Origin of the sequence: Streptomyces sp. NBC_01142 (assembly GCF_026341125.1) — a bacterium.
Classification (GTDB): Bacteria; Actinomycetota; Actinomycetes; order Streptomycetales; family Streptomycetaceae; genus Streptomyces.
Genome location: NZ_JAPEOR010000002.1, coordinates 2580227 through 2635965, shown reverse-complemented (window position 1 = coordinate 2635965; position 55739 = coordinate 2580227). Strand labels below are relative to the sequence as shown.

General features: G+C 71.1%; 51 protein-coding genes and 1 pseudogene (2 of these 52 running past the window's edge). 31 read left to right on the top strand and 21 right to left on the bottom strand.

Features of this window, described 5'->3' with window-relative positions; genetic code table 11:
* The 4 genes from OG883_RS29380 to OG883_RS29365 form a co-directional block, all read left to right on the top strand.
* A protein-coding gene (locus OG883_RS29380; protein ID WP_266546903.1) for a MarR family winged helix-turn-helix transcriptional regulator crosses the window boundary here: on the top strand, window positions 1-346 show its 3' portion. Its footprint begins 98 nt before the window's first position; the window shows 346 of its 444 coding nt (coding positions 99-444); its start codon lies off the left edge, out of view; the stop codon is at window positions 344-346.
* Window positions 347-375: 29 nt separating this feature from the next.
* Entirely contained in the window at window positions 376-1722 is a 1347-nt protein-coding gene (locus OG883_RS29375; protein ID WP_266546900.1) for an MFS transporter, read from the top strand.
* A 92-nt stretch (window positions 1723-1814) separates the two neighbouring features.
* Entirely contained in the window at window positions 1815-2387 is a 573-nt protein-coding gene (gene thpR, locus OG883_RS29370) for an RNA 2',3'-cyclic phosphodiesterase (protein WP_266546898.1), read from the top strand.
* Between the two features lie 329 nt (window positions 2388-2716).
* Entirely contained in the window at window positions 2717-3715 is a 999-nt protein-coding gene (locus OG883_RS29365; protein ID WP_266546895.1) for an aldo/keto reductase, read from the top strand.
* A 104-nt stretch (window positions 3716-3819) separates the two neighbouring features.
* Here the strand turns inward: OG883_RS29365 and OG883_RS29360 are convergent, their stop codons facing one another.
* Together OG883_RS29360 and OG883_RS29355 are read right to left on the bottom strand one after the other, a co-directional pair.
* Complete coding sequence (locus tag OG883_RS29360) at window positions 3820-4410, bottom strand: Uma2 family endonuclease (protein WP_266546892.1); 591 nt, start codon at window positions 4408-4410, stop codon at window positions 3820-3822.
* Window positions 4411-4502: 92 nt separating this feature from the next.
* Window positions 4503-5018: a MarR family winged helix-turn-helix transcriptional regulator gene (locus tag OG883_RS29355; RefSeq protein WP_266546890.1), complete on the bottom strand. Its 516-nt coding sequence runs from the start codon at window positions 5016-5018 to the stop codon at window positions 4503-4505.
* 24 nt (window positions 5019-5042) lie between these two features.
* Here OG883_RS29355 and OG883_RS29350 point away from each other — a divergent pair, with 24 nt between their 5' ends.
* Complete coding sequence (locus OG883_RS29350; protein WP_266546889.1) at window positions 5043-5552, top strand: carboxymuconolactone decarboxylase family protein; 510 nt, start codon at window positions 5043-5045, stop codon at window positions 5550-5552.
* 227 nt (window positions 5553-5779) lie between these two features.
* Window positions 5780-6247: a hypothetical protein gene (locus OG883_RS29345; RefSeq protein ID WP_266546887.1), complete on the top strand. Its 468-nt coding sequence runs from the start codon at window positions 5780-5782 to the stop codon at window positions 6245-6247.
* Between the two features lie 65 nt (window positions 6248-6312).
* Here OG883_RS29345 and OG883_RS29340 read toward each other — a convergent pair whose 3' ends face one another.
* Entirely contained in the window at window positions 6313-7251 is a 939-nt protein-coding gene (locus OG883_RS29340; protein ID WP_266546884.1) for an AraC family transcriptional regulator, read from the bottom strand.
* 181 nt (window positions 7252-7432) lie between these two features.
* Here OG883_RS29340 and OG883_RS29335 point away from each other — a divergent pair, with 181 nt between their 5' ends.
* Entirely contained in the window at window positions 7433-8272 is an 840-nt protein-coding gene (locus tag OG883_RS29335; protein WP_266549573.1) for an MBL fold metallo-hydrolase, read from the top strand.
* A gap of 67 nt (window positions 8273-8339) precedes the next feature.
* On the opposite strand, the gene OG883_RS29330 is transcribed toward OG883_RS29335, so the two are convergent.
* Window positions 8340-9020 (bottom strand): GDSL-type esterase/lipase family protein, encoded by a 681-nt coding sequence (locus tag OG883_RS29330; RefSeq protein ID WP_266546882.1) that lies wholly within the window; start codon window positions 9018-9020, stop codon window positions 8340-8342.
* Window positions 9021-9173: 153 nt separating this feature from the next.
* Here OG883_RS29330 and OG883_RS29325 point away from each other — a divergent pair.
* Window positions 9174-9287, top strand: a pseudogene (locus tag OG883_RS29325) (N-acyl homoserine lactonase family protein); the annotation flags it as partial.
* Window positions 9288-9352: 65 nt separating this feature from the next.
* Window positions 9353-10336 (top strand): WD40 repeat domain-containing protein, encoded by a 984-nt coding sequence (locus OG883_RS29320; RefSeq protein WP_266546879.1) that lies wholly within the window; start codon window positions 9353-9355, stop codon window positions 10334-10336.
* A 145-nt stretch (window positions 10337-10481) separates the two neighbouring features.
* Here OG883_RS29320 and OG883_RS29315 read toward each other — a convergent pair whose 3' ends face one another.
* On the bottom strand, window positions 10482-11249 hold the full coding sequence (locus OG883_RS29315) for a TetR/AcrR family transcriptional regulator (protein ID WP_266546876.1): 768 nt from the start codon (window positions 11247-11249) through the stop codon (window positions 10482-10484).
* A gap of 87 nt (window positions 11250-11336) precedes the next feature.
* Between OG883_RS29315 and OG883_RS29310 the strand changes: the two genes are divergently transcribed.
* Together OG883_RS29310 and OG883_RS29305 are read left to right on the top strand one after the other, a co-directional pair.
* Window positions 11337-12305, top strand: a complete 969-nt coding sequence (locus OG883_RS29310; RefSeq protein ID WP_266546873.1) for an ATP-binding cassette domain-containing protein — start codon at window positions 11337-11339, stop codon at window positions 12303-12305.
* Window positions 12302-13126 carry an ABC transporter permease gene (locus tag OG883_RS29305; protein WP_266546870.1) on the top strand — a complete coding sequence of 275 codons (825 nt, stop codon included), beginning with the start codon at window positions 12302-12304 and terminating at the stop codon, window positions 13124-13126. The genes OG883_RS29310 and OG883_RS29305 overlap by 4 nt, the downstream gene beginning before the upstream one ends.
* A gap of 12 nt (window positions 13127-13138) precedes the next feature.
* Here OG883_RS29305 and OG883_RS29300 read toward each other — a convergent pair whose 3' ends face one another.
* From OG883_RS29300 to OG883_RS29290, 3 genes are all read right to left on the bottom strand, one after another.
* A complete protein-coding gene (locus OG883_RS29300) occupies window positions 13139-13750 on the bottom strand; it encodes a Uma2 family endonuclease (RefSeq protein WP_266546867.1) in 612 nt (203 codons plus the stop codon).
* A gap of 179 nt (window positions 13751-13929) precedes the next feature.
* Window positions 13930-15048, bottom strand: coding sequence for a phosphoserine transaminase (gene serC, locus OG883_RS29295; RefSeq protein WP_266546864.1), 1119 nt, complete (start codon window positions 15046-15048; stop codon window positions 13930-13932).
* 119 nt (window positions 15049-15167) lie between these two features.
* Window positions 15168-15821, bottom strand: coding sequence for an ATP/GTP-binding protein (locus OG883_RS29290; RefSeq protein WP_266546861.1), 654 nt, complete (start codon window positions 15819-15821; stop codon window positions 15168-15170).
* Between the two features lie 430 nt (window positions 15822-16251).
* On the opposite strand from OG883_RS29290, the gene OG883_RS29285 reads away from it, so the two are divergent.
* Complete coding sequence (locus OG883_RS29285) at window positions 16252-18972, top strand: FAD-binding and (Fe-S)-binding domain-containing protein (protein WP_266549571.1); 2721 nt, start codon at window positions 16252-16254, stop codon at window positions 18970-18972.
* A gap of 104 nt (window positions 18973-19076) precedes the next feature.
* Here the strand turns inward: OG883_RS29285 and OG883_RS29280 are convergent, their stop codons facing one another.
* Window positions 19077-19937 carry a LysR family transcriptional regulator gene (locus OG883_RS29280; RefSeq protein ID WP_266546858.1) on the bottom strand — a complete coding sequence of 287 codons (861 nt, stop codon included), beginning with the start codon at window positions 19935-19937 and terminating at the stop codon, window positions 19077-19079.
* Window positions 19938-20174: 237 nt separating this feature from the next.
* Between OG883_RS29280 and OG883_RS29275 the strand changes: the two genes are divergently transcribed.
* The 10 genes from OG883_RS29275 (at window position 20175) to OG883_RS29230 (ending at window position 31809) form a co-directional block, all read left to right on the top strand.
* Window positions 20175-21047, top strand: coding sequence for a DMT family transporter (locus OG883_RS29275; protein ID WP_266549569.1), 873 nt, complete (start codon window positions 20175-20177; stop codon window positions 21045-21047).
* Window positions 21048-21141: 94 nt separating this feature from the next.
* Window positions 21142-21933: a TIGR03084 family metal-binding protein gene (locus tag OG883_RS29270; RefSeq protein WP_266546855.1), complete on the top strand. Its 792-nt coding sequence runs from the start codon at window positions 21142-21144 to the stop codon at window positions 21931-21933.
* A gap of 8 nt (window positions 21934-21941) precedes the next feature.
* Window positions 21942-23633, top strand: coding sequence for an acyclic terpene utilization AtuA family protein (locus OG883_RS29265; RefSeq protein ID WP_266549566.1), 1692 nt, complete (start codon window positions 21942-21944; stop codon window positions 23631-23633).
* Window positions 23630-25237, top strand: coding sequence for an acyl-CoA carboxylase subunit beta (locus OG883_RS29260; RefSeq protein WP_266546852.1), 1608 nt, complete (start codon window positions 23630-23632; stop codon window positions 25235-25237). The genes OG883_RS29265 and OG883_RS29260 overlap by 4 nt, the downstream gene beginning before the upstream one ends.
* Before the next feature lie 8 nt (window positions 25238-25245).
* Window positions 25246-27156 carry a biotin carboxylase N-terminal domain-containing protein gene (locus OG883_RS29255; RefSeq protein ID WP_266546849.1) on the top strand — a complete coding sequence of 637 codons (1911 nt, stop codon included), beginning with the start codon at window positions 25246-25248 and terminating at the stop codon, window positions 27154-27156.
* A complete protein-coding gene (locus tag OG883_RS29250) occupies window positions 27153-28280 on the top strand; it encodes an acyl-CoA dehydrogenase family protein (RefSeq protein WP_266546847.1) in 1128 nt (375 codons plus the stop codon). Before OG883_RS29255 ends, OG883_RS29250 begins: the two co-directional genes overlap by 4 nt.
* Window positions 28281-28321: 41 nt before the next feature.
* On the top strand, window positions 28322-29923 hold the full coding sequence (locus tag OG883_RS29245) for a 4-coumarate--CoA ligase family protein (protein WP_266546844.1): 1602 nt from the start codon (window positions 28322-28324) through the stop codon (window positions 29921-29923).
* Window positions 29920-30654: an enoyl-CoA hydratase family protein gene (locus tag OG883_RS29240; RefSeq protein ID WP_266546841.1), complete on the top strand. Its 735-nt coding sequence runs from the start codon at window positions 29920-29922 to the stop codon at window positions 30652-30654. Before OG883_RS29245 ends, OG883_RS29240 begins: the two co-directional genes overlap by 4 nt.
* The gene (locus OG883_RS29235; protein WP_266546839.1) at window positions 30642-31229 is read left to right on the top strand and encodes a TetR/AcrR family transcriptional regulator; all 588 of its coding nucleotides are present in this window, start codon (window positions 30642-30644) and stop codon (window positions 31227-31229) included. Before OG883_RS29240 ends, OG883_RS29235 begins: the two co-directional genes overlap by 13 nt.
* A complete protein-coding gene (locus tag OG883_RS29230) occupies window positions 31222-31809 on the top strand; it encodes a hypothetical protein (protein ID WP_266546836.1) in 588 nt (195 codons plus the stop codon). The genes OG883_RS29235 and OG883_RS29230 overlap by 8 nt, the downstream gene beginning before the upstream one ends.
* Window positions 31810-31966: 157 nt before the next feature.
* Here the strand turns inward: OG883_RS29230 and OG883_RS29225 are convergent, their stop codons facing one another.
* On the bottom strand, window positions 31967-33076 hold the full coding sequence (locus OG883_RS29225; protein ID WP_266546834.1) for a citrate synthase 2: 1110 nt from the start codon (window positions 33074-33076) through the stop codon (window positions 31967-31969).
* Between the two features lie 313 nt (window positions 33077-33389).
* On the opposite strand from OG883_RS29225, the gene pdxH reads away from it, so the two are divergent.
* Together pdxH and OG883_RS29215 are read left to right on the top strand one after the other, a co-directional pair.
* Entirely contained in the window at window positions 33390-34016 is a 627-nt protein-coding gene (gene pdxH, locus OG883_RS29220) for a pyridoxamine 5'-phosphate oxidase (RefSeq protein ID WP_266549563.1), read from the top strand.
* 500 nt (window positions 34017-34516) lie between these two features.
* Window positions 34517-35902, top strand: coding sequence for a PAS domain-containing protein (locus tag OG883_RS29215; protein ID WP_266546831.1), 1386 nt, complete (start codon window positions 34517-34519; stop codon window positions 35900-35902).
* A gap of 25 nt (window positions 35903-35927) precedes the next feature.
* Here OG883_RS29215 and OG883_RS29210 read toward each other — a convergent pair whose 3' ends face one another.
* Window positions 35928-36683, bottom strand: coding sequence for an SIS domain-containing protein (locus OG883_RS29210; RefSeq protein ID WP_266546828.1), 756 nt, complete (start codon window positions 36681-36683; stop codon window positions 35928-35930).
* Window positions 36684-36942: 259 nt separating this feature from the next.
* Between OG883_RS29210 and OG883_RS29205 the strand changes: the two genes are divergently transcribed.
* Window positions 36943-37635, top strand: a complete 693-nt coding sequence (locus OG883_RS29205) for a metal-dependent transcriptional regulator (RefSeq protein WP_266546825.1) — start codon at window positions 36943-36945, stop codon at window positions 37633-37635.
* A gap of 634 nt (window positions 37636-38269) precedes the next feature.
* Window positions 38270-39133 (top strand): alpha/beta fold hydrolase, encoded by an 864-nt coding sequence (locus OG883_RS29200; protein ID WP_266549561.1) that lies wholly within the window; start codon window positions 38270-38272, stop codon window positions 39131-39133.
* 120 nt (window positions 39134-39253) lie between these two features.
* Here OG883_RS29200 and OG883_RS29195 read toward each other — a convergent pair whose 3' ends face one another.
* Window positions 39254-40468 (bottom strand): DUF1266 domain-containing protein, encoded by a 1215-nt coding sequence (locus tag OG883_RS29195; RefSeq protein WP_266546823.1) that lies wholly within the window; start codon window positions 40466-40468, stop codon window positions 39254-39256.
* A 49-nt stretch (window positions 40469-40517) separates the two neighbouring features.
* Here OG883_RS29195 and OG883_RS29190 point away from each other — a divergent pair, with 49 nt between their 5' ends.
* Window positions 40518-41279 (top strand): hypothetical protein, encoded by a 762-nt coding sequence (locus tag OG883_RS29190; protein ID WP_323181002.1) that lies wholly within the window; start codon window positions 40518-40520, stop codon window positions 41277-41279.
* Between the two features lie 9 nt (window positions 41280-41288).
* On the opposite strand, the gene OG883_RS29185 is transcribed toward OG883_RS29190, so the two are convergent.
* The 5 genes from OG883_RS29185 to OG883_RS29165 form a co-directional block, all read right to left on the bottom strand.
* Window positions 41289-41735 carry a subtilase-type protease inhibitor gene (locus tag OG883_RS29185; protein WP_266546820.1) on the bottom strand — a complete coding sequence of 149 codons (447 nt, stop codon included), beginning with the start codon at window positions 41733-41735 and terminating at the stop codon, window positions 41289-41291.
* 501 nt (window positions 41736-42236) lie between these two features.
* Window positions 42237-43127: a hypothetical protein gene (locus tag OG883_RS29180; RefSeq protein WP_266546818.1), complete on the bottom strand. Its 891-nt coding sequence runs from the start codon at window positions 43125-43127 to the stop codon at window positions 42237-42239.
* Between the two features lie 49 nt (window positions 43128-43176).
* Window positions 43177-44772 carry a transporter gene (locus OG883_RS29175; protein WP_266546815.1) on the bottom strand — a complete coding sequence of 532 codons (1596 nt, stop codon included), beginning with the start codon at window positions 44770-44772 and terminating at the stop codon, window positions 43177-43179.
* Window positions 44769-45587 carry an ABC transporter ATP-binding protein gene (locus tag OG883_RS29170; RefSeq protein WP_266546812.1) on the bottom strand — a complete coding sequence of 273 codons (819 nt, stop codon included), beginning with the start codon at window positions 45585-45587 and terminating at the stop codon, window positions 44769-44771. Before OG883_RS29170 ends, OG883_RS29175 begins: the two co-directional genes overlap by 4 nt.
* Before the next feature lie 143 nt (window positions 45588-45730).
* The gene (locus OG883_RS29165; protein ID WP_266546803.1) at window positions 45731-46453 is read right to left on the bottom strand and encodes a bifunctional DNA primase/polymerase; all 723 of its coding nucleotides are present in this window, start codon (window positions 46451-46453) and stop codon (window positions 45731-45733) included.
* A 396-nt stretch (window positions 46454-46849) separates the two neighbouring features.
* Between OG883_RS29165 and OG883_RS29160 the strand changes: the two genes are divergently transcribed.
* Window positions 46850-48232: a transcriptional regulator gene (locus OG883_RS29160; protein ID WP_266546801.1), complete on the top strand. Its 1383-nt coding sequence runs from the start codon at window positions 46850-46852 to the stop codon at window positions 48230-48232.
* 157 nt (window positions 48233-48389) lie between these two features.
* The gene (locus OG883_RS29155; protein WP_266546799.1) at window positions 48390-50054 is read left to right on the top strand and encodes a hypothetical protein; all 1665 of its coding nucleotides are present in this window, start codon (window positions 48390-48392) and stop codon (window positions 50052-50054) included.
* 102 nt (window positions 50055-50156) lie between these two features.
* On the opposite strand, the gene OG883_RS29150 is transcribed toward OG883_RS29155, so the two are convergent.
* Entirely contained in the window at window positions 50157-51479 is a 1323-nt protein-coding gene (locus OG883_RS29150; RefSeq protein ID WP_266546796.1) for an ABC transporter substrate-binding protein, read from the bottom strand.
* A 173-nt stretch (window positions 51480-51652) separates the two neighbouring features.
* Between OG883_RS29150 and OG883_RS29145 the strand changes: the two genes are divergently transcribed.
* Both OG883_RS29145 and purU read left to right on the top strand, forming a co-directional pair.
* The gene (locus OG883_RS29145; protein WP_266549554.1) at window positions 51653-52099 is read left to right on the top strand and encodes a hypothetical protein; all 447 of its coding nucleotides are present in this window, start codon (window positions 51653-51655) and stop codon (window positions 52097-52099) included.
* A gap of 126 nt (window positions 52100-52225) precedes the next feature.
* Complete coding sequence (gene purU, locus OG883_RS29140) at window positions 52226-53077, top strand: formyltetrahydrofolate deformylase (RefSeq protein WP_266546793.1); 852 nt, start codon at window positions 52226-52228, stop codon at window positions 53075-53077.
* Between the two features lie 29 nt (window positions 53078-53106).
* Here the strand turns inward: purU and OG883_RS29135 are convergent, their stop codons facing one another.
* The 3 genes in view from OG883_RS29135 to OG883_RS29125 are tightly spaced (each overlapping or abutting the next) and all read right to left on the bottom strand, a layout consistent with a single transcriptional unit that may run on beyond the window.
* On the bottom strand, window positions 53107-54375 hold the full coding sequence (locus OG883_RS29135; protein ID WP_266546790.1) for an extracellular solute-binding protein: 1269 nt from the start codon (window positions 54373-54375) through the stop codon (window positions 53107-53109).
* Entirely contained in the window at window positions 54372-55613 is a 1242-nt protein-coding gene (locus OG883_RS29130) for a hypothetical protein (RefSeq protein ID WP_266546787.1), read from the bottom strand. The genes OG883_RS29135 and OG883_RS29130 overlap by 4 nt, the downstream gene beginning before the upstream one ends.
* Window positions 55610-55739, bottom strand: partial view of a tetratricopeptide repeat protein gene (locus tag OG883_RS29125; RefSeq protein WP_266546784.1) — the final stretch only. 3524 nt of this gene lie beyond the right edge of the window; the window shows 130 of its 3654 coding nt (coding positions 3525-3654); its start codon lies beyond the right edge, outside the window; it ends in the stop codon at window positions 55610-55612. The genes OG883_RS29130 and OG883_RS29125 overlap by 4 nt, the downstream gene beginning before the upstream one ends.

Here is a 55739-nt window from a genome sequence, read left to right as displayed (position 1 = left end):
CGTCGACGAATCGCTGAGCCCGACCGAGATGTCGGTGCTCGGCACCCTCGCCCGTTGCGGCCAGGCCACCCCCGGTGAGCTGGCCCGCAAGGAGCATGTCCAGCCGCCGTCCATGACCCGGATCGTGGCGTTGCTCGAGGCCAAGGGACTGGTCCGGCTCGAGCCGCACCCCGACGACCGCCGGCAGAAGGTGGTCAGCCAGACCGAGCAGGCAGAGGCCATGCTGGAGGAGAGCCGCCGCAAGCGGAACGCCTGGCTGGCCTCCCTCGCCGAGAGTCTGGACGAGGACGAGTGGGCGAAGCTGCGCGCTGCCGCCCCCGTACTGGAGAAGCTCGCGCACCTTTGACGACAGCGCCACTGAGGAGGCGAACCCTTTTGAGTACGGGATCCGGAGCAGACTCCGCCCCCGCACCGACCACCCACGACGACACCACCCGCACCGACCGCAAGACGACCATGTTCAGCTCGCTGAAGATCCGTAACTACCGGCTCTTCGCGACGGGACAAGTGGTCTCCAACACCGGTACCTGGATGCAGCGCATCGCCCAGGACTGGCTGGTGCTGACCCTGACCGGATCCGCGTCCGCCGTCGGTATCACCATCGCGCTCCAGTTCCTGCCCATGCTGCTCTTCGGGCTGTACGGCGGAGTGCTCGCCGACCGCCTGCCCAAGCGTCGGCTGCTGCTGGCCACCCAGGTCGCGATGGGCCTCACCGGCCTGGCGCTCGCCGTCCTCACACTCAGCGGCCATGTCCAGGTCTGGCACGTCTACCTCACGGCGTTCCTGCTCGGCCTCGTCACCGTCGTCGACAACCCGGCGCGCCAGTCCTTCGTCGCCGAGATGGTCGGTCCGGACCAGTTGGGCAACGCCGTCAGCCTGAACTCCGCCAACTTCCAGTCCGCGCGCCTCGTCGGCCCGGCCGTCGCCGGTGTGCTGATCACTGCCGTCGGCAGCGGTTACGCCTTCCTGCTCAACGGGCTGTCCTTCCTCGCGCCCATCGTGGGCCTGCTGATGATGCGCAACAGCGAGCTGTACAAGGTCCAGCGCGCGCCGCGCGGCAAGGGCCAGCTGCGGGAGGGGCTGAAGTACGTCGCGGGCCGGCCCGAACTGATCTGGCCGATCGTCCTCGTCGGCTTCATCGGCACGTTCGGGTTCAACTTCCCGATCTGGCTCTCCGCCTTCGTCGACGACGTCTTCCACGGCGACGCCGGTACGTACGGCCTGCTCAACACCCTGATGGCGGCCGGTTCCCTGGCGGGCGCCCTGCTCGCCGCCCGGCGCGGTGCCTCGCGGCTGCGGGTGCTGGTGGGCGCGGCCGTGCTCTTCGGCCTCCTGGAGATGGTGACCGCCTTCGCGCCGTCCTTCTGGATGTTCGCGGCGCTGATGGTGCCGATCGGCATGTTCGGTCTGACGGTCAACGTCACGGCCAACTCCAGCGTGCAGATGGCGACGGACCCGCTGATGCGGGGCCGGGTCATGAGCCTGTTCATGATGGTCTTCACGGGCGGCACCCCCCTGGGCGCACCCCTCGTCGGCTGGATCACGGATACGTACGGCCCGCGGATCGGCTTCGCGGCGGGTGGCGCGGTCGCGCTGGTCGCGGCGCTCGCCGTGGGTGCGATGCTCGCCCGGGTGGGCGGCCTCCGCCTCAAGATCGACCTGCGGCCGGGACACCGGCATCTGGAGTTCGTCCCGAGGGAACAGCTGGCGACGGCGGCGTAGGCGGCCTGACGGCCGCGGGGGTGCGGGACGCGGGGGCGCACAGGTGACAACACGGGTGCGGCGCAGGGCGCGCGCCCGGCAGACTGGGACGCATGAGACTCTTCGCCGCGGTACTGCCACCCCCACCGGCCGTCGACGAACTCGCCGTGGCTGTAGAGGAGTTGCACACCCTCCCCGGGGCGGATGGACTCCGCTGGACCGGCCGGGCCGGCTGGCACTTCACGCTCGCTTTCATGGGCGAGGTCGACGACGAGCTGCTGCCCGAGCTGCACGAGCGGCTCGGGCGGGCCGCCCACCGGACCGCGGCCTTCCCCCTGCGCGTCCACCGCGGCGGCCGGTTCGGGCAGCGGGCGCTGTGGGTCGGGGCCGCCGGCGGCATCGCGGAGATGCGACTGCTCGCCGAACGCGCGGACGCGGCGGCGCGGCGGGCCGGGATCACCATGGAGGAGCACCGGCGCTACCAGGCGCATCTGACGATCGCCCGGAGCAGCCGGGACGAGGCGGACCTGCGGCCGTACGTCGAGGAGCTGGACACGTTCGAGGGCACGCCCTGGCAGGTGGGCGAGCTCGCACTGGTACGCAGCAATCTGCCGGTGAGCGGGATCAGGGGCGAACAGCCGCGGTACGAGACGGTCGGGTCCTGGCCACTCGAACGGGCGAGTTAACCTCGTTGCGTGAATCCCAAGACCAGAAACCAGATCATGGCCGGCGCGCTGGTACTGCTGTTCGCGATCATCGCGGTGGCGGCCGCGGTCGGTCAGTAGCGGCGGCAGTCGCCCCGGCCGGCAGTCGTCACCGTGGCGCACGAGAGGCCACTGCCGACGGGATACGCGCGATCACGCGGACAGCGCTGGAGAACGCGGACAGCGCTGGAGAGCGCGGGGAGCGCTGGAGAGCGCGGAAATCCCTTCGCACACCGAGACCCAGGCGCTCCCCGGCGCGTTCGGGGGACCTCCCTTGCCTTGAGTGGACTCAAAGGCGTTGGCTGAACCGCATGAGATACACGCAGCTGGGACGCACCGGACTCAAGGTCAGCCGCATCGTGCTGGGGACGATGAACTTCGGCCCGCAGACGGACGAAGCGGCCAGCCACGCGATCATGGACAACGCGCTGGACGCGGGCCTGAACTTCTTCGACACGGCCAATGTCTACGGCTGGGGCGAGAACAAGGGCCGTACGGAATCGATCATCGGCTCCTGGTTCGGCAAGGGCGGCGACCGCCGCGACAAGGTCGTCCTCGGTACCAAGGGGTACGGCAGGATGACGTCGGACAGCGACACGGTCTGGCCCAACCACGACCGGCTCTCCGCGCTCAATATCCGCCGCTCGGTCGAGGCCTCTCTGAAGCGCCTCCAGACGGACTACATCGACATCTACCAGTTCCACCACATCGACCGCCGGACCCCGTTCGAGGAGATCTGGCAGGCGATCGACCTCCTGATCCAGCAGGGCAAGATCCTCTACGTCGGTTCGTCCAACTTCCCCGGCTACAAGATCGCCCAGGCCAATGAGGCCGCGGCCCGCAGGGGCAGCCTCGGTCTGGTCAGCGAGCAGTGCCTGTACAACCTCGCCGAGCGCCGCGCCGAGATGGAGGTCATCCCGGCCGCCCAGGAGTACGGCCTCGGGGTCATCCCCTGGTCCCCGCTGCACGGCGGGCTGCTCGGCGGCGTACTGCGCAAGGAGCGGGAGGGAGCAGGAACCCGCTCGACCGGCGGCCGCTCGGCGGACGCGCTGGCCAGCACCTCCGTACGGGCGCAGATCCAGTCGTACGAAGACCTGCTCGACAAGCACGGCCTCGAGCCCGGCGAGACGGCCCTGGCCTGGCTGCTCACCCGCCCCGGCGTGACCGGTCCCATCGTCGGCCCGCGCACCGCCGACCAGCTCGCCTCGGCCCTGCGCGCCGTGGAACTGGAGCTCTCGGAGGAGGTACTGGCCTCCCTGGACGAGATCTTCCCCGGCCCGGGCCCGTCCCCCGAGGCGTTCGCCTGGTAAGCCGGCAGAACGGTGCGGCGCGCGGGACGTCTTGGCGGGGCCCGCGCGCGGCAGTCGTGCGCTCGGGGCGAGGAACCTCGGCGGTAGCTGCCGGAAGCTGCCGGTCAGTCGCGGGGAAACTCGTCGGTGGTGAGGGTGAGGCCGACGGGGGTGGCGCCGAGGTCGACCGGCTGCCCGAAGGAGACCTTCGTCTCGGTCGTGTACTCCCCGTCCTTCGGCTCGGTGTGGAGGACGCACTTACCGGTGTACGGGTCAACGATCAAGAAGACGGGGACTTCGGCGACGGCGTAGGCGATCTTCTTCGGCCCGTAGTCGTTGAGTGCAGTGCCCTTCGAAATCACCTCGGCAATGAACTCCACGTCCTCGTAGTGCCAGCGGCCTCGGCTGTCCTCCACCGCTCCGTCGCGGAGCTTTGCCACGTCAGGGCAGAAGCCGTTCTCCGGGCCGGGAAAATCGATGCGCACGTCCGACAGCACCTCAACATCCATGCCGAACCTGTCTTCCAGTGCTCTGACGATCCTGCGGATGATCTGCCAATGGACGTTCCGCTGTGGCGACATGAAGACGCTTCCCCCGACGATCTCAACCTTGATTCCCTCGGGGACGGGCATCTGCTCAAGCCTCTCGAACCACTCGTCCAAGCGCTCGGCGTTGTTGTCGGCCATGTCGATCCTGCCGCTCACTACGACGGTCATCGTGGCGCTCCTCCCCACTGCCGCGTGGTTGCATGCAGTCGCCTCGTACAACGATACGCACGGCGACAACGGCACGCCGTGGCAAGGATTCGTCACGCGCCGCCGAACCAGCCCGCGGCGTCGAGCCGGAACGCATCGGCGGGGACGACCGCGCGGAGGGACTCCTCCATCTCGCGCACCCGCCCGGCGCCGAGCGCACCCGCCCATTCCGCCCGCAGCTCGTCGAAGATCGCGGCCGAGCGGGCGAGGGCGTCCAGGCCGTGCGGGGTGAGCCGGACGAGTTTGCGGCGGGCGTCGGCCGGGTCGTCGGTGCGCTCGGCGTAGCCCAGGGTGACAAGCCGGTCGACCGTCTTGCCGGCCGCCTGCTTGGAGACCCCGAGCCGCCGGCCGACCTCGCTCGCCGTCGCCCCGCCCGCCCCGATCGCCTGCATGGCGAACCCGTGCGCCGGCCGGACGTCCGGGTGTCCCTGCTCGGCCAGTTCGGCATGCAGCCGGTCGATGAGTGAGCGGAACCCGGCGAAGAGGAGGAGGGGCAGCTCGTATCCAGGCACGTCGGAAAGAGCGTTGCGCGATTCGACAACCTGGTTTACGTTCTCATCGTCAACCATGTTGTCGAGTATAGGAGTCGCGCCATGTTCGCCGAGCACACCCTGGAATCAGCGCCGGCCGCGTCGCGCCGCGCCATGGAGTCGACCGTCAAGCGCCTGGGTCACCTGCCGCCCGCCGTGGCCAGACTGGCCACGTCCCCGCACCTGCTCGACGGCTTCCTGAAGCTCAGTGCGATGTTCGAGCAGACGACACTGGAGCCGGTCGCGCGCGAGGTGGTCGTCATGACGATCGCGACGCGGAACGAGTGCCATGTGTGCGTCGCGATGCACACCGGCAAGCTGCGGGCGCTGGGCGCGGAGGATCAGCTGATCGCCGCACTGGCCGGACAGGAGCCCCTGCCCGACGAACGCCTCGAGGCCGTACGGCAGTTCGCGCTGGAGGTATTGCGTACCGCCGGAGGTGTGGGCGATGAGGAGCTTCGGGCGTTCCTCGGGCACGGATACACCGAGCAGAACGCGCTGGAGGTGGTCATGGGTATCGGGACGTACACGATGTCGACGCTCGCCAACCGGCTTACACGGGCAGCGCTTTAGTCAAGGCGAATCCGGTCGTTGCGTGTCGAGGCCATGGCGTTGGCCTTGTCTTCTTGAGGTGTACATGCCCCAATGGCAACTGTCGCTGACTGTCCATCAGGCCCGGAGCGGTCGGCGCGGGACCGAGTCCGTGGGGCATCCCCACACCCCACACCCCACGGACGCCGAGCCCGCCCAGTGGCGGCCGGCGACGTCATCCCGTACACCCCCACACGAAGGCGGGACTCATGAGACACGGCAGACTCGGATTCGGCGCATTACTGAGCATCGGCGCAATGGCCGCCGGTGCGCTCGTGACGGCACCCACCGCGAGCGCGGTGACGCCGGAGACGGCCACCATTTCGTTCGACTGCGGTTGGTTCGGTTCGGGGACGGCGACGCTCACGGCCACTCAGGACGGGACGGCCGCGACCATCAGCTTGTCCACATCGGCCATCACCTCTCCCGTCGACCTCGCCGCGAACTCGGTCAAGTCGACACTCACCCTGACCAAGAACGGCTCCGGGACCACGATGTTCACCGGCAACGCCAACCCGGCGATCCCGGCCGGGAGCGACGTGTCCACCGGCCCGCTCGCCGGAACGGTCGCCGCGGGCGACAGCCTGGAGGCGAAGTCGCTGCAGGTCGTGGTCTTCGGCGTCACCGCGACCTGCACGGCTACTTCGCCGCAGTCTCCCGGCCCGTTCGTGTTCTGACGGCTGGGCAAGCAGAGATCGGCAGACACAGGGGGCGGCGTCACGCACACTCGCGTGACGCCGCCCTACTGCGATGTCCGCGTCCGGTATCGGCCGGGCGTCGTGCCCAACAGCCGGCTGAAGGCGTGGGAGAGGGCGTACGGCGAGCTGTAGCCGACCCGGCGGGCGATGGTGTCGAGGGGCTCCTGGGTGTCGCGCAGCATCGCCGCCGCACGGGTTACCCGCCACCAGCCCAGGTAGGCCATCGGCGGGCGGCCGACCAGGGCGGTGAACCTGCGCGCGAGCGTGGCCCGGGACACGCCGACCTGTGCGGCGAGCCGGTCGTTGCTCCAGGGCAGGGCGGGATCCTCGTGCAGGACGCGCAGCGCCTCGGCCACCACCGGGTCGTTCAGCGCGGCGGGCCACCCGGCGCTGCCGTCGGCCGTACCGTCCGCCATCCAGGCGCGCACCATGTAGACGAGCAGCAGGTCGAGCAGGCCGGGAACGACCACGCCCGTACCGGGGCGGGCGGCGCCGATCTCGCATCCCAACAGGTCGATCGCCGCACGGAGTTCGGGGTACCGGCCGATGCGGTTCGGGAGGTGGATGACGTCGGGCAGTTCGGTCATCAGAGGGTGGGTGTGGCTCCGGTCGAGCCGGTACTTGCCGCACAGCAGCTCCGTCGCGCCGGGTGCGTCGGCAGGTGGTGCGCTCGTGGCCATCCGCAGTCCGTGCCCGTCGAGCCAGCGCTCGAACGGCACCGCTCTCTCGACGGCGTGCCGGTCGGCGGGAGCGTCGGCGAGCACATGCCCGGCGCCGTGCGGCAGGAGCACCACATCGCCCGTGCCGAGGGAGACCGCCGAGCCGCTGTCGGGCAGCAGCCAGCAACTGCCTTCCAGTACGACGTGGAAGCCTGCTCCGTCGTAGGCGGGGAGTCGGCTGCACCACGTCCCGGCTACTCGCGCGCGGTGGGACGAGGGCCGTCCGATGCGTACGGCCGAGATCGCGTCGCTGACGACATCCATCGCACCAGCGTATCGAGAGAAGCCATGGATGAGGCGTACGCGTATCCGATTGAGCCGAAAGAGCATTGAGACCCTCAACGCACCCCTCCTAGGCTCGACCCGGAGAGAGCAGCCGAAGAGAGGCGGAGAAGCCGTGGAGCGCATCCTGCTGGGTGACGTCGAGGTCATCAGGATCAAGGAAATGCAGGTGCCGTTCGGTCCTGCCCGGGCGATTGTCCCGGGCAGCCCGGAGGAGCTCTGGCGAGACAACAAGGAGTGGCTGGCACCGGACTTCTGGGAGCCGGACACCGACAGCTACGTCGCCGCGCTCCAGACCTGGGTGCTGCGCAGCGAGGGGAGGACCGTACTGGTCGACACGGGGGTCGGCAATGGGCGGCAGCGGCCGGATTCCCCGCAGTTCGACAACCTCAGCACCGACTTCCTGGGGCAGTTGGACCGGGCCGGAGTGCGGCCCGAGGATGTCGACGTCGTGGTGAACACGCATCTCCACGTGGACCATGTCGGCTGGAACACGGTCGAGCGGGACGGCGAGTGGGTGCCGGCCTTCCCGAATGCCCGCTATCTCATTCCGTCGGCCGACTACGCCCACTTCGACCCGGAGCGGAGCCGCCCTCGCCGCGAGGGGGACCGCCTGGTCTTCGAGGACAGCATCGCGCCGGTGCGCCGGGCGGGCCAGGCCGTGCTCTGGGAGGACGCCCACCGCATCGATGCCCACCTCACACTGGAGCCCGCACCGGGCCACACCCCCGGATCGACGGTACTGAGACTGGCATCCGGGGGTGACCGGGCGGTCTTCGTCGGCGATCTGCTGCACAGCCCGGTGCAGATCCTCGAGCCGTCGTGCAACAGCTGCTTCGACGAGGACACGGCCGGTGCGGCGGCGAGCCGGCGGAGGGTCCTCGAACGCGCGGCGGACGAGCGGGAGTTGGTGATTCCGGCGCACTTCGGGGGAGCGGGCGCGGTGGAGGTGCGGCGCGACGGTGCCACGTTCGCCGTGACGGGGTGGGCGGCGTACGCCTGACGGTTTTCGACGAGGGCGGTCCGGGAGGGGGCCGAGGAGATGCCCGCCCGGATCTGACGGCGCCCGCCTATGCCTGGTAACGCCCGCCCAGCCCCCACGCCTGGTGCATCGCCGCCGCGAACGCCGCCGCCAGTTTGTGCTCGCCGGACGGGCCCGGGTGCGTGCCGTCGTAGGTGTCGGTGTGGATGTCGTACGACGGCGGGGTCGACGCGAGCAGGATCGGCGCGGAGGCGGTGTCCAGGTCGGCGACCGCCTTCGCCAGGAGCTCGTTGAAGCGGTCGCACTCGGCCGCGAAGGGAGCGTCGGACTGGGCCCGGATGTTCGGGATCACGGGCAGCAGGACCATCCGTACATGCGGATTGGCCTCGCGTGCCTCGGCTATGAACTGCCTTGCGTTCAGGGCGGTTTGGGTGCTGTCCGTGTAGAAGCCGAGGTCTATCAGGCCGAGCGAGACCAGCAGGACGTCGGCCTTCTGGGCGGTGACGGCCTCCCGGATCAGCGGGGCCATGTGCAGCCAGCCCTCGCCCCAGCCCGCCAGGTGCCGGCGGGCGTGCCCGGGGAACGACGGTTCGGCGTACGCGCCGGAGAGGGGAGCGTTCGCGACGGTGTCGTACAGCTCGCTGCGCGGGCCGACGATCTTGTACGGGCCGCCGAAGGACGTGTTGAGGTGCTGCCACATCCGGAAGCGCCAGGTGAAGTCGCCGGCCCGTCCGATGGTCATGGAGTCGCCGACGAACATAAAACGCATGGGCGCAATCATGGCCGATCACGGCGCCCGTCTGCGATGTGAGGCTGGACACGGGGCGAGCACCCGCGAGGATGACCGGATGGGCGACAACACGGCGGTGCACCGCCTCGATCTGGGGTACTTCGTACGGCCCGGGTCGGAGCCACCCTGCACGGCGGGGAACAGCCACTGCCCCCGTGCCGGCCCTGGCTGGAGCGGTTCGCGGACTTCGACCCGCGGAGGGTGCTCTTCGCGCACGACTGCTCGGTCCGGGAACACCACCAGTGAGGTCGAGCCCCCGTCCGAAGCGGGTGCTGCGCTCGGTATCGCCCGGAGGTGGCAGGCTTGGGCGCATGCGTTCGCTTCCGTACGTCACCGGTGCCGCCGCGGCCGCGGCCGTCGTGCTGCTCACCGCTGCCGGCCCCGCCGTGGCCGACGACTCCGACTTCACGATCAAGGACCCGAGGGTCAAGGAGTCCAGCGGGCTCGCCGCCAGCAGGGCGCACCCGGGGATCTACTGGACGCACAACGACCAGGACGAGCCGCGCGTCTTCGCCGTCGACTCCAGGACCGGCGAGACCGTCGCGACGATCACGATGACCGGGGTCGGGAAGCCCCGCGACATGGAGGCGATCTCCGTCGGGGCCGACGGGAGTGTCTACGTCGGGGACATCGGCGACAACCTCGACGGCAGCTGGGACCACGTCTGGATCTACCGCTTCCCGGAGCCGAAGGAGCTCAAGGACGCGACGGTCCGTGCGACGCAGTTCACGGTGAAGTACGCGGACGGGGCGCGCAACGCCGAGGCGATGATGGTCCATCCCAAGACCGGCCGGGTCTACATCGCCTCGAAGAACGAGGACGGCGGCGGGCTGTACGAGGGCCCCGCCACGCTCACCGCATCCGGGACCAATACCTTCCGGCGGATCGGGGACGTGCCGTGGGTGACCGACGGAGCCTTCTCGCCGGACGGGAAGGAGCTCGTACTGCGCTCGTACTTCAGTGCGCGGGGGTACGAGTGGAAGAACGGCAGGCTCGGGGCGGACCACCGGGTGCGCGCGCCGATTCAGGGGCAGGCCGAGTCCGTGACGTACTCGTCCGACGGCAAGGCGCTGATGTTCGGTTCGGAGGGGGACCAGAGCGGGGTGGAGCGGGTCGCGCTCGACAAGGACTCCGTGTCGGGCGGTGGCGACAAGTCGCCTTCCGAGGAGGGCGGTTCAGTCGCTGACGACGGGATCTCGGGAGACGGCGGAAACAGCCTCACCTACGGGGTGCTCATCCTGGGCGGCGCGGCCGCCCTCGTCCTCGGGCTGAAGCGGCTGCTGCGGCGCCGCTGACGGAAGAGAAGGGCGGGGCCGGGCGCCGGGGGCACCGCTTCCGGCGACGCAAGCATCTCGTCCCGGCGCCGGAAGCGGACGCCGCCGTGGCTCTCACCCGCCGCCGGTCACTGGCGGCGGGGGCCGGCCAGACACACCTTGGCCGTCAGCCCTCCGCGCCACCCTCCGCGCGCTGTCGTACGAGCACCTCGAGGCCATCGACCAGGCGTCGCAGCCCGAACCCGAAGTGGTCGAACTCGCCGAACGCGTCCTCCGACAGGGCCGCCATCAGCGGAAACTCCCCGCTCATCATGGCCTTCTCGAGGAACGGCTGCTGGTTCCCCCAGAAGTCCTCGTCGCTCAGGCCGGTCTCCCTGGCCGCCTCGACCGTCTGGATCTCCATCCGGGCCATGCCGTACACAAAGCTCTGCACGGTGATGATCACCGAGATCAGTTCGGGGTCGCTGAGCCCCATGCCCTGCAGGGCGGCGAGGGACAGCTCCAGGCCGCGCACGGTGTGGGGGCCCAGGACCGCGCGGGACTGATTGATGTTGAGCAGCCACGGGTGGGCCCGGAACAGCTCGAGATGGGCGCGGGCCAGACGCTCCACGGCCGCGCGCCAGTCCGCGTCGGGTTCGGGCTGTGCCGCGGTCGGCGGCACGCCCTGGACGCGGTCCAGCATCAGGTCGAGCAGCTCGGCCTTGCCGGGGACGTACCGGTACAGGGACATGGTGCCGGTGCCCAGTTCGGTGGAGAGCCGGCGCATCGAGACGGCGGCCAGTCCCTCGGCGTCGGCGACCTCGATCGCGGTCGTCACGATCCGGTCGAGGGTGAGTCCGGGCTTGGGGCCGCGGGTGGGGCGTTCGCCCGTGCCCCAGAGGAGTTCCAGGCTGCGCGAGACGTCGCCGCTGCCGCTCGTTTCGGTCGTCGTCATGGGTTCACCCTAATCCTCTGGACAAGAACTGGGTACGCTGTACTCTCATGTGAGTACACCGTACCCAGTTACATCACCGGAGGGGCAGTGAACGAATACGCCGTGCTGGCCGAAGCGATCCAGAAGAGGTACGGGGAGAAACGCGCCCTCGACGGCTTCGACCTTGCCGTACGCAAAGGCACCGTGCATGGCCTGCTCGGGCCGAACGGTGCCGGGAAGACCACCGCGGTGCGCGTGCTCGCGACGCTGCTGCGGTTCGACGGCGGGCGGGCGGAGGTCGCGGGCATCGATGTGGCGCGCGATCCGCGTCGCGTGCGCAGCAGGATCGGGCTCGCCGGCCAGTCCGCGGCGCTGGACGGGACCTTGACAGGGCGTCAGAACCTGGAGATGTTCGGCCGGCTCTTCCACCTGGGAGGCAAGCGGGCGGTGCTGCGGGCCGGCGAACTGCTGGAACAGTTCGACCTCGTCGAGGCGGGAGGCAAGGGCGTCGGCGCGTACAGCGGCGGCATGCGCAGGCGACTGGACCTGGCGGCATCGATGATCCTCGCGCCGGACGTGCTGTTCCTGGACGAGCCGACGGTCGGGCTCGACCCGCGCGGGCGGGGCGAAGTGTGGGACGCGGTCCGTGCGTTGGTGGCGGGCGGCACGACCGTACTGCTCACGACGCAGTATCTGGACGAGGCGGACAAACTCGCCTCGCACATCACGGTCATCGACCAGGGGCGGGCCATCGCTGACGACACCCCGGACGGACTGAAGAACACGGTGGGCGGCGACCGGATCGAGGTCGTGGTCGGCGAGGCGGCGGATCTGCCGGCGGCGTTCAAGGCGGTCGCGCGGGTCGCGGACACGGGGCCGGAGACGGACGAGGCGGAGCGACGGGTGCACGCGGCGGTGACGGACCGGGTCGCGGCGCTGACGGACGTGGCGCGGACGCTGCAGGAGGAGGGGGTCGGGGTGGAGGACATCGGGCTGCGGCGGCCGAGCCTGGACGATGTGTTCCTGCGCCTGACCGGACGCCGTACGGAGACGACCGGCAAGGAGGCGGTGGCATGAGCGCGGTGGACCTGAACGTGGAGGGCTCGCGGGGGCGGGCGTACTGGGCGGTGGTCGACTGCTGGAGTCTCGTGCGCCGCGGTCTCACCTACTATCAGCGCCAACCCGTCCTGATCGCCTGGCAGTTGGGGTTCCCCTTCATCTCCGTGCTGCTGTACGGATACGTCTTCGGCGGGGCGATGAAGCCTCCCAGTGGCGGCAGCGTCCGGGACTTCCTGATGCCCGGCATGTTCGCGATGACGATGGCCTTCGGCTTTATGAACACGGCGGTGGCCGTGGTCACCGACTCCACAAAAGGCGTGACCGACCGTTTCCGGTCCATGCCGATGGCCCCGTCCGCCGTCGTCACCGGACGGGGAGTCAACGATCTGATCGTGGCCTGCGCCGAGCTGGCCATCCTCGCGGTGACGGCGTTCGCGATGGGCTGGCGCGCCGATGCCCAGTGGCCGGCCGTCGTGGGCGCATTCGCGCTGCTGCTGCTTCTGCGGTTCTGCCTGATCTGGGTGGGCGTCCTGCTCGGACTGCTGGTCCCGAGCCCGGAGGCGGCCGGCGGGCTCTACGCCGTCGCCTTCCCCTTCACCATGATCTCCAGCGTCTTCGTGGCGCCCTCGACGATGCCCGACTGGCTGGGCACGCTCGCCGCCTGGAACCCGATCTCGTCGACGGCGGCGGCCGCGCGCGAGCTGCTCGGCAATCCGGTGGCCGGCGACGGCAGTTGGATCCAGGAGAACGCGCTGCTGATGGCGGTGGTGTGGCCGGTGGCGATCACGGCGGTGTTCCTGCCGCTGGCGGTCCGGCGCTTCCAGCGGCTGAGCCGGTGAGAGCGGCTCGGGTCAGGCCTTGCGCTCCCCGGCCTGGAGAAGGGCCGCCACGTCGAGCTTGACCTCGGCACCGATCGAGTCGGGGAGCGTGATCTGCTCGCCGGGCGCATGGACGCGGTGCTGGTCGTACGCGCCGGCGACGGGCTCCGTCAGAACGTGGACGCGTGTGTGCTTGCGGTCGATGATCACGTAGACGGGGATCTTGGCCTCGGCGTAGGCGGCGACCTTGTTCCGCAGGTCCGACTGGTAGTTGGTGGAGGTGACCTCCAGGACCAGGCGGAACACGGCGGGGTCGTAGGAGTTGTTCTCGACGAGATGCTCTTCGAAATCGGCGTCCACGACGGCGAGGTCCGGGATGGCGTAGTCGTCCGGGCCTCCCGGCAGCCAGAGCCCGACTGCCTGGAGTACCTCTGTCTCCCCGCCATCGAGGCCGGCCACCATGAAGGGGCTCATGAGCTTGGTGAGCGCCCTTGCATGGGCGCCGTCGGGTGGTGGGGCCACGGTGATGACGCCTCCGATGATCTCGACGCGGTAGCCGGGGTGCTGCTCCATCAGGCTGTTGGCCGTCTCGAGCAGGGTGGCCGGCGGGCCGTCGCAGGGGTGCTCGGCTGCTGCGGCAGACATGCGGGCCTCCTGGTGGCTGGTGTCGAGAGCATCATCGTAGGCCGGAAGGCGGTCGTGCGTCCGGTTCGCGACCCGTCACTCGTACGTGTGGCCGGACGGAGTGCGGCGGCGGGAGTGAGAGCGCGAGGGGCCCGGCAGCATGTGCGCCGCCGGGCCCCTCGTCGTACAGCTGTCCGTCGTTACAGCTTCTCGATCACGTAGTCGATGCAGGCCGTCAGCGCCTCGACGTCCGCCGGGTCGATCGCCGGGAACATCGCCACGCGCAGCTGGTTGCGGCCCAGCTTGCGGTACGGCTCCGTGTCGACGATGCCGTTCGCGCGCAGCGCCTTGGCCACCGCCGCCGCGTCGATCTCGTCCGCGAAGTCGATCGTGCCGATGACCTGGGAACGCTTGGCCGGGTCGACCACGAACGGGGTCGCGTACTTGGACGCCTCGGCCCAGCCGTACAGCGTGCGCGACGACGTCGCGGTGCGGCGGACCGACCAGTCCAGGCCGCCCTGGGTGTTCAGCCAGGTCAGCTGCTCGTTCAGCAGGAAGAGCGTGGACAGCGCCGGGGTGTTGTACGTCTGGTTCTTGAGGGAGTTGTCGATCGCCGTCGGAAGCGAGAAGAACTCCGGGACGTGACGGCCCGAGCCGTGGATGCGGGCGGCGCGCTCGAGCGCGGCCGGGGAGAAGACACCGATCCACAGGCCGCCCTCGGAGGCGAAGGACTTCTGCGGGGCGAAGTAGTAGACGTCCGTCTCGGCGATGTCGACGGGCAGGCCGCCCGCGCCGGAGGTCGCGTCGACCAGGACCAGGGAGCCCTCGTCCGCGCCCGCGACGCGCTTGATCGGGGCCGCGACGCCGGTCGAGGTCTCGTTGTGCGTGAAGGCGTAGACGTCGACGCCGGCCTCGGCCGCCGGGTCCGGGTGGGTGCCCGGGTCGGAGGTGATGACGGTGGGCTCCGCCAGCCACGGAGCGAGCTTCGAGGCCTTCGCGAACTTGGAGGAGAACTCGCCGAAGGACAGGTGCTGCGACTTGTTCTCGATCAGTCCGTGCGTCGCGATGTCCCAGAAGGCGGTGGAGCCGCCGTTGCCCAGGATCACCTCATAGCCCTCGGGGAGGGAGAAGAGGTCGCGTACGCCGTCGCGCACCGCGCCGACCAGGTTCTTGACCGGGGCCTGGCGGTGGGACGTACCGAGGAGTGAGGTGCCGGTGGCGGCCAGGGCGTCCAGCGCCTCCGTACGCACCTTGGAGGGGCCCGCGCCGAAACGGCCGTCGGCGGGCTTGATGTCAGCGGGAATCTGGATCTCAGCCACGTTCCGGAGCGTATCCGGTCCCGGGGCGCGGCGGATACGCGGTCCGCCGGATGAGACGGCTGTCTCACCCGGCGGCACGGCTGACCTGCGGGTACTCGGCGGCGCCCGGCGTTCGGTGCTCAGCCGTCCTGGCGTACGTCCGGGTGGGCCCCCTGGCGCAGGTCCTGGTCCCGGCGTACGGCCAGCGCGTGGAGGTGCTCGATCAACGCGATCAGCACGAACTTGCTGGAGGAGTGGTCCCGCGCATCGAACTCGACCAGGGGCACATCGGGCCCGAGGGCGAGTGCGTCGCGGATCCGGTCCTCGCTGTGGAAGGGGCCGCCGAAGTCGTTGACGGCGACGATGAAGGGCGTTCCGTGGTGTTCCAGCCGGTCCAGCGTGTAGCAGGCGTCGGTGAGGGAGCGGGTGTCGACGAGGACGACCGCGCCGAGCGTGCCCGCGAAGAGGCGCTCCCACAGGAACCAGAAGCGCTCCTGGCCAGGGGCGCCGAAGAGATACAGGACGCTGCGCTCGTCGATCGTGATCCGGCCGAAGTCGAAGGCGACGGTGGTGGCGTTCTTGCCCCGGACGAGGGTGGTGTCCTCCAGGGGGTGGCCCGTGCGGCTCACGACCTCCTCCGTGTGCAGCGGACGGATCTCACTGACGGAGCGGACCATCGTCGTCTTGCCGGCTCCGAAGCCGCCCAGGACAACGATCTTCAGGGCTTTGACGGTCGTCCCGGCGAGCGGGGGGTGGGGCTGCGCCGTGGGGGCCGTCCGTGTGACTCGGGTCATCGGGTCATCGGTTCTCGTCGGTGCCGGTCATCGAGTGTTGCCTTCCGGGGGTGGCGGGGGGCGTAACTGGAGCCGTGAGTTCCCAATCAAGTGCTCGTCACTATAGGAGGGTTGACGATCACATGGGGAAGTTCTCGCGGGGCTTTGCCGGGGCTTTCCCGGGGGCGGGGCGCGCATCGTGTGCAAGTGGCACGTTTCCTGCCGGTGTGACGAGAGGGACGGGGGCATCCTGAGAGACATGGCTGAGCAGCGGGATGCGCGCGATGCGCGCGATGCGCGGAATACGCGGGACGGGCTGGACCGGCCGGACGAGCGGAACGGGACGGACGGGCCGGGCGAGGCGAGCGAGCGCGAGACGCGTGCACTGGCGCGGGCGCTCGCGCGAGCAGTGCGCGGCGAGGTGGACTTCGGCACGACCGCCCGGGCCCTGATGACCATGGACGCGTCCAACTACCGGCGCGTACCGGTCGGTGTCGTCGCGCCGCGCGACGCCGCGGACGTGGCCGCCGCCCTGGAGGTGTGCCGGCACCACGGTGTGCCGGTGGTGCCGCGCGGCGGCGGGACCTCCATCGCCGGCCAGGCCACGGGCATCGGCGTGGTGCTGGACTTCACCCGCCATATGACGGCAGTCGTGGAGGTCGACGCCGAGGCGCGTACGGCGGTGGTGCAGCCGGGCGTCGTCCTGGACACGCTGCGGGACGCCGTACGGCCGCATGGGCTGACCTTCGGCCCCGATCCGTCCACGCACAGCCGCTGCACGCTCGGCGGGATGATCGGCAACAACTCCTGCGGGTCTCACTCGGTGGCGTGGGGGACGACCGCGGACAACGTCCGAAGCCTCTCGGTGGTGACGTACGGAGGGGCCGAACTGCGGCTCGGGCAGGGCTGGGACAGCGGTGCCCCGGCCGGGCTGCGGGAGCTCGTCGACGGCAATCTCGCCCTGCTGCGCACCGGATTCCCGGGCGGGCTGCCCCGCCGTATCTCCGGGTACGCGCTGGACGCCCTGCTGCCCGAGAAGGGTGTCGATCTGGCGCGGGCCTTCTGCGGCAGCGAGGGCACGCTGGGGGTGGTGACCGAGGCGGGCGTACGCCTGGTGGACGCGCCGCATGCGCGGGCGCTCGCCGTGCTCGGCTACCCGGACGAGAGCGCGGCCGCCGAAGCGGCCTCAGGGCTGCTCGCGTACCGGCCGCTGACCGTCGAGGGCATGGCCGAGGACCTGGTGCCCGACGGGCACGGGCTGCCGCGCGGCGGGGCGTGGCTCTTCGTGGAGACCGGCGGGGACACGGCGGCCGAGGCGCGGGCCCGTGCGGCAGGCATCGTACGGGCCGCCGATGCGCTGGACGGGACGGTGGTGGACGACCCGGCCGGGATGCGCGCCCTGTGGCGGGTGCGGGAGGACGCGGCGGGCACGGCGACCCGGACCGCCGACGGCGGCGAGGCCTGGCCGGGGTGGGAGGACTGCGCGGTGCCGCCCGCACGGCTGGGGGCGTATCTGCGGGACTTCCGGGCACTGCTGACGCAGCACGGCCTGCGCGGGACGCCGTACGGGCACTTCGGGGACGGCTGCATCCATGTCCGTATCGACTTCGACCTGATGAGTACGGCGGGTGTGGCGCGGTTCCGCACCTTCTCGGAGGAGGTGGCGGAACTCGTCGTCGCGCACGGCGGATCACTGTCGGGGGAGCACGGTGACGGGCAGGCGCGCGCCGAACTGCTGCCGAAGATGTACGGCGACGAGATGGTCGGTCTCTTCGGCCGGTTCAAGGACCTGTGGGATCCGGCGGGCGGTATGAACCCCGGAATGCTGGCCCGCCCGGACCGACTCGACGCCAATCTCCGCTTCGAGGTGCTGCCGAGGAAGCCGGTGGAGGTCGCCTTCGGCTATCCGCAGGACGGCGGGGACTTCGCGGGCGCGGTACGCAGGTGTGTGGGCGTCGCCAAGTGCCGTACGACCGACGCCGGTTCGGGCGGCGGCGTGATGTGCCCGTCCTTCCGGGCGACCGGCGAGGAACAGCACTCCACACGCGGGCGGGCGCGGTTGCTGCACGAGATGCTCGCGGGCGAGGTCGTCACCGACGGCTGGCGCTCGACGGAGGTACGGGACGCGCTCGACCTCTGCCTGTCCTGCAAGGGGTGCCGGAGCGACTGCCCGGTGGGTGTCGACATGGCGACATACAAGGCGGAATTCCTGCACCACCACTACGCGGGGCGGCTGCGGCCGGCCGCACACTACGCGATGGGCCGGCTGCCGGTCTGGCTGCGGGCGGCGGCCCCCTTCGCGCGGGGGGTCAACGCGGTGTCGCGGGTGCGCCCGCTGGCGGCGCTCGCCAAGCGTCTGGGCGGCATCGCCCCGCAGCGTTCCCTTCCCACGCTGGCGCCGGTGACGTTCCGGCGCTGGCTGGTGAAGCACCGGAGCGGCCGTACACAGATCTTCTCCACGAGTCGGGCGGCCGTGCTGTGGCCGGACACCTTCACCGACCACCTCTCGCCGGAGGTCGGCCGGGCGGCGGTGCGGGTCATGGAGGCGGCGGGCATGGGTCTCCTGCTGCCGCAGGACCGGGTCTGCTGCGGGCTGACGTATGTGTCGACGGGCCAGCTCGACCGGGCGCGCACGGTCATGCGCCACACGCTCGACACGTTGGAACCGCTGCTGGACCTGGGCGCTCCCGTCGTCGTACTGGAGCCGAGCTGCGCGGCGGCACTGAAGACGGACCTGCCGGAACTGCTCACCGACGACCCGCGCGCGGCCCGGCTGGCCGCGTCCGTGCGGACCTTCGCGCAGGCACTGGAGGAGTGCGCGCCGCACTGGGAGCCGCCACGTCTGGACCGGCGGGTGGCGGGCCAGACGCACTGCCACCAGCATGCGGTCCTGGGCGACGCGGCGGAGCGCCGGCTGCGTGAACGAGCCGGTCTGACAGGTGAGTTGAGCGGCGGATGCTGCGGCCTCGCGGGAAACTTCGGTTTCGAGAAGGGCCACTACGAGGTATCGGTGGCCTGCGCGGAGGACCAACTGCTCCCGGCGGTCAGGGCGGCGGGAGAGGGCGCGGAGGTCCTGGCGGACGGGTTCTCGTGCCGTACGCAACTGGACCAGCTGGAGGGGCGGCGGGCCCGGCACCTGGCGGAGGTGCTGGCGGAAGGGCTGGACGGCTGAGCGGCCGGCCACCGGGCGGCACGACGCCCGACCAGCTCCCGGGCAGCGGCTGACGACGCGGGGGTGGGGGCCGCAGGGCCCGGCTCCCCATGTCGTTCGTCATGTCATTCGTTCGCCGCGGCCACCTCCCGTGCCAGCGCCACCAGCCGAGGCAGCGCCGGGTGCGGTGACGCGGTGCGCCAGGCCAGGAGGACCGGGGCCGGTGGGGCGTCGGCCAAGAGGCGGTAGGACACGCCGGGATGCGGGTGCATCGAGGACGTGGAGGCCACCGAGGCGCCCGTGCCCCGGCCCGCTGCGATCGCCGCGAGCCAGTCGTCGGTGTTGGCGACCGTGAGCGTCGTCGTGGGGCGGATCTCCTCGGGCCACAGGTCCAGCGTGGTGAGGCCCGAGACCGTGTTCAGGACGACCGGTCCGGCCGTCAGATCCGCGAGTGTCAGAGAAGGGCGCGCGGCCAGGGGGCCGTCCGCCGTCACCGCCGCCACGCGGGGCTCCGTGAACAGCAGCTCGGTGACCAGGCCCGGGGCGTCCACCGGGCCGCGCAGCACTGCCGCGTCGACCTCGCCGCGCGTGAGTCCGGCCGTGCGGTCGTCGATCCGCAGGAGTTCCAGCGGGGTGTCCGGGTGTTCCTGCTGCCAGCGGCGCAGGAGCGGGGTGGTGTACGGACCGAGGGCGGACCAGGCGTGCCCCAGCCGCAGCGGCCCCCGGCGCAGCCGGCCCGCGTCGAGTGCCTCGTCGAAGGCGGCGACCGCGGCCGCCGCCTTGTCGCGGAAGGCCTCGCCCTCCGCGGTGAGCGCGACGTGGTGGGTGGAGCGGTCCACCAGCCGGGTGCCCAGGTGCTTCTCCAGCGCCGCGAGCGCACGCGAGACCGCGGGCTGGGTGACGTGCAGCCGGGCCGCGGCCCTGGTGATGCCGGCCTCCTCCGCGATGGCCAGGAAACAGCGGAGATGGCGCAGCTCGATGTTCATGCGCCTGGAGCATAACGGCAGCCCAATCGGCATTTCACGGATGGCGTGAGGGCCCGTAGCGTGGAGGGGACGGCCGAGACGCAGCCTGGGAGGTTTCCGGTGAACGAGCCGCGTACGCCGGTGGCCGCCGAGCCGGAAGCCGCTGCCGCCCTGGAGACCGCCGCGCTGAACACCGCCGCCCTGAACGCTGCGGCCCTGAACGCGGCGGCGGGCTCCGGCACCCACGCGGGCCCCGGCATCCACGCGGGCCCCGGCGGCAAGGCCCCGCGCCGCGCCCTCGGTCCCGTCGCTCTCGTCGTCGCCGGTGGGCTGTCGGTCCAGTTCGGTGCCGCCGTCGCCGTACTGCTCATGCCGCGCGCCGGAGCCGTCGGCGTCGTCACGCTCCGGCTCGTCCTCGCCGCCGTCGTCCTGCTCGTCGTCTGCCGGCCCCGCCTGCGCGGGCACTCGCGCGCCGACTGGGGCACCGTCGTCGCCTTCGGCACCGTCATGGCCGCCATGAACGTGCTCTTCTACCAGGCCGTCGACCGCATCCCGCTGGGCGCGGCCGTCACCCTCGAGGTCCTCGGGCCGCTCGTGCTCTCGGTGATCGTCTCGCGCAGGCTGGTGAACCTGGTCTGGGCGGGGCTCGCGCTGGGCGGCGTGGTCCTGCTCAGCGGCGGGGGCTTCGACCGGCTCGACCCCCTCGGCGCGGCCTTCGCGCTCTCCGCGGGCGCGATGTGGGCGGCGTACATCGTCTTCAGCGCCCGCACCGGCCGGCGCTTCCCGCAGGCCGACGGGCTGGCCCTCGCGATGGGGGTGGGCGCGGTGCTCACCCTGCCGCTGGGGATCGCCGAGGCCGGGTCGAAGCTGCTGGTGCCCTCCACGATCGGCCTCGGCCTCGCGGTCGCGCTGATGTCGTCCGTCCTCCCGTACACCCTGGAGCTGCTCGCGCTGCGCCGGCTGCCCGCGCCGACCTTCGCGGTGCTGATGAGTCTGGAGCCGGCGATCGCGGCCACGGCCGGGTTCCTCGTACTGCATCAAGCTCTTTCGGTGACCGACTCGTTGGCGATCGCGCTGGTCATCGCGGCGAGCATGGGCGCGGTGCGGACGCAGGTGGCCGGAAAGTCGTAGAACCCCGCAACAACCAAAGCAAGCATGCTTGCTTGTTTCTATCGGTGCTGCCATGCTCCGGGACACACAACGTCGTGTCCCGAGGGAGCGCACCGTGTCCGACCCGGCCGTCGTACTCGACGACTTGCGCAGCGAAAGCGATGAACTCGACCGGCTGGTAGGGGAGTTGAGCGCCGGGCAGTGGGCAGGCGCGACGCCCGCGCCCGGCTGGAGCATCGCCCACCAGATCGCCCACCTCGCCTGGACGGACGCGGCCTCGCTGCTCGCCGTCACCGACCCCGGGGCCTTCGCCGCCGAGGTCGAGAAGGCCCTCGTCGCGCCCGGCTCCTTCGTCGACGACGGCGCCGGGGAAGGCGCCGCACTGCCGCCCGCGGAACTGCTCGCCCGCTGGCGCGACGGCCGCGAACGGCTCCAGCGGGCGCTGCGCGCGGCCCCGCCCGGCGTCCGTTTCCCCTGGTACGGGCCGCCGATGAGCGCGACCTCGATGGCGACCGCACGGCTGATGGAGACCTGGGCGCACGGCCAGGACGTCGCCGACGCGCTCGGAGCCGTACGCACCCCGACCGCACGCCTGCGGCATGTGGCACACATCGGCGTCCGGGCCCGCGACTACGCCTTCGGGGTACGGGGGCTGACACCGCCCGCCGCGCCGTTCCGCGTGGAGCTGACCGCACCCGGCGGCGAGCTCTGGACGTACGGCCCCGAGGACGCCGGGCAGTCCGTGAGCGGCCCCGCCCTCGACTTCTGCCTGCTGGTGACCCAGCGCGCGCACCGCGCCGACCTCGGGCTGCGGGCCGAGGGCGCCGACGCCGACCGGTGGCTGGACATCGCGCAGGCCTTCGCAGGACCGGCGGGACCCGGCCGAGACGCCAAGGGGGCCTCGTGACCGGCGGCATGCTCCGCATCGGGAACGCCTCCGGCTTCTACGGCGACCGCTTCGATGCCGTACGCGACATGCTCACCGGCGGGCCGCTCGACGTACTGACCGGGGACTATCTCGCCGAGCTCACCATGCTCATCCTCGGCCGCGACCGGCTGAAGGACCCTCGCCTCGGCTACGCCAAGACGTTCCTCAAGCAGCTGGAGGAGGGCCTGGGACTCGCCCGGGAGCGGGGCGTGAAGATCGTCGCCAACGCGGGCGGGCTCAACCCGGCGGGCCTCGCCGACGCCGTACGCGAACTCGCGGACCGCGTCGGAGTGCCCGTGAACGTCGCCCATGTCGAGGGTGACGACCTGCTGCCGCGCGGCGGCTGGGGCGAGGACGTCCTCACCGCGAACGCGTACCTCGGCGGCGCCGGCATCGCCGCGTGTCTGCGCGCCGGTGCCGATGTGGTGGTCACCGGGCGGGTCACGGACGCCGCCCTGGTCACCGGGCCCGCGGCCGCGCACTTCGGCTGGGGGCCCGAGGACTACGACGCGCTCGCGGGAGCCGTGGTCGCCGGGCATGTACTGGAGTGCGGGACGCAGGCGACCGGCGGGAACTACGCGTTCTTCGCCGGACACGACGTACGGACCCTGCGCCGGCCCGGCTTCCCGGTCGCCGAGATCCACGCGGACGGCACCTCCGTCATCACCAAGCACGACGGCACCGGCGGGCTCGTGGACGTCGGGACGGTCACCGCGCAGCTGCTGTACGAGACCGGGGGCGCCCGGTACGCCGGACCTGATGTCACGGCCCGCCTCGACACCGTACGGCTGGCGCAGGACGGAGCCGACCGCGTACGGATCTCCGGCGTACGCGGCGAGGCGCCGCCGCCCACCCTCAAGGTCGGCCTCAACCGGCTCGGCGGCTGGCGCAACGAGGTCGTGTTCGTGCTCACCGGGCTCGACATCGAGGCCAAGGCGCAGCTGGTGCAGGACCAGTTGGACGACGCCCTCGGCAAGCACCGGCCCGCCGAGGTGCGATGGGAACTGGCCCGCACCGAGCGGCCCGACGGCGACACCGAGGAGCGGGCCAGCGCCTATCTGCGCCTCGTCGTGCGCGACAGCGACCCCGAGCGGGTCGGGCGCGCGGTGAGCGGCGCGGCCGTCGAGCTGGCGCTCGGCAGCTACCCCGGCTTCCATGTGACGGCTCCGCCCGGCAGGGGCGCGCCGTACGGCGTCTTCGAGGCCGAGTACACCGATGCGGCCGAGGTGACGCACACGGCCGTGCTGCCGGACGGGCAGAGGGTCGTGGTGCCGACTCCCGTACGTAAGAAAGAGATCGAGCCCGTCGTGGACTTCGACGGGCTGCCCGTGCCACTGGCCGCCGGGCCCCGCCGCGCCGCCCCCCTCGGACTGATCGCCGGTGCCCGCAGCGGCGACAAGGGCGGGGACGCCAACGTCGGCGTATGGGCCCGCTCCGACGACGCCTGGCGCTGGCTCGCCCACGAGCTCACCGTCGACCGCTTCCGCGCGCTCCTCCCGGAGACCGCCGGCCTGAGCGTCGTACGCCACGTCCTGCCGAACCTGCGCGCCCTGAACTTCGTCGTCGAGGGCATCCTCGGCGAGGGCGTCGCCGCGCAGGCCCGCTTCGACCCGCAGGCGAAGGCGCTCGGCGAATGGCTCCGCTCCCGGTACGTCGACATCCCGGAGGTACTGCTGTGACCGTGCTCGCCTCGGCTCTCGACCCCGCGGGCCCCGAATACGCCGCCCACCGCGACACCATGCTCGGCAAGCTCGCCGAGCTGGAGGCCGAGCACGCCAAGGCGCTCGCGGGCGGCGGCGAGAAGTACGTCGCCCGGCACCGAAAGCGCGGCAAGCTGCTCGCGCGGGAGCGGATCGAGCTGCTGCTCGACCCCGACACCCCCTTCCTGGAGCTGTCGCCGCTCGCCGCGTGGGGCAGCGCCTCCCCCGAGTACACAGTCGGCGCGTCCATGGTCACCGGGATCGGGGTGGTGGAGGGCGTCGAGTGCCTGATCACGGCCAACGACCCGACCGTACGCGGCGGCGCGTCCAACCCCTGGACGCTGAAGAAGGCCCTGCGTGCCCATGAGATCGCGTACGCCAACCGGCTGCCGTGCATCTCCCTCGTCGAGTCGGGCGGCGCGGATCTGCCGTCCCAGAAGGAGATCTTCATCCCGGGCGGGGCGCTGTTCCGGGACCTCACACGGCTGTCCGCGGCCGGTATTCCGACGCTCGCGGTCGTCTTCGGGAACTCGACGGCGGGCGGGGCGTACGTCCCCGGAATGTCCGACCACACCATCATGATCAAGGAGCGGTCGAAGGTCTTCCTCGGCGGACCGCCGCTGGTGAAGATGGCGACGGGGGAGGAGAGCGACGACGAGTCGCTCGGCGGCGCGGAGATGCACGCCCGTACCTCCGGTCTCGCCGACTACTTCGCCGTCGACGAGGCGGATGCGCTGCGGCAGGCGCGGCGGGTGGTCGCCCGCCTCAACTGGCGCAAGGCGCACGCCGATCCGGGACCGGCAGAGCCGCCGAAGTACCCGGAGGAGGAGCTGCTCGGGATCGTCCCGGGAGACCTCAAGACGCCGTTCGACCCGCGTGAGGTCGTCGCACGGATCGTCGACGGCTCGGACTTCGACGAGTTCAAGCCGCTGTACGGGCCGAGCCTGGTGACGGGGTGGGCGTCGCTGCACGGCTATCCGGTGGGTGTGCTGGCCAACGCGCAGGGTGTGCTGTTCAGCGCGGAGTCGCAGAAGGCGGCGCAGTTCATCCAGCTCGCCAACCAGCGCGATGTGCCGCTGCTGTTCCTGCACAACACCACCGGCTACATGGTCGGCAAGGAGTACGAGCAGGGCGGCATCATCAAACACGGCGCGATGATGATCAACGCGGTGTCGAACTCGCGGGTCCCGCATCTGTCGGTGCTGATGGGCGCGTCGTACGGTGCCGGGCACTACGGCATGTGCGGGCGGGCGTACGACCCGCGGTTCCTCTTCGCCTGGCCGAGCAGCAAATCGGCGGTGATGGGCCCGCAGCAGCTTGCGGGTGTCCTGTCGATCGTGGCGCGGGCGTCGGCGGCGGCGAAGGGACAGCCCTACGACGACGAGGCGGACGCGGGGCTGCGGGCGATGGTGGAGCAGCAGATCGAGGCGGAGTCGCTGCCCCACTTCCTGTCGGGGCGCCTGTACGACGACGGGGTCATCGACCCGCGCGATACGCGGACCGTGCTCGGTCTGTGTCTGTCCGCGATCCATACGGCACCGGTCGAGGGCGCGCGCGGCGGCTTCGGCGTCTTCCGGATGTGAGGCTTCCAGTGATCTCTTCTGTACTTGTCGCCAACCGGGGCGAGATCGCCTGCCGGGTCTTTCGAACCTGCCGTGAGCTGGGCATCTCGACGGTCGCGGTGTACTCCGACGCGGATGCGGGAGCGCTGCACGTGCGGGAGGCGGATGCGGCGGTACGGCTGCCGGGTTCGGCGCCCGCCGACACGTATCTGCGCGGTGACCTGATCGTGAAGGCGGCGCTGGCGGCGGGCGCGGACGTGGTGCACCCGGGGTACGGGTTCCTGTCCGAGAACGCGGAGTTCGCGCGGGCGGTGGGGGACGCCGGGCTGCTGTGGATCGGGCCGCCGCCGGAGGCGATCGAGGCGATGGCGTCCAAGACGCGGGCGAAGGAACTGATGGGGGGCGCGCCGCTGGACCCCGGGCAGGTCACCGAGGCGGATCTGCCGCTGCTGGTGAAGGCGGCGGCGGGCGGTGGCGGCCGGGGCATGCGGATCGTCCGCGAACTCGCCGTGCTGGGCGAGGAGTGGGAGGCCGCCCGGTCCGAGGCCGTGTCCGCCTTCGGTGACGGCGAGGTGTTCCTGGAGCCGTACATCGAACGCGGCCGCCATGTCGAGGTCCAGATCCTGGCGGACGCGCACGGCACGGTGTGGGCGCTGGGTACACGCGACTGCTCGCTCCAGCGCAGGCACCAGAAGGTCATCGAGGAGTCCCCGGCGCCCGGCCTGCCCGCCGCCCTTGTGGAGTCCCTCCACACGTCGGCGGTGACGGCCGCCCGGGCGGTGGGCTACCGGGGAGCGGGGACGGTGGAGTTCCTGGTCTCCCCCCAGGGCCACGCGCACTTCCTGGAGATGAACACCCGCCTCCAGGTCGAACACCCGGTGACGGAGGCGGTGTTCGGCGTGGACCTGGTCGCGCTCCAACTCCGCGTCGCGGAGGGTACGGCCCTGCCGGCGAACCCTCCGGCGCCGAGCGGCCACGCGGTGGAGGCACGGCTCTACGCGGAGGACCCGTCGAAGAACTGGACCCCCCAGACGGGCGTGCTGCACGCGCTGGAGGTCCCCGGGGATGCCCCGTGGGTCCGCGTCGACACCGGGTACACCGACGGGGACTCCATCGGCGTGCACTACGACCCCGTGATCGCCAAGGTCATCGCCTGGGCCCCCACCCGGGAGGAGGCCGTGCGGCGGCTCGCCCATGCCCTGCGGCGCGCGCGCGTGCACGGGCCCGTCACCAACCGGCGGCTCCTCGTACGGTCCCTGGAGCACCCGGAGTTCACGGGCGCGCAGCTCGACACCGGGTTCTACGAACGCCACCTCGACGCGCTCACCGCCCCCGCCGACGGGGAACCGCACGCAGCCGTGGCCGCCGCCCTGGCGGATGCGGCCGGCCGGCCGGGGACGACCGTGGCATCGCGGCTAGGAGGGTGGCGGAACGTCGCCTCGCAGCCCCAGGTCAAGGTCTACGGAGACCACGAGGTCCGCTACCGCCGCACCCGTGACGGGTTCGAGGTCGCCGACGCGCCCGGGGTGCGCGTCCTCGGTGTCGCACCCCACCGCGTCCGTCTCGAGATCGACGGGGTCGTACGGTCCTTCGACGTCACCGACCACGGCGACGGGCACGTCCACGTGGACAGCGCCACCGGCGCCCACGCCCTCGCCGTACAGCCCCGGTTCGCCGACCCGCAGGACAGAACGCCGCCGGGGTCGTTGCTCGCGCCCATGCCCGGGACCGTCGTCCGGGTCGGGGAAGGGCTGGCCGAAGGGGTCCGGGTGACCCAGGGGCAGCCCCTCGTCTGGCTGGAGGCCATGAAGATGGAGCACCGCATCGTCTCGCCCGCCTCCGGCACGCTCGCCGCGCTCCACGCCGTCCCCGGCCGCCAGGTCGAGGTCGGTGCCCTGCTCGCCGTCGTACAGGAAGCACAGGAGGACGCCGCGTCATGAACATCGAGTCGGAAGAGAACAAGGCACTGCGTGCCGCCGTCGCCGCCCTCGGGCAGCGGCACGGCCGGGGATACGTACGCGAAGAGCTGTGGGCCGAGGCCGCCAAGCTCGGCTACCTCGGCGTCAACCTCCCCGAGGAGCACGGCGGCGGAGGCGGCGGCATGGCCGAACTCTCCCTCGTGCTCGAAGAGCTGGGAGCGGCAGGCTGCCCGCTGCTCATGATGATCGTCTCGCCCGCCATCTGCGGCACCGTCATCGCCCGCTTCGGCACCGACGAGCAGAAGCGCACCTGGCTCCCCGGCCTCGCCGACGGCAGCCTCACCATGGCCTTCGGCATCACCGAGCCGGACGCCGGGTCGAACTCCCACCGGATCACCACCACCGCCCGCAAGACCGACGACGGCTGGACCCTCAACGGCCGCAAGGTCTTCATCTCGGGCGTCGACATCGCCGACGCGACCCTCATCGTGGGCCGCACCGAGGACTCGCGCACCGGCACGCTCAAGCCCTGCCTCTTCATCGTCCCCCGCGACGCCGAAGGCTTCCGGCGCTCGCAGATCGACATGGAACTGGACGCCCAGGAGAAGCAGTTCGAGCTCGTCCTCGACGATGTCCGTCTCCCCGGCGACGCCCTCGTCGGCGACGAGGACGCCGGTCTCCTCCAGCTCTTCGCCGGGCTCAACCCCGAGCGCATCATGACCGCCGCCTTCGCCATCGGCATGGGGCGGTACGCGCTCGCCAAAGCCGTCGAGTACGCGAAGGACCGCCAGGTCTGGAAGGCCCCCATCGGCGCCCACCAGGCCATCGCCCACCCCCTCGCCCAGGCCCACATCGAACTCGAACTCGCCCGGCTGATGATGCAGAAGGCCGCCGCGCTCTACGACGCGGGCGACGACACCGGCGCCGGCGAGGCCGCCAACATGGCCAAGTACGCGGCCGGCGAAGCCTGTGTGAAGGCTGTCGACCAGGCTGTCCACACGCTCGGCGGCAACGGCCTCACCCGTGAGTACGGCCTGGCCTCCCTCGTCACCGCCGCCCGGGTTGCCCGGATCGCCCCGGTCAGCCGCGAGATGGTCCTCAATTACGTATCCCACCAGTCCCTGGGTCTCCCCAAGTCGTACTGACACGGGAGATTCTGGCCGTCCACGAAGCCGAGGGGGCCGTAATGGTGTTTCACAGCGCGTACGCCGATGTCCAAGCCGTCTCACAGCCCATTCACGAGGTGGTCCTCGGCCGGGCCGCCGCCGAGTACGGCGACACGATCGCCCTCGTCGACGGCATGAACGGCATCACCGTCACCTACGCCCAGCTCGACATGTTCCACCGGCGGATCGCCGCCTCGCTCGCCGACGCCGGCCTGCGCAAGGGCGACGTCCTGGCCCTGCACAGCCCCAACACCGTCGCGTACCCCTCCGTCTTCTACGGCGCCACACGCGCCGGCGCGTCCGTCACCACCGTCCATCCGCTCGCCACGGCGGAGGAGTTCGCCAAGCAGCTCCGTGACTCCTCCGCCCGCTGGATCGTCACCGTCTCACCGCTCCTGGAGATCGCCCGCAGGGCCGCCGAACTCGTCGCCGGCATAGAGGAGATCTTCGTCTGCGACCGCGCCGACGGGCATGTGAGCATCCTCGACATGCTCGGCTCGACCGCACCCGAGCCGGACATCGCCATCGACCCGTCCGAGGACATCGCGGCCCTGCCGTACTCCTCCGGCACCACCGGCGTCCCCAAGGGCGTGATGCTCACCCACCGCTCCATCGCCACCAACCTCGCCCAGCTCGACCCGATGATCCCGATGGGCCCCGGCGACCGCATCCTCGCCGTACTGCCCTTCTTCCACATCTACGGCCTCACCGCCCTGATGAACGCACCGCTCAGCCACGGCGCCACCGTCGTCGTACTGCCCCGCTTCGACCTCGACACCTTCCTCGCGGCGATCGAGAAGCACCGCATCAACGGCCTGTACGTGGCCCCGCCGATCGTCCTCGCCCTCGCCAAGCACCCGGCCGTCGCGCAGTACGACCTCGGCTCGCTGGAGTACATCGTCAGCGCGGCCGCCCCGCTCGACGCCCGGCTCGGGGAAGCCTGCTCGGCGCGGCTGGGCCTCCCGCCGGTCCGGCAGGCGTACGGCATGACCGAGCTCTCGCCCGGCACCCACGTCGTACCGCTCGCCGCGACGGCGCCGCCCCCCGGAGCCGTAGGACAGCTCCTGCCCAACACCGAGATGCGCATCCTCTCCCTCGACGGCCCGGACGGGGCCGGCAAGGATCTCGGCGTCGGCGAGGAGGGCGAGATCGCGATCCGCGGCCCGCAGGTGATGAAGGGCTACCTCGGCCGCCCCGAAGCCACCGCCGACATGATCGACGACGAGGGGTGGGTGCACACCGGCGACATCGGGCGGGTCGACGCCGACGGCTGGCTGTTCGTCGTCGACCGGGTCAAGGAACTCATCAAGTACAAGGGCTTCCAGGTCGCCCCCGCAGAACTGGAGGCCCTGCTGCTCACCCACGAAGGCATCGCGGACGCGGCGGTGATCGGGGTGTACGACGCGGACGGGAACGAGATCCCGAAGGCGTACGTCGTACGGCAGCCGACCGCACAGGACGCCGGGGAGCTCAGCGAGGACGACGTCCTCGCCTACGTCGCCGAGCGCGTCGCTCCGTACAAGAAGGTCCGCCGCGTCGAGTTCATCGGCGGCGTACCGCGCGCCGCCTCGGGGAAGATCCTCAGGCGTGAACTGAGGGACCGGGAAAGGGAGAACACGTGACACTCGTCGCGACCGCACACGAGCGCGGGATCACCACCCTGACGCTGGACTCGCCCGCGAACCGCAACGCCCTGTCGGCGCGGCTCGTCGGTGAGCTCGGCGAGGCGCTGACCGACTGCGGCAAGGACGACTCCGTACGGGCCGTCATCCTCACCCACACCGGCTCCACCTTCAGCGCCGGCGCCGATCTGAAGGCCCCGCCCAATCCGTACACCTTCGTCGCGCTGCTGCGGCAGATCGTCACGCTGCCCAAACCCGTGGTGGCCCGTGTCACCGGCCACGCACGGGCCGGGGGGCTCGGCCTCCTCGGCGCCTGCGACCTCGCGGCCGCCGCGAGCGCCGCCGACTTCGCGTTCACGGAGGTACGCATCGGGGTCGCGCCCGCCGTCATCTCACTGCCCCTGCTGCCGCGCATGGATCCGCGCGCGGCCGAGCGCTACTACCTCACCGGGGAGCGCTTCGACGCGGCGGAGGCCGTCCGCGCCGGGCTGCTCACCCTTGCCGCCGACGATGTGGACGCGGCGCTCGCGCCGGTGCTCGACGGACTGCGCAAAGCGTCGCCGCAGGGGCTGAACGCGGCGAAGCAGCTGGTCACGGCTAGGGTGCTGGAGACCTTCGACCGGGACGCCGAAGACCTGGTGCAGCGCTCCGCCTCGCTCTTCGCGTCGGCGGAAGCGCGCGAGGGCATGACGGCCTTCCTCGAACGACGGGACCCCGCATGGGTGTGGTGACAGCTCCCAAGCAGGACCGCAGCCGGGTGACCCGGCAGCGGCTGCTGGAAGCCGCGGTGGCCTGCCTCGCCGAAGTCGGCTGGGCGGGCTCGACCGTCTCGGTGGTCGCCGAGCGGGCCGGAGTCTCGCGGGGCGCGGCACAGCACCACTTCCCGACCAGGGAGGACCTGTTCACGGCGGCGGTCGAGTACGTCGCCGAGGAACGCTCCCAGGCACTGCGCGAGCTGCCGACGCAGGACCGGACAGCGGTCGTCGCGGCCCTCGTCGACCTCTACACCGGGCCGCTGTTCCGCGCCGCACTCCACCTCTGGGTCGCCGCCTGCAACGAGGAGCAACTGCGCACGCGCGTCACGGAGCTGGAGGCGCGCGTCGGCCGTGAGACGCACCGGATCGCCGTCCAGCTGCTGGACGCGGACGAGTCACGGCCCGGCGTACGCGAAACGGTCCAGGGCCTGCTCGACATGGCCCGCGGCCTGGGCCTGGCCAACCTCCTCACCGACGACGCCGCCCGCCGTCAGAGGGTGGTGGCACAGTGGGCGGCTCATGTCGAGGAGGGGCTGAGGGACCATGGGTGACTTCTTCCAGCGGATCGTCGACGTCGAGGTCACGCAGGAGGAGGCCGGGCCGCTCGCGGAGCGGATGGTCGACTGGCTGGTGGCCGAGGGTGTGATCACGCGCGAGATGTCCGGTGACGCGGTGTACAGCCTGACCGTGGACGAGGGCCATGTGCCGGGCCCCAACTGGGCGCGGGCAGTGTCGGATCCGTCGTGGGAGCCCGCCCCGGTGGCCGTCGTCGTCGGTCGGGACTACCACGTCGGGGGTCAGGGCGAGGACGAGGCGGAGTGGGCGAACTGCCCGCGCTGCGACACGAAAACCGTGATCATCGACTACCCGGAGAGCTTCGAGGCGGACGACGAGGTCTGGCAGCCGTTCGAGGACGGCATCGCCGCCTGGAAGGAGACGGGCGAGGGCAGCGCCGTCTGTTCCGCCTGCGGCGTCCCGGTCCCGATCACCGAGTGGGAGTGGAGCTGGGGCTTCGCGCTGGGGGCCCTGGCCTTCGACTTCTGGGGGTGGCCGCCGCTCGACGACAGCTTCGTGGCGGAGTTCGGCAAGCAGTTGGGACACCGCACCGACGAGCACAGCGGGAAGTTCTGAGGCGCGCGCACGCCGAAGGGGGCGGCCGGGGAGACCCGGCCGCCCCCTTCAGGTTCGGCGCCTGCGTGGTTCGGGGCCTGCGTGGTTCGGGGCCGCGCCCTCACGTTTCGGGGGTGCCCCTGCGGTCCGCGCCTGCGTGGTTCTGCGTCCTGCGGGCTCAGCCGGCCAGGTTCGCGATGTCCTCGTAGCCGGAGATCTCGCGAGGGTCGCGCGTCCCGGGCCCGATGTACGTCGCGGACGGCCGCACCAGCCGGCCCGTGCGCTTCTGCTCCAGGATGTGCGCCGACCAGCCCGCCGTACGCGCGCAGGTGAACATCGACGTGAACATGTGCGCCGGGACCTCCGCGAAGTCCAGCATGATCGCCGCCCAGAACTCCACGTTCGTCGCCAGGACGCGGTCCGGGCGACGGTTGTGCAGCTCCTCCAGCGCGGCCCTCTCCAGCGCCTCCGCCACCTCGTAGCGCGGCGCGTCCAGCTCCTTGGCCGTACGCCGCAGCACCCGGGCGCGCGGGTCCTCGGCGCGGTAGACGCGGTGTCCGAAGCCCATCAGCCGCTCGCCCTTGTCCAGGGCGCGCTTCACATACGCCGTGGCGTCGCCCGTGCGCTCGATCTCCTCGATCATCCCGAGCACACGGGAGGGAGCACCACCGTGCAGCGGGCCCGACATGGCGCCCACCGCGCCCGAGAGCGCCGCCGCGACGTCCGCACCCGTCGATGCGATCACGCGAGCGGTGAAGGTGGAGGCGTTCATTCCGTGCTCGGCGGCGGACGTCCAGTACGCGTCCACGGCCTTGACGTGCCGGGGGTCCGGCTCGCCGCGCCAGCGGATCATGAAGCGCTCGACGACGGACTCCGCCTTGTCGATCTCCTTCTGCGGGACCATCGGCAGCCCCTGCCCGCGCGCCGACTGGGCGACGTACGACAGCGCCATCACGGCGGCCCTCGCAAGGTCGTCGCGGGCCTGGGCCTCGTCGATGTCCAGCAGCGGTTTCATGCCCCACACCGGGGCGAGCATCGCCAGCGCCGACTGCACATCGACCCGGATGTCGCCGGAGTGCACCGGAATCGGGAAGGGCTCGGCGGGCGGCAGACCGGGATTGAAGGCGCCGTCGACCAGCAGGCCCCACACGTTTCCGAAGGAGACCTGGCCCACCAGGTCCTCGATGTCGACGCCCCGGTAGCGCAGCGAGCCGCCCTCCTTGTCGGGTTCGGCGATCTCCGTTTCGAACGCGACGACTCCTTCGAGTCCAGGTACGAAGTCGGACATCAGGCGGCTCCTCAAGACGTGTACGACAGGCGTGGGTCGGTCACCCCGGTGATGCCCCGTGCGGCAGGTGGTCACCCAAATCGCCGGGAAGGCAGGCACGATATCCCCTGCTGTATGGAGGCCACAGTGGCCTCATCCAAGATTTTGGCGGGTTCGGATGATGCGGGGAAGCGTGACATCCGGCACAGTGCCCCATTTCGGCCGGGGAGGGTTAGCGGCACTCCGTGCCGGGCAAACTGGCCCACTGCGGCAGGATGGCCCTGTGACCGACCACGACGCCCTGAACCCGGCCGACACTGCTGATCCCGCCAGGATGCGGGAGCAGTACCGCTCCACCGCGTTCGTGGAGACGGATCTTGCTCCATCCCCCATGGACCAGTTCGCCCGCTGGTTCATGGAGACCGTGTCCGCGGGTCTGCACGAGCCGAACGCCATGATCGTCTCCACGGCCACGCCGGACGGCCGCCCGTCGTCCCGCACGGTGCTGCTGAAGCAGTACGACGCGCGCGGCTTTGTGTTCTTCACGAACTACGGCTCCCGCAAAGGCCGGGAGATCGACTCCAACCCGTACGTGTCCCTGCTCTTCCCCTGGCATCCGCTGGCCCGTCAGGTCGTCGTCACGGGCACGGCGGCGCGTATCGGCCGGGACGAGACGGCAGCGTACTTCCGCACCCGCCCGCACGGCTCCCAGCTCGGCGCCTGGGCGAGCGAGCAGTCCTCGGTGATCGCCTCGCGCGAGGAACTGCTGCTCAGGTACGAGGAGTTGGAGGCCCGCTACCCGGAGGGCGAGCAGGTGCCCACGCCGTCGGAGTGGGGCGGATTCCGGGTCGAACCGGAGGCGGTGGAATTCTGGCAGGGCCACCGGAACCGGCTCCACGACCGCCTGCGTTATGTGCGTACGGACTCCTCCGGCTGGCGGGTGGAGCGCCTGGCCCCCTGACGGGACCTCGGTGAACTCCCGCTGCGCGCAGGGCTGTCGGGTGCGCGGACGAGCCGATCCGATCCCGGCCGGGGCCTCCGGCCGGGGTCTTCCTGTCCGGGGCCTCCTGTCCAGGTCTTCCTGTCCGAGGCCGCCGGCCCGGGAACGCAGAAACCCGCGGGCTCTGGTCCCTCCTTGCGGAGGGGCCGGCCGGATGTGCCGGCGAGCCCGCGGGTCGGTGACTGCTTGGTATTTCGGCCGACGGTGTCGGCTGCACACAGAGTGCGACGACGGGCCGTCAGCCCGCAGTCACCTCACGCATCCGAAACGAAATCACTTCCGGATCACCTCCTTTCACCGTGTGGCCCCAGCCTAGGAACCTCCGGGCAGCGGCTCAACCTGTTTTTTATGATTTCCGGGAAGCATCGATTTCCGGGAACAGAGTGTGCGCTGCGTCACGTTCCAGTTGAATGATGTGACGTGCATCAGTTCGCGCGGACGCGTCCTGCAGGGGGTCCAGGATGAGTGCTTCCAGGAGTGAGACCACCAGTGCGCTCGGGCCTGACGAGCCGGAGCGGAAGGGCACCGGTGCGGTGCCCGCACCGGTGCCGGGATCCGATCTGCTCGCCGCACTGCTCGACGGGATGGATGCGGCGCTCTGCGCCTTCGACGCGGCCGGCCGGATCACCCACTGGAACCGCGAGGCCGAGCGGATTCTCGGCTGGTCTCCCGAGGAGGCGGTCGGCCGCCGCGGGTTCGCGGGCTGGGCGGTGCGGACCGCCGATGCCGATGAGGTGCAGGGGCGGCTGATGGCCACGATGGAGGCGCCCGGGCGGCAGGTCCTCGAGTTCGCGATGCTGCGCAAGGACGGCGGGCGGGTCCTCGTACGGACCCAGTCCGCGCGGGTACTGGGCACGGACGGGACGCCGGCAGGGGTGTACTGCGCCTTCAGCGAGGTGCATGCGCAGATCGATCTCGAGCGCTCGATCGCACTGAGCGAGGCGCTCTTCGAGGACGCGTCCTGGGGTGTCGTCCTGGTCGATGTGGATCTGCGGCCGACCGTCGTCAACGGCTACGCCTCGCGCGCGCTGGGTTCGGGCCGCACCTCGCCGCTGGGGCGGCCGCTGGGCGAGCTGGTCGTGCAGGGCGTGGAGGAGCTGGAGGGCGCGCTCCACCATGTGCTGGCGGAGGGCGCCCTGCGGGGGCTCGTGGAGCTGTGGGTGACGCTCAGTACGGCCCAGGGGGAGCGGCGGAGGTGCTGGCGCAGCGGGTTCCTGCGGCTGGCCTCACCGCTCGCGGAGGAGCCCGTTCCGCTGGGCGTGGGATGGCTGTTCCACGATGTGACGGAGGCGAAGCTGGCCGAGCAGGAGGCGGACCGGCTGCGCTTCCGGTCGAGCCAGCTGCACCGTGCGGGGCGGGCGGCGGTGGAGTGCGAGGACCCGATGGAGGCGGCGACGGCGTATCTGGACTTCGCGCTCGCGGGTTTCGCGGACCATGCGCTGATCGACCTGGTGGAGCCGGACGGCGAGCGGCTGATCCGCGCCGCGGCCACTCCGTCGGGCGCGCCGGGGCCGTGCGCGCCGGTGGCGGGGGCGGGCATCCCGGTGCGCTACCCGCCCGGTCACCCGGCACTTCAGGCGGCGGACCGCAACGGCTCGGTGCGGGCGAGTGCGAGACCGACGTCCGGCAAGGCGGCGGGCGACTGGGCGGCGGAGCGCCAGTGGCCCCGGGACGCGGTGCACGCACTGTGCACGGTGCTGCGGAGCCGGGGCCGGACGCTGGGGGTGCTGACGTTCTTGCGGGGTGCGAGTCGCCCGGCGTTCGAACGCCCGGATGCGGTGCACGCGGAGGGCGTGGCGGTCCTGACGGCGGCGGCACTGGATCTGGCGCAGCAAACGGCCGACTGACCTCCGTCCTCTCCGGAGGATCCGGTCAGTGGCGGAAGAAGATCCGGTCGCCGTACTCGTTCATCACGCGGCCGTTCCACTCGTGACCGCCGTCGACGTTCCCCGACCTGAGCAGCGGCGGCTCGATGCCGCGCGCGACGAGAACCTCGGCGGCGGCAGCCATCGTCGCCTGCATCAGCGCGCTGGTGACCACGGTGGACGCGGGCGCGAACGGCGCCTCGATGCCCTCGTGGCTGAGCTCCGCGTCACCGACCGCGATCTTGGAGTCGAGGACGATGTCGCAGTGGTCCTTGAGGAAGGTGCCGGAGGCATGCCGGGCCTTGGTCTCCTCCGCGTACGCCACCGAGGTCACGCCGATGACCTTGAGCCCGAGGGCGCGGGCGTTCATCGCCATCTCGACGGGCAGGGCGTTGCGGCCGGAGAGGGAGATGATCACCAGTACGTCGTCGGCCCTGGCGGGGCTGGAGTCGAGGACGGCCCCCGCGAGCCCGTCCACGCGCTCCAGCGCGGAGCCCAGCGTCGCGGGCATCACGTCGACTCCCACCACACCGGGGACGGCGAGCAGATTCATCAGGGCGAAGCCGCCGGCCCGGTAGACGACGTCCTGCGCGGCGAGCGAGGAGTGCCCGGCGCCGAACGCGAAGAGCCGGCCGCCCGCGGCGACGGTGTCGGCGATGGCCTCTCCGGCGGCCGCGATGTTCGCGGACTCCTCGTCCCGTACGCGCTGCAGCAGACCGATGGCGGCCTCGAAGAACTGACCGGCCAGCTTGCTCTCGCTCATCGCCGAGCCCTTTCCGGGGGTAGGGAGCGCGGGGTACGCGGGGTACGCGGGGTACGCGGGGTACAGGCAGGGAGCAGGGGCGGGAATACCCGTGCCGCGGATCACGTTGCGGTCTGGACCATTGCCCTGTCAATACGGGCTCTCCGGCGGATTCGCGCACAGGGCTGTGCAACGGGCTTGCCCGGCACGGCACGGTTGTCGGTGGGATGCGTCAGAATTGAGCCGGGGACGCAGCGCACGATTTCATCGAGGGGCACGTATGTCCGGACTGATTGACACGACGGAGATGTATCTCCGCACCATCCTCGAGCTCGAAGAGGAAGGCGTGGTGCCTATGCGGGCCCGCATCGCGGAGCGGCTCGATCAGAGCGGCCCGACGGTCAGCCAGACCGTGGCGCGTATGGAACGGGACGGCCTGGTGACGGTCGCAGGCGACCGTCATCTGGAGCTGACCGCCGAGGGCAGGCGGCTGGCGACCCGTGTGATGCGCAAGCACCGCCTGGCCGAGTGTCTGCTCGTCGACGTGATCGGCCTCGAGTGGGAGCAGGTCCACGCCGAGGCGTGTCGCTGGGAGCACGTGATGAGCGAGGCGGTGGAGCGGCGCGTGCTGGAGCTGCTGCGCCACCCCACGGAGTCGCCGTACGGGAACCCGATCCCGGGCCTGGAGGAGCTGGGCGAGAAGGCGGAGGCCGACCCGTTCCTGGACGAGGGGATGGTCTCGCTGGCAGACCTGGACCCGGGCACGGACGGTAAGACCGTGGTCGTACGGCGTATCGGCGAGCCGATCCAGACGGACGCCCAGCTGATGTACACGCTGCGGCGGGCGGGCGTGCAGCCCGGCTCGGTGGTGAGCGTGACGGAGTCCGCGGGCGGGGTGCTGGTGGGCTCCAGCGGTGAGGCTGCGGAGCTGGAGGCGGATGTGGCGTCGCACGTGTTCGTCGCCAAGCAGTAGCCGGCGCGCGGCAGTCCGGGTGCGCGGCATTTCGTGCGCTTCTTTGGAGCCGCTTTCCGTCCGGAATGCCAGCGCCCGGGTGAATCGCGTGCCACTCTGTGGCTGAGGCATATGACCCCACGGCCGGGGAGGGATCAGGGTGATGCGCCCGTCGTACGCCCCGCACGCCCCGTACGCACCGGGGCGCGCCCAGTGCGTTCCGTACGCCCGGCGCTGCCCGAACCCTGCGTGCGGCGGCCCGTGCACCACGTACGACGGCTCGTACGCCCCGCCCTCCGGCCCGTATGCAGACCCATGCACAACGGACCCATGCACAACGGACCCATGCGCAAAGGATCCGTACACACAGGAGGGCCCCGGCGCCCTGAGGCGCCGGAGCCTGTCCTCCCCTGTGCTGACCCGGAGCCCCGAGCTCCCAGGGTCAACCCCCTCGGACCGTCATCCCCGAGCGGCCCGCCTCCCGCAGAAGATCTCCCCTCGGCAGCGCGGGTCAATCCTTGAGGGTGGTCACTCGAACGAGGGGTGTTACGCGGCAGAACCCTGTTTTCGAATAGAGGTTCGATAGTCTGGCGGTACTCGACATGAGCCCGGCAGGGGCTCGACCACTGGGGGAGAGAAGGGGGTGCCAGGCCACATGGTGCGGCGCATCGACGTAACCGGAACCGACGGCGTACGCCTCGCTGCCTGGGAGTTCGCCGACTCTCCCAAGGGCCGCGGCGAGGCGGAGTACGCCCCGGGAGTTTTACTGCTTCACGGTCTGATGGGCCGTGGCTCCCACTGGGCCTCGACAGCCCGCTGGCTCGCCGAGCGACACCGGGCGGTCGCGCTCGACCAGCGAGGCCACGGCCGCAGCGACAAGCCGGCGGAGGGTCCGTTCACCCGCGAGGCGTACGTCTCCGATGCCGAGGCCGCCATTCAGCAACTGGGCCTCGCTCCGGTGACCCTGATCGGCCACTCGATGGGCGCGCTCACCGCCTGGCAACTGGCGGCCAAGCGCCCGGATCTGGTCCAGGCCCTGATCATCTGCGATATGCGCGCCTCCGCACTGGGCGCGGCCTCGCAGCGCGAGTGGGAGGACTGGTTCCGCACCTGGCCGCTGCCCTTCGCGACCCTGGGTGATGTGCGCCAGTGGTTCGGCGAGGACGACCCGTGGCTGGAGCGCCCGAATCCGTCCCGCGGCGAATTCTTCGCAGAGGTGATGGCAGAACAGGCTGACGGCTGGCACCCGGTGTTCTCACGCCGCCAGATGCTCACCTCCCGCGAAACGTGGGTGTACGACGCCCACTGGGAGGAACTGGCCCAGGTCCGCTGCCCGACCCTGGTGGTCCGCGGCCTGGACGGCGAGCTGGGCCGCGCGGAGGCCCAGGAAATGGTGAGGGTCCTGCCGAGGGGCGAGTACGGGGAGGTGGCGGACGCGGGCCACTTGGTCCACTACGACCAGCCGGAGGGCTGGCGCACGGCGATCGAGCCGTTCCTGGACGGCGTGCTGACGCCCTGACGCGACGGAGAGGCTCCACGACCGGTCCTGATTCTGCGGCGTCGTTGTCCGGGGAAGCGAGCCGACCGCAACTGCCGTTCGGGGAGGGGGTTCGGCGCCCTGGTCCGACGCGTGACCATGTCACTTCCAGGGAATGTTGAGCCAAGGGCTGCCCGGATCCGTCGTCAGGATGCGGTGGGCGTCCAGCATGTTGCCGTACCACGTGCCGAACTCCTCCCCGTCGAAGTGCAGGCAGCGGCCCAGGACGTACCCGGCGGAGAAGTCCTCCCACGAGTCGTACGAAGCCTTGCTGACCTCGCCCGCCCGGACCACTGCCGCTTCCGCCTCCGGGAGTTCGCAGAAGCGCGCGCCCAGGCCCCAGCGCGCCATCTTGGACGCCCGGCCGTAGTCCCAGGCGAGGACCGAGCGCACCTGGCGGTTCTCGGCGAGGAGGCCGTCGGCGCGGAAGCGCGCCTCGTAGCGGGTGACGCGTCCGATGAACTGTTGCACGGCGTCGATCGCCTCTTCCAGGCCATCGGCGTCGCCGGTTTCCTGCGCCCGCCCGCGCATCGAGCTCTCCGACACATGCCGCCAGAGCCCGGCTTCGACCGCGGCACCGCCGAGTTCGTCGGCCAGAGCCCTGCGGATCTTCAGGGCGAACTCCCACATCGGGTCGCTCATCCGGCCGTTCAGCAGCTGCTCCTCGTACGCCTGCCACTGCACCCGGCTCGCGATGCCCCACCACTCCAGCAGACGTTCCCGTTCGGAGTGGAAGCCCGTTCCGTGCCAGCCCATCGCGTTCCACAGTGAACCGTTGCTCACGCACAACAGCGCGCCGCACGCCAGTCCGTGGGCCACGGGTCCATGCAGCGGGCCGCCGACCCGTAGCGCGCGCAGGGTCGTCGGCTGTCTGGTGCCCGGTGCTCGGAGGTCGTGTTGCTTCCACTCGGCGCGGTGGGCCGGGGTGGCCGGGAAGTAGGCCTCGCACGGGGTGCCGGGGTTGATCGCCATCCAGGCGCCGTCCCAGAACGCGCGTCGCGCGAGGTCCCCGAGCGAGGTTCTGAGAAACACCGGGTCCGGCATCGGCGCGGGAAGCAGGCCCTCGGTGAGGAAGGCGAAGCAGTACGAGCGGTTTGCCGGGTTCCAGTACGGAGTCCAGGTCAGTATGTCCGGATCGGCCTCGGCCTTCGCCCGAGACATCGCATGGAACAGCCGTGCACCGGCCAGGACGTCGAAGTACGTCCCCCACTCGCCGTGCAGCTTCGCGTCGTACAGCCGCTGTTCCACATCCGTCGGCGCCCGCCATGCCTGTGCGTAGGCTGTGTCGTCCGGCCGGCCTCCGTCGCGCATCCCCATGGACTGAACCCTATAAACAGGCTTCCTGGCCCGGGAGAGAGGTGTGCGCATGGATGCCGGCCACGGCGAGTTGCAGATCGTGTCGGTGGAGGAGGCCGGGCCGGGCACAGCCGTGTGCGTGGTGCGGTGTGTGGGCGGCGTCGTCCGGCCTGGGCAGGTCTTTGAATCCGGACGCGTCGTCCTGGACTGGATCGTCAGATATGGCGAACGGCGCGTGGACGTCGTCAGCCCTCCGCATGCCGCGAAGGTTCAGCTCTCGGGCGACGGGGTGGCGGGACTGCGCGCCTGGATCACCATCTCCTCGGCGGGGTACCGGCGTTACGGATATGTGGGGCCCGCCGAGATCCGGGCCGCCGTTCGGCCCGGGAGCGAGGGGCGGGTGATCCGTACCCTCGACGACTTCGAGGCGTGGGCCTCGGACCAGGCGGTTGACGAACTGGCGGAGCCGTTCACGTATGTCGTCGACGGGGACGGGGACCTTCGGCTGGCGCCGCGGCGCAGTGAGCATGTCGCCTGTGCCGGACGCGGGGCGGTGCTCGGTGCGGGGGAGATCGCCTTCAGCCGCGGCGGCGTCGGTTGGGCGATCTGCGAGGTCAGCAACCAGTCGACCGGCTACTGCCCCGACCTCGATTCATGGTCGGCGGTCGCGGACGCGCTGGATCGGGTCGGGATCGGTCGTCCTGACGGTTTCACGTACGAGGTCGTCTTCCGGCGGTGCGTCGCCTGCGGGGAGGTCAGCGTCGTGCGGGAGGGCGACTTCGTATGTGTCTTCTGCGGGGGTGAGCTGCCGGCCTCGTGGAACGTCGTGTGACGGGTCCCGTCAGAAGGCGAAGACCGAGTTCTCGGCCATGCTCCCCGCCATCTCGCACGCGTTGCCGAAGGTGATCGACCAGGTGACACGCTTCCCCTCCCACACTCCGGCGGCGGTGATCACGACCGGGTCCCATTGCCGCGTGCACGGCTTCTGGGAAGAGGAGGCGACCAGCTGGGCGAACTGGCCGTTGATGGCCGCCAGATCCGTACACGCGGACCGCGGTGACGGGTGGCTGCCACCGGGCCGGGGCGCGCACTCCAGGGTCACGGCCCGCTCGACGGTGGCCGTCGCGGCGTCGGCGCCCTTGCCGACGGTCAGTACGAGTGAGGAGGGGGCGTACAGGCTGTCCGGCTGCGCGGGCTTGGCCTGCGCGACGCCCGCAGCCGCGGTGCCGGAAAGGAGGAGGGCGGTGGCTATGGCGGACGCGGCGAATGTGTTGCGGTTGTAACGCATGTGTGAAGCTCCTTCGCTTGAGGTGTGATTGCGGTCGGGAGTCTTGCGCACGCGGACAGTGAGCGCACATCGATCGCTACTTTCCGGCCGCGTACGTTCACGCATGGGTGACCGAATGGTCGTTCGGGCTGCTCGGGGCGGGTGTGAAGGGGTGTCCGTCATATGGACGATCTTCAGTGGTGCAACGGAAAACTACCGTCTGACCTGCGCAGATGCCCGGGCGGGATTCTCCCCTGTGAAGCTCGCTTCGACTGGAAAGTGTCGCTCGGCGACGGGTGCGGGCTACGCGGTGCGGCAGGTCTGCGGGGCGGGTCGTATACGTGCGCTAACCGGTTGCCCCAGGCTTGACGGCCCCTCTGAGGGCGCGTAGTTGTGTGCGTGTGGTGGAGAGGACCACGGTGGAGGTTTCGCTGCCGCGGAGGCGGATGCCGACCGTGGCCGGACCCACCTCCGCGCAGTTGCTGTCGTCACCCGTTCCGGAGAACGAGGGCCGTGCCGCCGTCAGCCGATCGGCTTCCGCATCTCCTCGCGTACCTTCACCGTGGCCTCCGCCACTGCCTCGAGGTCGACCTCTTCCGGAGACTGCTTCGCCGACTCCGGCGTGATCAGGCCCACCGAGGCGCCGGTGTTGTCGTCGCCCCAGGCGCACATCGGGATCGTGCTGGTGCCGCCGCCCGCCTGCTCGGCCTTCAGTACCTGGCAGGTGACCGTGATGCCCGAGCCGGCCGGGGTGAAGTCCTTGGGCGCTACGCCGACTTCGGCTCCGTCGGCCTCGCTGGCGCCCTTCAGCATCTTGGTGCGGGCCGTGTCCGGGTTCCTGATGCTGCCGTACATGCCCGAGATGACCAGGACGCCGGTCTCGGACGTCGAGACGTACTGCGCCACCGCGGCCTTGGGATCGCGGATGTCGGCCTCGCTCGCGCCCGTCAGCTTGTCCTGTTGCCGGGCGGACTGGTCGTCGGACAGCTTGTACTTTCCGTCGAGCAGTGTCTGGGGAACGGTGAGCCGGTACTTCGCCTCGGGGAAGCCGTCGTTGCTGCCGCCGCGGTCGCTGCTACTGCCGCTGCTGCTGCTGCCGCGGTCGTTGCTGCTGCTCTTTCGGAGATTGACGTTGTTGCCGAACCAGGAGATGGCCAGGACTCCCGCAATGCACGCCACCGTGATGATCGCGATCATCGGGCCCTTGTTCTTGGGCGGCGGAGGCGGAGGCGGCGGTCCCATCGGCGGCCCGCCCCAGCCACCGGGGCCGCCCTGCCCCGGGTACGGCTGCTGTCCGTATCCGGCCTGCGGGTACGGCGGCTGACCCCCGTACCCCGGCTGCGGCTGCTGCGGATACGGAGGTTGCTGCGGGTACTGCGGCTGCGCGTAAGGGTTCGGCGGCGGCGTCGACATGGGCCTCACGCTACTTCACGGTCGCGAAGCGCCCCAGGCGCAGGGTCCGTTACGCCTTGCTCACCGCCGCCAGGATTTCCGGCAGCCTGCCGGCCGTCTGCGGCGCCGCCATTCGCACCCCCGCCCAGCCGATGAGCGCGCCGTACGCCGCTCCCGCCGGAAGCAGCAGCCACAGCGCCGACTGGGCGTTCACCGCGTGCAGCCAGATCGTCAGGGCGATCACCGGGGCGCACAGCAGCGCCGCCGCGATCATGCCGCCGAAGATCGAGATCCAGGCGAGCCCGGCCTGCCCCGGGGCCACGTTCTTGTACGCGCTGTCCTGCGGGATGGAGTACGGGAAGCGGGCCGAGGCCACGGCCCCCGTCGCCAGCATTGCGCCCAGCAGGGCGAAGGACAGGCCCAGCACCTCCGGCAGTGCCCGCCAGTTGCCCAGCAGCGCGGCGGTGAGGATCACGACCGCCGCCGTGTACGGGAGGGTGATCACCAGCAGTGCCAGCGCGCGGGCGCGCAGTTCCTCGTACGCATCCCGGGTGGACGAGATCGTCATCGCCACCATCCAGAAGGACGAGGTGTCCTGGCCGAACTGGTTGTACATCTGGATGCCGAGCATCCCCGCCGCGAAGCATGCCAAGTAGATCGAGCCCGTGCCCTGCAGGGCGTTGAACAGCGGCACGATCAGACCGATCGCCAGCGCCGCCATCCACGAGGCCTTCGTCTTCGGGTCGCGCCACACATAGCGCAGACTGCGCTGCATCACCGCGCCCGTACGGCCCTCGGGCAGCAGGCGATGGATGCCGGACGAGGACTCCTTGCGGGTCGGCTCCGAAGCCGCCGCCAGTGTCGAGCCGTCCCCGGCCGTCATCAGCTTCGTCAGGCTGCGCTGCCAGGAGTGCAGCAGGAGAAGCAGGGCCACGGCCGACACGGCCAACTGCCCCGCCGCGACCGCGTACGCACCCTCGCTCGCGGAGTCCACCGCGCCCATCGCGGACGCCGGCGGCAGCCACCGTACGATCCCGGCCGCCGGGTGCAGCGCCGAGAGTCCGCCCGCCTCGGAGATCCGCTGCGCGCCGAAGTTCACGAGCTGGACGCCGATCGCGATCACCAGGCCGCTCAGCACCGCCAGGTCGCGGCCCTTGCGCGAGGTCAGCAGGCGGATGTTGGCCGCCGCGACCGCCCGTGCCAGCGCCACGCACACCAGCAGGGTCAGGGGGACGGCCACCACCGAGACGACCACCGCGAAGGCGCCGTGCGCGAGGGCGAATGCCGAGCCCACCGCCAGGCAGAGCGTGAACAGCGGGCCGATCCCCACCAGGGAGGCGACGAGCAGGGCCCGTACAAGAGGCTGCGGACGCAGCGGCAGCATCACCAGACGGGTCGGGTCGAGCGTCTCGTCCCCGCTCGGGAAGAACAGCGGCATGAACGTCCAGCCGAGAGCGAGTACCGCTGTCAGCAGCACCACCAGCGACACCGCGTGATCGCTTCCGCGCAGCCCGATCAGGCCGATGAGCTGCAGCGCCGCGAAGAGCAGCGTCACGACCATGGAGAAGATGTACGCGGCCGTGCGGCCGGACGACTGGCGCAGCCCGTTGCGCAGCAGCGACAGCTTGAGGCGGATGAAGACCGGGGTGAGGGCGGATGTGTTCAACGCGTACCGCCGCCGAGCCAGTCGAGCGACTCCGCCGTGCGCCGCTCGCTCGCGCCGACCAGCTCCAGGAACGCGCTCTGGAGCGAGGGCGCATCGCCCCGTACCTCCGCCAGCGGGCCCTGTGCGCGGATGCGGCCCGCCGCCATCACCGCCACCCAGTCGCACAGCGACTCCACCAGCTCCATCACATGGCTGGAGAAGACGACCGTCGCGCCCGAGCCGGTGTACCGCTCGAGCACTCCGCGGATCGTCTGTGCCGAGACCGGGTCGACGCCTTCGAACGGCTCGTCCAGGAACAGCACTTCCGGGTTGTGGAGCAGGGCGGAGGCGAGCCCGATCTTCTTCCGCATGCCCGTCGAGTAGTCGACGACCAGTTTGTGCTGCGCGCCCGCCAGGTCCAGTACGTCCAGGAGCTGTGCGGCGCGCTTGTCGACCTCGTCGCCCGGCAGGCCCCGCAGACGTCCGCTGTACCCGAGGAGCTCACGGCCCGAGAGCCGCTCGAACAGCCGCAGGCCCTCCGGGAGTACGCCGATGCGGGACTTCACCTCGACCGGATCGTGCCAGACGTCGTGGCCCGCCACCTCCACCCGGCCCTGGTCGGGGCGCAGCAGGCCCGTCACCATCGAGAGGGTCGTCGTCTTGCCCGCGCCGTTCGGTCCGACCAGACCGATGAACTGGCCTGCGGGGAGCGTGAGATCGATTCCCGCGACCGCGATCTGCTCGCCGAACCGCTTCCACAGACCCTCCACACGAACGGCGGCCGACGCCGTTCGCGCCCCGCCCGCCTCTGTGGCTCCAACTGCCCGGTCCGGCATGGTGCCCCGCCTTTCGGTGTCCCCGTATGTACAGGTCCACTTTAAGTACGGCCCCCCTGCCCGCGGCCCGCGTTGTACAGGGCCGATTACCCCCGGTCGATTTCCCGGTCGCCTCCCCCCGGTCGCCTCCCCCTGGTCGTCGTTTACCCTCGTCGGCCGGCCTGCCCGCGACCCGCGCTGTGCGCTCCCGGTCCGCCCCTGGTCCGCTCCGCCGCCGCGTCCCTTCCGCACGCGTACGCCAGCGGCTGGATCAGCTCGTCCGCGTCCGGCAGCCAGCGGTTGGCGGGTGTGGGGCGGCGGGCCCACTGCACCGCGCCATGGCCGCCGAGACGGGTCGGCGGCGCCGCGACGTAGTGGCCCTCGCTCCGCGCGATCAGGTCGATGGCGCTCGGTACCCAGCCGAGTTTGCGGACCAGGTCGGGGACCTTCTGCGCAGCGCCGGGAAGGACGAAGAACAGCATCCGGCGGTCGGGCGTGCAGGTCACCGGGCCGAGCGGGAGATCCATCCGCTCCAGCCGCGCCAGCGCCAGGAAACCGGCCGATTCCGGGACGTCGAGAGCGTCGAAGGTGCGGCCCGTCGGCAGCAGGATCGACGCGGTCGGCTGCTTCGACCACAGCCGTCGTGCCCCCACCGCGCTGCCGGTCGCCTGGTTCGCCCAGTCCGGCCTGGCCGGGTGGGCGCCGGGTGAGGGGCAGGCGGCTTCGCCGCACGAGCAACGTTCCCTGCCGTCCACCGCCTCCAGCCAGGTGCCGGGGAACACGTCCCAGTGCCGCTCTTCCGCGTACCGCACGGCATTGTCCAGCAGCTGCTGACCTCGCTGCTGGGGGATCTGTACGGCTTCCGTGACTCCGATGGTCTCTTCCACGACACACTCAACTCCCGCCGTCACCTTGGGTTACGGGCGGGTCGCGGCGGGCGGTGGAGCATCGATCCTGCACACGGGGCGCATGGGTGCACAGGTGGGGGCGCGCATGGGGCTGTGCCGCGGCGGGCGGGTAGCCACACGCAGGGGGCGTGAACGAACGGGTCGTCACGGACGGCGTCACGAGCAGGAAGTCGTGAATGGGACGTCGTGAATGGGACGTCGTGAACGGGACGTCGTGAACGGGCGTCACGGTCGAGGTGTCGGCCGAGCTGTGCGGGAGATGTCAATGCGGCCGTCTCCTGGCAAAAACTGACCAACTCTGCATTCTCTGCATTCTCCGCATAACAGCCGGGCAGTGATCACTGCAGAGATCACCGCGGCCCCAGGGGGGTATTCATGGCAGCCAGGCCTCTCGTCGCCCGACAGCCGAACGAACGGTTGCAGGCGCTCATCCAGGAAGCCGGGTGTTCCAACGCCGGCCTCGCCCGTCGCGTCAACATGGTCGGCGCAGAGCGTGGGTTGGACCTGCGCTACGACAAGACATCGGTGGCACGCTGGCTGCGCGGACAGCAGCCGCGCGGCCGGGCGCCGGGAATCATCGCCGAAGCGCTGGGCCGCAAGCTCGGCCGTACGGTCACGATCGACGAAATCGGCATGGCGAACGGCAAGAACCTGGCGACCGGCGTCGGCCTGCAGTTCTCGCCCACCGTCATGGGCGCCATCGAGCAGGTCTGCGAGCTGTGGCGCAGCGATGTGGGCCGGCGCGACTTCCTGGTGGGGTCCGCGGTCGCGGCCTCCGCGCTCGTCGAGCCGAGCCGCGACTGGCTGATCACCGGCGCCGACAACCAGGTGGCGCGTACGGCCGGGGCGCGCGTGGGAGCCTCGGACGTCGAAGCGGTACGAGCGATGACCAGAGCGCTCACCGAGCTGGACCACCGCTTCGGCAGCGGTCATGTCCGGCCCGTCGTCGTGCACTACCTGAACAGTGTGGTCTCCGGGCTGCTCTCGGGGTCGTACCGCGAAACGGTCGGCCGTGAACTGTTCGCCGCGGTCGCGCGTCTGACGGAGCTCGCCGGCTACATGGCCGTCGACACCGGCCAGCCGGGGCTCGCTCAGCGCTACTACATCCAGGCGCTGCGGCTGGCCCAGGCGGCGGGAGACCGGGGGTACGGCGGGTATGTGCTGGCGGCCTCCATGAGTCATCTGGCCGCGCAGCTCGGCAACCCGCGGGAGATCGCGCAGCTGGCGCGGGCCGCGCAGGAAGGGACGCGGGGGCAGGTCACCCCACGGGCGCTGGCGATGTTCTACGCGGCCGAGGCACGCGGCCACGCTCTGCTCGGGGACGCCCGGACCTGCCACGACGTGGCCGGCAAGGCGCTGGCCGCGCTCGAGCGGGCCGAGTCGTCGGCGGGGGACGATCCTGCGTGGATCGCCCACTTCGATCACGCCTATCTCGCCGACGAGCTGGCGCACTGCTACCGCGACCTGGGGCAGGCGGAGGCGGCCGCGCGGCATGCCGCGGACGCGCTGGACGGCCACCCGGAGTCGCGGGCCAGGCGGCGTGCGATCGGCCTCGTCCTGCTGGCCACGGCCCAGGTCCAGCAGCGTGAGGTGGAGCAGGCCTGCCACACGGGCACGCGTGCGGTGGAGCTGCTCGGGACGCTGCGCTCCAGCCGGGGCGCGGAGTACCTCGACGACCTCCAGCAGCGGCTGGAGCCGTACGCCGGGGAGGCGGCGGTCCGGGAATTCGGCGCCCGGCTGGAGATCCAGGCGGCGTGAGGCGGGTGAGGCGGGTGAGGTGACGGGGACTGAATCGGGGCCCTCAACAGCGTCTTGAGTGTGCTTCTTGTTACTGCTCCCGGACGCGTGTGCGGAGTCCCGGAGCCACCCGGTAGCGTGAACCGACGGTTCCGTAGGTCCACACGTAGGAGTCCCGGTGACGCAAAGCGGACAGGGTGACGGACAGCAGTTTCCTGCTGTACGGCCCGCGCACGAAGGCGTCGTGCTGCCCGCCGACGGAAGTGAGCCCTGGATACCCGGTGTCACCGACGAACAGGTGGCGCCGGCGGGCGGACAGCCGTGGGGGGAGCCCTGGGGACCACAGCAGGGCCAGGCGGGACAGCAGGGCCAGCAGGGTCAGGCGGGACAGCAGGGCCAGCAGGGTCAGGCGGGGCCGTATGGCCAGCCGGAGCCGTACGGTCAGCAGGGACAGCAGAACCAGCAGGGACAACCGAGCCAGCAGGGCCAGCAGGGTCAGGCGGGGCCGTATGGCCAGCAAGGTCAGGCGGGACAGCAGGGCCAGGCGGGGCCGTATGGCCAGCAGAGCCAGCCGGGACAGCAGAACCAGCAGGGACAACCGGGCCAGCCGGGCCCGTACGGTCAGCCGGGCCGGCAGGAGTCGTACGGGCAGCCCGTCCAGTCCGCTCAGCCCGGGCAGCCGGTGCAGGGCGGGTACGGTGCGCAGCCGCTGCCGCAGGCCCTTCCGCCGCAGGCTCTGCCCCCGCAGACGCCCGCCATGGGTGACGCCGACGCGACGCAGTACATCCCGCCCGTCGCACCGGCTGCACCCGTCGCGCCCGGGGCTCTGCCGCCCGAGGCTCCTGCCGAGTCCACCCAGTTCCTCGGGACGCGCCCGCTGCCCGGTGCCGTACCCGGTGCCGCGCCCGGCGGGGCCGACGCCGACGCGACGCAGTACATCGCGCCCGTCCCGCCCGCTCCCGCCGGTGCGCCCTTCGGGATCCGGCCGGGGACTCCCGGTGAACGCCAGCCGCCGGCGGAGTTCGACAGCCTCTTCCGTTCGGACGCGCCCACGTCCCAGCCCGCGGACGCCACGGCCCAGATGCCCCGGTTCGAGAACCCGAACCCGCGGGCGGCCCAGCCCCCGTACCAGCAGCAGCAGCCGCAGTCGCCGCAGCACCAGTACCACCAGCCGCAGGCACCCGAGCCCGAACTCGAGCCCCGTCGGCGCAGATCCTCGCCCGTGGCGCTCATCGCCGCTGTCGTCGTCGGCTGTGCCGTCCTCGGCCTCGGCGTCAGCGCCGTGATGTTCAGCGGCGGGGACGACGAGAAGAAGGCCCCCGACGCCGGTAAGAACGTCTCCGCGGACTCCCCGGCCCCCAGCGCCACCACCCAGGCCGCCGTCGACCCCGCCAAGCCGCAGGCCGAGGCGCTCGACAAGCTCCTCGCGGACAGCAACAACAGCCGTTCCGCGGTCATCCGCTCGGTGGAGAACATCAAGCAGTGCAAGAACCTGGACCAGGCGGCCACCGATCTGCGCGGCGCCGCCGAGCAGCGCCGCGGGCTGGTGACCCGGCTCCAGGGCCTGACCGTGGACAAGCTGCCCCAGAACGCCAAGCTGACCTCATCCCTGACCAGGGCGTGGCAGGCGTCCGCGTCGGCCGACGACCACTACGCGGCCTGGGCCGGTCAGGCCAAGAGCAAGAAGGGCTGCAAGGGCGGCACGGCGCGCAGCACCCCGCAGACCGCGCAGGGCAACCGGGCCAGCGGTGAGGCGACCACGGCGAAGCGGGAAGCCTCGGCGCTGTGGAACGGCATCGCCGGCAAGTACGGACTCACGGAACGCCGCAGCGACCAGCTGTAGGGATGAAACGAGGGGCGAGGCGCCCGGCAGCCGGAGGCAGGGCGCCCGCCACGTGGAGTGGTGACGGGCGCCGGCAGCCGACGGCAGGCGCCCGACCGCCCGTCAGGCGGTGGCGGCTGCGTTCGTCAGGGTCCGGCTGACGTCCACGAAGTTCTTCCGGTCGGCCACCAGCTGTCCCCTGCGCACCACTTGGAAAGTCACGCTCCGGTTGACGATCCTCGGGTAGCCGGGCGCGCCGAGCATGTCCTCGTACTCCCAGCGCAGCATCGGGGTGAGGCCACCGGTCGACACCCGCACCCCGCCGTCGAGCGCGCGCGAGATCTTCGCCGCCGTGATCTCGTCCTGGCTGATCGACTGGATGACCCGGTTCAGGACGGTGTACGCGATCCAGGTGGTCTGCACCCCGGCGTCGGCCGGGTCGATGCTGTCGTCCCCGAAGGCGTGCGTACGGATCACCTTTTGCATCGGCTCCCAGCGCACATCGCCCGCGTCCGGGTACCAGCCGGTGATGTAGGCGCCCTCGAAGGGCCCGTTGCGGCCGCCGGTGCGGTCGATGAGCGGCTGGCCGACGCTGCCCATCACCGAGGAGATCCTGACCTGCCTGCCGTCCGCCGGCAGCCGCCGGAAGGAGTCGAGGAACGTCTCGGTGCGGTCTCCGAGCGCGGCGGTGACACAGCCCGGCCGGTCCCCCGTCCCGAGCTCCGCCCAGGTCTGCTTCGCCGCCCGCTTGCGTGCCTGCATGGCCTGTTCGGTGTAGTCGGTCGCGTCCTCCGCCGCCAGGATGTCCGCGGACTCGCGCCGACTTCCTTCGGTGAGGCCGGAATTGAGGAGCTCGGGCATCTCGTCGCCCGCAAGGCTGTTGGGCCGTACCAGCGAGACCTTCTCGCAGGCGTCCGCGAGCTGCCTGCCGTTCCCGGCGAGGAGGGCGGCCTGGCCGCCGTTGACGGGGTAGGAGAGGTAGCTGGTGAACTCCTCCTCGGAGATGCCGTATCCGCCGATGAAGGGGATGCCCGCGGCCTCCAGCGGGGCCATGAAGGCATCGCCGTGCTGGCTGTACGAGCCCACGACCGCGGCCACGTCCTCCTTGACGGCCCGGCGGGCGCACGTGGACGCGCCGGTGCTGGTGTTGTCCTCGTTGCAGGTGATGACGCGCAGCTCGTGGCCGTCGATGCCGCCTTGGGCCTCTGTCCAGCGGGCGTACGCCTTCGCCATGGAGTTCATGCCGGGCATGTTCGTTGTCCGGGTCTCCTCGGGGGCGAAGGTCATCACCGTGACAGGCTCCCTGGAGCCCCCCGGGTCTCCAGGGAGCACGCCGCAGCCGGTGATCCATGACACTCCGGCCGCCGCGGCCGTCGCTATACATACGGCACGGACTCGTGTGGTCCTTGAGGGGCGGGGGGAGGTGGAGCGTCGCCGACCGGTCATGTCCCTGCACAATTCCGCTTCCGGGGTAACGGCGGTGTGAGCATTGTTCAACAGCGGGTGACGGACAGGTGAATTACAGGGGGCCGTGGGGCCGCGTCTCGGGGGAACGTACGATCGAAGGCGTGCAGCAAGGTTCGGTCAACCCTTCCCGTCGCGGCCGTCGCTCCTCCACCATGGGCGGCATGCCGCTCAATGACATGCCTTGGTGGCGCTGGCGCAGCAATGTGCGATCAGCGCTGCACATGCTTTCCGACCCTGTCTTCCACGAAGAGTGCTGGCTGGCCGGCCGCGAGGGGTACGGCGACGTCACCGACGCCGTGTACCGCCTGGTCGAGGACACCTGGCTGGACAACTGGTCCGCCGAGAAGTACGTCGGGACGATCTTCCGCGACTCGGGCGAGGCCGCCCTTGTCGACGTGGCCGTCCTGCGTGTACTGCGGATCATGCATCAGGTGGGCGCGGACGCCCCGGTCTCCGCGTATCTGGAGCACCATGGCTGGCCGGAGGCCGTACGGGCCGCCCGCGAGGCACACGTACGGATGGCGGGCAATGACGGGGAGGACCCGGACGTGCCGCCGCGCTCGCTGGATGTGCTGCGCATCATGACGCGGTCGGCGTGAGGTCCGAGCGGTCCGTACGGGGTCCGAGCGGTCCGTACGGGGCCCTCGCGGTCCCGTGAGGTACGTGCGGGGTCCGCGTGATGGACTGGTTCCTGCCCGGACCGGCGGATATGGCAGTCTACGAGGATGACTGACCAGTACGTCCTGACGCTCTCCTGCCCGGACAAACAGGGCATCGTGCACGCCGTGTCGAGTTATCTCTTCATCACCGACTGCAACATCGAGGACAGCCAGCAGTTCGGGGACCGGGACACGGGTCTGTACTTCATGCGGGTCCACTTCTCGGCCGAGAAGCCGGTGACGGTGGAGAAGCTGCGGGCCAGCTTCGCCGCCGTCGGGGACTCCTTCCAGATGGACTGGCAGATCCACCTCGCCGAGGAGCGGATGCGGATCGTCCTGATGGTCAGCAGGTTCGGCCACTGCCTCAACGACCTGCTCTTCCGCTCCAGGACCGGCGCGCTGCCGGTCGAGATCGCGGCGGTCGTCTCCAACCACACGGACTTCGCCGAGCTCGTGGGCTCGTACGGCATCCCCTTCCACCATATTCCGGTCACCAAGGACACCAAGGTCGCGGCCGAGGCGCAGGTGCTCGAGCTGGTGCGCGAGGAGCGCGTCGAGCTGGTGGTGCTCGCCCGCTATATGCAGGTCCTCTCGGACGATCTGTGCAAGCAGCTGAGCGGCCGGATCATCAACATCCACCACTCCTTCCTGCCGAGCTTCAAGGGCGCGAAGCCGTACCACCAGGCGCACGCCCGGGGCGTGAAGCTGATCGGCGCGACCGCGCACTATGTGACGGCCGACCTCGACGAGGGCCCGATCATCGAGCAGGAGGTCGAACGCGTCGGCCACGGGGTCACCCCGGAGCAGCTGGTGGCGATCGGCCGCGATGTGGAGTGCCAGGCGCTGGCGCGGGCGGTCAAGTGGCACGCCGAGCACCGCATTCTGCTCAACGGCCGCCGCACGGTCGTCTTCGGCTGACCCCTCGCGGCCGGCCTCACGGAGAGTTCCTAGGGGGAGTGTGTGACGGGGTCGTCGCACAGGTCGTCCAGAACGAACGCCCCGTCCTGCCGCTGCAGATTCCGCTCCGCCTCCAGCTGGTCGAGCAGCCGGGTCAACAGCCGTCCGTCCCGCGGGTTGCCCAGGAATTCCAGTACGGCCCGGTGGAACGCCTCGCGCAGGGTCGGCGGCATCGCGTCCGACGCGTCCAGGCAGATCTGGCCCGCTCCGTCGAGCAGCTCCTGGACGGCGCGGGTGCCGCGGGACGGCGGGACCGAGCCGACGGTGCCGCCGGGGAAGTACGGCCGCTCCCCGGGCTGCGCCGCCTTCGCCCAGTCCTCGCGGGCGGGGCGTGAGGTGAGCCGGCGGAGCAGGTCCCAGGCGGCGGCACCGGGCTTGAACACGGCGGCCATGTCGCCGGAGACCTCGTACGCGTTCTCGCCCGTCGTTCCCCGGGCGAGCAGCCGGCCGGTGGGGGTGGGCAGCACATCGTCGCCGTAGTGGCGGCGGATGAACGAACCCTGGTGCTCATGGGTGCAGTCGCCGCTGTTCAGCAGCCCGTACCGGCCGTCCTCGAGCAGCTCGAAGCCGGTCGCCAGCCCCTCCTGGGCCAGGTTCCCGCCGTTCGCGGCGAGCAGCCGGGCCCACTCCTCCCAGGCCGGCCGGGTCTTGCGCCACGGGGTCTTGCCCGTCGCCCACCTCTCGTACGCCGCCGGCCCCTGACGCTGCAGCAGCAGATCCTCCACCCAGTCGGTGCCCGGCCAGCCGGAGGTGGCGCCGGAGCCCACCCCCAGACACCAGTCGCGGGTCTTCCCGGCCGTTGCCGTACGGCTCCACACGAGCGACTTCAAATCCACCCGCACCGGCGCCCAGTAGGCGTGCGTGCGGGCCTCGCCGTCCTTGTTCTCGAGGGTGACGCTGGGCGCCCACGGCGGGACCGCGGCCCCGACCACCAGCTCGGGGAGCGGATACACGTCTCCGGCGCGTGCGTACTCGGCCAGCTCGCCCGGGCTGTTCAGAATCGCCACGTCCGGCGGCGCACCGGCCTGGAGCTGGGCGACCAGGGTCTCGCGCAGCGAGCGGGTGCCCTTGTAGACGTAACTGCGGCCGGTCCGCTTCTCGATGCTCCTGAGGGCAGCCACGAAGGGCTTCTCCTCGCCGTCGGTCCACGGGCCGAGGACGACCAGCGTGCGCTCCTCACCGGCGGTCGAGCAACCGCCGGACGCCAGGGCGGCAGCGGCGAACAGGCACCCGGCCAGCAGTACTCTCCAGCGCCTCATGCGTCCGTGTACTTCCGTCGAGGGCGGCCGGCCGGATAGGGGCGGCCGTAGAGAAAGAGCGTGACGCCGCAGGCGAACGCGCCCACGCCGGCGGCGGGCACGGCGATGCCCGCGGCCAGCGACCAGCTGTCGGGGTGGGCCTCACGCATCAGGGCCGCCGACCGGTGTGCGGCGGACTCGATGCTGCCGGGGGCCGTACGGTCCGCGCCCACCCGTTCCAGGGCGCCGACCGCCGTCCGTACCTGCTCCTGTGCGCCGTGCTCCTCGGCGCCGCCCATGGCGAGCAGTACGGGCGTGACGAGCACCGGCAGCGCGGCCACCGCCAGCTGAACGCTGATCAGCCGCAGCCGTTCCCGCAGGAAGACCCAGGTGCCGAGGGTGGTGACGGCGAAGAGGGCCACCACCAGCGCGGCGGCGGCCGCGGCGGAGAGCGTCAGGGGGCTCCAGGCCGCCAGGTCGCGGTTCTCCCGGCGCAGCTGGTGCTCCAGCTCCTCAATGCGGTCCAGGATGGCGGTGGGCTCCTTCTCGGACCCTTCCTGGCTCTGCGTGGCTTGCCCCTTGCCCTGGCCGGCCTTCTCCGTGTGCTGCCCGGCGGCGGCGGTGCCCTGCCCGGCCTTTCCCGTGTCCTGCCCGGCCTTTCCCGTGTCCCGGCCGGCCGCGGCGGTGTCCTGCCCGGCCGCCGCGTCGTCCTGGCCGCCGAGCAACTCGGCGGCGTAGTCGACCCCGGCGTCGCGCAGCACCTTGCTCGTGCGGTGCCGGTCCGCCCAGGCGATCTTGTCCCCGTATGCGACCACCAGGCCCGAGACCACCCGCAGCTCCTGCTCCTGCGCCTTGTGCAGCGCCCGGGACTGCGCGACCCGGTTGAGGCTCTGGGAGGCCTCGGTCAGCAGGGAGCGGTACGTTTCCCCCAGCTCGACCAGACCGGCGTTCTTTGCGGTCAGCAGCCGCAACTCGGCCTGTTTCTGGGCCAGTTCGAGAGAGGTGCGGGCCTGCGCCAGATCCACCAGGGCGGGCGCGCTCCGGTCCCGCAGCCGTTCCGTACGCCCGTGGACATCGCTGTAGGCGGCGGCGGAGAGGGCGAGGGCGACCACGGCGAGTGCGGGCAGGACGAGCATGCGGCGGCGCAGGAAGGCGGCCGTGGGGCGGATGCCCCCGGTGGTGCGGCCGGCGGCCCGGCGCCACAGGGAGAGCAGCAGGGCGAGCAGCAGGGCGGGCACCCGCCCGGTCGGCGCGTTCATCCGCCCTCGCTCTCGCGGGACAGCCAGGCGGCCGGCCGCCATGGCGTACGTTCCCGCGTGCGTTCCCGCTTCCCGTCCGGTTTCCCGTCGCGGTGGTGCTTCAGGCCCAGCGGACGAGTCCGGTAC

Excerpts from the sequence above, each read along its gene's own strand:
- thpR (WP_266546898.1), top strand. The coding sequence starts at position 1,815 with ATGAGACTCTTCGCCGCGGTACTGCCACCCCCACCGGCCGTCGACGAA.
- OG883_RS29365 (WP_266546895.1), top strand. The coding sequence starts at position 2,717 with ATGAGATACACGCAGCTGGGACGCACCGGACTCAAGGTCAGCCGCATC.
- OG883_RS29360 (WP_266546892.1), bottom strand. The coding sequence starts at position 4,410 with ATGACCGTCGTAGTGAGCGGCAGGATCGACATGGCCGACAACAACGCC.
- OG883_RS29355 (WP_266546890.1), bottom strand. The coding sequence starts at position 5,018 with ATGGTTGACGATGAGAACGTAAACCAGGTTGTCGAATCGCGCAACGCT.
- OG883_RS29350 (WP_266546889.1), top strand. The coding sequence starts at position 5,043 with ATGTTCGCCGAGCACACCCTGGAATCAGCGCCGGCCGCGTCGCGCCGC.
- OG883_RS29345 (WP_266546887.1), top strand. The coding sequence starts at position 5,780 with ATGAGACACGGCAGACTCGGATTCGGCGCATTACTGAGCATCGGCGCA.
- OG883_RS29340 (WP_266546884.1), bottom strand. The coding sequence starts at position 7,251 with ATGGATGTCGTCAGCGACGCGATCTCGGCCGTACGCATCGGACGGCCC.
- OG883_RS29335 (WP_266549573.1), top strand. The coding sequence starts at position 7,433 with ATGCAGGTGCCGTTCGGTCCTGCCCGGGCGATTGTCCCGGGCAGCCCG.
- OG883_RS29330 (WP_266546882.1), bottom strand. The coding sequence starts at position 9,020 with ATGCGTTTTATGTTCGTCGGCGACTCCATGACCATCGGACGGGCCGGC.
- OG883_RS29320 (WP_266546879.1), top strand. The coding sequence starts at position 9,353 with ATGCGTTCGCTTCCGTACGTCACCGGTGCCGCCGCGGCCGCGGCCGTC.
- OG883_RS29315 (WP_266546876.1), bottom strand. The coding sequence starts at position 11,249 with ATGACGACGACCGAAACGAGCGGCAGCGGCGACGTCTCGCGCAGCCTG.
- OG883_RS29305 (WP_266546870.1), top strand. The coding sequence starts at position 12,302 with ATGAGCGCGGTGGACCTGAACGTGGAGGGCTCGCGGGGGCGGGCGTAC.
- OG883_RS29300 (WP_266546867.1), bottom strand. The coding sequence starts at position 13,750 with ATGTCTGCCGCAGCAGCCGAGCACCCCTGCGACGGCCCGCCGGCCACC.
- OG883_RS29290 (WP_266546861.1), bottom strand. The coding sequence starts at position 15,821 with ATGACCCGAGTCACACGGACGGCCCCCACGGCGCAGCCCCACCCCCCG.
- OG883_RS29285 (WP_266549571.1), top strand. The coding sequence starts at position 16,252 with ATGACCATGGACGCGTCCAACTACCGGCGCGTACCGGTCGGTGTCGTC.
- OG883_RS29280 (WP_266546858.1), bottom strand. The coding sequence starts at position 19,937 with ATGAACATCGAGCTGCGCCATCTCCGCTGTTTCCTGGCCATCGCGGAG.
- OG883_RS29265 (WP_266549566.1), top strand. The coding sequence starts at position 21,942 with ATGCTCCGCATCGGGAACGCCTCCGGCTTCTACGGCGACCGCTTCGAT.
- OG883_RS29250 (WP_266546847.1), top strand. The coding sequence starts at position 27,153 with ATGAACATCGAGTCGGAAGAGAACAAGGCACTGCGTGCCGCCGTCGCC.
- OG883_RS29245 (WP_266546844.1), top strand. The coding sequence starts at position 28,322 with ATGGTGTTTCACAGCGCGTACGCCGATGTCCAAGCCGTCTCACAGCCC.
- OG883_RS29235 (WP_266546839.1), top strand. The coding sequence starts at position 30,642 with ATGGGTGTGGTGACAGCTCCCAAGCAGGACCGCAGCCGGGTGACCCGG.
- OG883_RS29230 (WP_266546836.1), top strand. The coding sequence starts at position 31,222 with ATGGGTGACTTCTTCCAGCGGATCGTCGACGTCGAGGTCACGCAGGAG.
- OG883_RS29225 (WP_266546834.1), bottom strand. The coding sequence starts at position 33,076 with ATGTCCGACTTCGTACCTGGACTCGAAGGAGTCGTCGCGTTCGAAACG.
- pdxH (WP_266549563.1), top strand. The coding sequence starts at position 33,390 with ATGCGGGAGCAGTACCGCTCCACCGCGTTCGTGGAGACGGATCTTGCT.
- OG883_RS29215 (WP_266546831.1), top strand. The coding sequence starts at position 34,517 with ATGAGTGCTTCCAGGAGTGAGACCACCAGTGCGCTCGGGCCTGACGAG.
- OG883_RS29210 (WP_266546828.1), bottom strand. The coding sequence starts at position 36,683 with ATGAGCGAGAGCAAGCTGGCCGGTCAGTTCTTCGAGGCCGCCATCGGT.
- OG883_RS29205 (WP_266546825.1), top strand. The coding sequence starts at position 36,943 with ATGTCCGGACTGATTGACACGACGGAGATGTATCTCCGCACCATCCTC.
- OG883_RS29200 (WP_266549561.1), top strand. The coding sequence starts at position 38,270 with ATGGTGCGGCGCATCGACGTAACCGGAACCGACGGCGTACGCCTCGCT.
- OG883_RS29195 (WP_266546823.1), bottom strand. The coding sequence starts at position 40,468 with ATGGGGATGCGCGACGGAGGCCGGCCGGACGACACAGCCTACGCACAG.
- OG883_RS29190 (WP_323181002.1), top strand. The coding sequence starts at position 40,518 with ATGGATGCCGGCCACGGCGAGTTGCAGATCGTGTCGGTGGAGGAGGCC.
- OG883_RS29185 (WP_266546820.1), bottom strand. The coding sequence starts at position 41,735 with ATGCGTTACAACCGCAACACATTCGCCGCGTCCGCCATAGCCACCGCC.
- OG883_RS29180 (WP_266546818.1), bottom strand. The coding sequence starts at position 43,127 with ATGTCGACGCCGCCGCCGAACCCTTACGCGCAGCCGCAGTACCCGCAG.
- OG883_RS29170 (WP_266546812.1), bottom strand. The coding sequence starts at position 45,587 with ATGCCGGACCGGGCAGTTGGAGCCACAGAGGCGGGCGGGGCGCGAACG.
- OG883_RS29160 (WP_266546801.1), top strand. The coding sequence starts at position 46,850 with ATGGCAGCCAGGCCTCTCGTCGCCCGACAGCCGAACGAACGGTTGCAG.
- OG883_RS29150 (WP_266546796.1), bottom strand. The coding sequence starts at position 51,479 with ATGACCGGTCGGCGACGCTCCACCTCCCCCCGCCCCTCAAGGACCACA.
- OG883_RS29145 (WP_266549554.1), top strand. The coding sequence starts at position 51,653 with ATGGGCGGCATGCCGCTCAATGACATGCCTTGGTGGCGCTGGCGCAGC.
- purU (WP_266546793.1), top strand. The coding sequence starts at position 52,226 with ATGACTGACCAGTACGTCCTGACGCTCTCCTGCCCGGACAAACAGGGC.
- OG883_RS29135 (WP_266546790.1), bottom strand. The coding sequence starts at position 54,375 with ATGAGGCGCTGGAGAGTACTGCTGGCCGGGTGCCTGTTCGCCGCTGCC.
- OG883_RS29130 (WP_266546787.1), bottom strand. The coding sequence starts at position 55,613 with ATGAACGCGCCGACCGGGCGGGTGCCCGCCCTGCTGCTCGCCCTGCTG.